The sequence below is a fragment of the Flavobacterium pallidum genome (assembly GCF_003097535.1).
In the GTDB taxonomy this organism is placed as follows: Bacteria; Bacteroidota; Bacteroidia; order Flavobacteriales; family Flavobacteriaceae; genus Flavobacterium; species Flavobacterium pallidum.
Map to the genome: position 1 here is coordinate 2,652,886 of NZ_CP029187.1, position 57,671 is coordinate 2,710,556.

Sequence of the window (57,671 nt, forward strand, 5' to 3'; positions counted from 1 at the left end):
TTTTGGTATTATTGTTGGTCTGCAAAGGCATGTTCCGTTTTACAAGCATCAACGATGAAGGTATGGATCCTGCATTTATCGATGCGATCACCCAGGACAGGAAAGCATTATATTCTTCTGATTTATGGCGGTCGATCTTGCTGATTGCCATCTCCGGCGGAATTTTATGGATGCATATGAAAGGAAAACTTTCAAACATGATTGCCGTAATTCTCGTTGGGGTCTTAATGGTAGGCGATTTGGTTCTGGTCGACAAAAGATACGTCAGCAGTGATAAATTCGTAGACAAATACCAGGTAGAGCATCCGTTCGAGCCATCGCAGGCAGATCAGGAGATACTGAAGGATAAAAGCAATTACCGCGTATATGACATACAGGGACGGATGCAGGCCAAGGCCTCTTACTTCCATAAATCCATCGGTGGTTACAGTGCCGTAAGGCCAAGGAGGCTTGATGAAGTCATCGATTATCAGATTGATACAAAACTGAGCAAACTCGCTGAGATCATCGATCCGGAGACCTTAAGTTTGAAAACCAGTATCCCGGCTTTGGACATGCTTAATGTAAAATACCTGATCGTGGCGACACGTGACGGCGAATTGCCTGTGACCAATCCTTTTGCCAATGGCAATGCCTGGTTTGTGTCTTCTGCAAAAACCGTCGCTTCCGCAGATGACGAGATGAAAAGCCTTACCAAAGACGATCTTAAGAACCAAGCGGTGGTCAACACAACGGCATTTCCTGAATTCAGGGCCACAACCTTTACAAAAGACAGTACTGCAACCATCACACTCGAAGCATCCAAATCAAATTACCTGAAATACAAAACCAGCAATTCAGCAAATGGCCTCGCCGTATTTTCGGAGATTTACTATCCAAAGGGCTGGAATGCTTATGTTGACGGTAAAGCGACAAGTCATTTCCGTGCCGATTATGTCTTGCGTGCTATGGAAATCCCTGCCGGACAACATACGGTGGAATTCAAATTTGAGCCTCAGGTGGTAAAAACCGGAAGCCTGATTTCGCTTGTAAGCGCCGCATTGATGCTGTTGCTGCTCATTGGCGGAATTTACGTAGAGAACAAAAAGCAAACCAAACCCGCATAAAACCGAAATATTGGAAACCGGGCCCGAAAAAGTATTGATCATTTCTTACTATTGGCCGCCAGCCGGTGGTCCCGGGGTGCAGCGTTGGCTTAAATTCGTAAAGTATCTTCCCGATTTTGGCATTACGCCTGTAGTATATGTCCCTGAAAATCCCACGTACCCGATTATTGATGAAGGATTGTTGGGTGAAGTGTCCCAAAAAGCCATCATCCTGAAGCATAGAATCACTGAACCATACGGACTGGCAACAGCTTTTTCAGGAAAAAAAAGCAAAAAAATCAGTTCCGGGATTATTCCGCACCAAAAGAAACAGTCTTTTGTTGAAAGGCTCATGCTTTGGGTCCGCGGTAATATTTTCATTCCGGACGCGCGGTTTCTTTGGGTGAAACCATCCATAAAGTATCTTTCGGATTATATTCGGGAAAATGACATCAAAACCATCATCACTTCGGGTCCGCCGCATAGCCTGCATTTAATCGGGCTTGGATTGAAAAATGAACTTAAAGTGAACTGGATTGCCGATTTCCGCGATCCCTGGACGACCATCGGGTATCACAAAGCGTTGAAATTATCGTCTTATGCGGCAAAAAAACATAAGAAACTTGAAAGTGAAGTTTTAACTAAAGCAGATACCATCTTAGTCACCAGCAACACTACGAAATCCGAATTCCAGGTATTGACTTCCAGGCCGATTGAAGTCATTACAAATGGTTATGATGCTGAAATCATCGGTAAAATTTCACCTGACGAAAAATTTTCACTGGCACACATAGGTTCTTTTTTATCAGAAAGAAATCCACGGATTTTATGGGAATCGTTAAGCCAATTGGTTTTGGAAAATCCTGCTTTCGCAAATGATTTCGAATTGAAATTGATTGGTGCTGTGAGTAGGGAAGTGCTGGATTCCATTTCTGAATACAATTTAGATCCGTATTTAAATAATATTGGATATGTTTCTCATTACGATGCAATTAAGCATCAAAGAAGTTCTCAGGTTTTACTGTTAATTGAGATCAATTCAGAAGATACAAAAAGCATCATTCCCGGAAAGCTTTTCGAATACATGGTTTCCGAAAGGCCGATAATCGGTATTGGTCCCGAAGGCTCTGATTTTGCTTTTATCCTAAAGGAAACCAACACCGGTAAATTCTTCACTTACGATCAGAAAGAACCAATTAAAGAGTCTATTTTAGCGTATTACAATCTTTATAAGGAAAATAACCTGAAAGTTTTCCCGGTGGGCCTGCAGCAATATTCGCGTAGGAACCTTACTGCTAAACTTGCATCTCTTTTAAAAAGTGTGAACCATGAATAAACTATGCTATGCTTTTTTTATATTTTTTTCATCGATTGCGTTTGCACAGGAGGAAGCCCCTGATATCAGTTCCGATGTTGAGGAGGAAGCGATTATAGAATTTACTGACGGAACACAACTTGAAGGGTATGCAATTATTCAGCATAAGGGGTGGGGCGAACAGCATGATATGATTAAGTTCAGGCTGACTTCCGACGGTAAAGCAGATTTATGGGATGAAACGATGTGTACAGGGGTCTTTATTAAACATGAAGGCATTCAGCATGAATATAAATACGTTACCATGGCACGTTTTGATTTGCACCCCAGGCTGCTGAAAGTATTCAGTGAAGGAAGTGTCATGTTGTATGGTGATGTCACCATCGATGACAGGACTTTTTCAATGAAACCGAAGATACTGGAAAAAACTGCCAGGAATGGTAATACGCGTTCAGAAAAGGGTGATTACGGTTATACAGAAGGTGTTACATTTTACCTGAAAAGCGAACGCGATGCTTATCCAGTTAAACTCTGGAGCCTGTTGAGCTGGAAGAAAAAAGCAAAAGATTACTTCAAAGATTGCCCCGAATTAATAGAAAAAATCGAAAGCAAAGAATTCACTTCAAAGAACATCCCCGAAATGGTCGATTTTTACAATAATACCTGCGGCGAATAATCATGGGAATCGTACTCCGCCAATCGGCAAGCAATGTAGTCATTACCTATTTCGGATTCGGGATCGGTGCGGTTAATGCGATGTTTCTGTATACCACCTTTCTTTCTAAGATGAACTACGGCATCGTGAGTTTCCTGCTGTCTGCAGCCAATATACTGATGCCCATCATGGCTTTGGGCGCACACAATTCCCTGATAAGGTTTTTCGCCTATTGCAAATCCGAGGAACAGCGCGAACGCTTCATGAGCTTTATGCTGTGGCTGCCGTTGTTGCTTGTCATCCCGATCTGCAGTGTAGGATACATTTTTTATGATGAAATTGCAGCGCTCCTGGCCGAAAAGCCTGAAGCGAGGCACTATATGTGGCTCATTGCCGTGATCGGTTTTTGCATGGCCTACTTTGAAATATTTTATGCCTGGGTGAAAGTCCACATGAAATCTGTTTTCGGGAATTTAATCAGTGAGGTTTTAGTGCGCATTTTGGTAACGGCCATGCTGATCTGCGTGCATCTCGGTATAATGCGGCAGGAAATGTTCATCTACTGCCTTGCTGCAGCTTACGGACTGCAATTGCTTGCGATGATGGCTTATGCGTTTAAAGTACGCATGCCAACGTTCACGATGGTCTTGCCTGACAATGCGAAAGAGGTCCTCACATATTCCTTATTTATTATCGTTTCAGGCAGCGTGGCCACGTTACTGCTTGACTTCGATAAGGTGATGATCCCGTTTTATACGAAATGGGATGACAATGCGGTATATTCGCTTGCCATTTTCATCGCTACCGTAATTGCAGTACCCAGCCGTGCGATGCTCCAGATCATTTATCCGATTACCGCCAGGTTGATGAGCGAGAAGAAGATGGATGAAGTCGACGATTTATACAAGAAAAGTGCGATTACACTTCAGGTGTTCGGCGGATTGGTCATGCTCGGAATTTTCCTGAACATCCGTCAGATGTATCTCATTATCCCCGGCAATTACGCCTCAGGGACGATGGCGGTGTTCCTGATCGGGCTGTCAAAATTCTACGATGTGATCCTTGGCAACAACAATGCGATTATCCTGAATACGAAATATTACCGATGGGCCTTACTATTTGGCGTAATGACGGTAGTGCTGATGATCGGGCTTAATATGCTGCTGATTCCTTTATACCATATCAATGGCTCGGCACTGGCTACGCTGATTACGGTGGTGATCTACAATTCGGTCAAGTTGTTTTTTGTCGTAAAGAAACTCGGTTTATATCCGTTTACGATCAATACGCTGAAATCATTTGCCGTAATCCTGCTCACCTTCCTGCTTTTCTACTTTTGGGAATTCCCGTTCCATCCGATTGTGAATATCATGCTTAAATCGGTCCTGATTACTGTAGTGTATGTGTACGTCAATTACAAACTGGCTGTTTCTGCCGAGATCAATGCGCTTATAGACCAGTCGCTGTCGAGGTTAAAGCGCGGCTAGTACTTTATTTACAGCATTTTCCTGCTATCTTAAAGTAGTATTTCATGCCATGCTTGCCTTCGGACAACCGCTGCGTTCGTAATCCTGCCCGTCGCTTCGCTTATCTCATCCGTTACCGCAAATGCTTGTGACCTTTTTTGTTACGCCTGAACACTTTAAACGAATATTTTCTGATTGCGTAAAAAACAGTTTTAAATTCATTAATTTAGGCTGTGTCTGAAATAACCATTTATAGAAATCAACCATATGAAAAAGAATCAAAAGAAAAGCGCTTCAGTATTTGAAAAGTTTGCGTCTAAAGTCACCAAAGCTACCGGGAGCACACCAGCATTCCTCGGGGCCTTTGCCATCGTATTGATCTGGGCATTGTCCGGCCCGTTATTCAATTATTCGGAAACCTGGCAGCTCGTGATCAATACCGGAACGACGATCATCACCTTCCTGATGGTATTCCTGATCCAGAAAGCGCAGAATAAGGATTCGATGGCGATACAGCTTAAACTCAACGAACTGGTTGCCTCGCACGAATTCGCAAGCAACCGCCTCGTTGATGTCGAAGATTTATCGGAAGCGGAAATGAAAGTCCTGCAGCAGTATTATGTGCTGCTTTCCCAATTATCAAAAAAAGAAGACAGCCTGCAGCATTCGCATTCCATCGATGAAGCAAAGGAAACGCACGAATTGAAAAAGGCAATTAAAAAGAAAAAAAGGAAGCTTTAGTAGTTATAATTTTTCCTTCAGATATTTCCCGGTAACCGACGCTTTATTTTTGATAATATCCTCCGGAGTGCCCTCAGCCAATATCTTTCCTCCATTTTCACCGCCTTCCGGCCCGAGGTCGATAACCCAGTCCGCACATTTTATCAGGTCAAGGTTGTGCTCGATGACAATAATCGAATGCCCTTTGTCAATCAGTGCATCAAACGATGCCATGAGCTTGTTGATGTCATGGAAATGCAATCCGGTCGTAGGCTCATCAAAAACGAACAACGCTTTCTCCTTTGTCGCGCCTTTTACCAGGAAGGAAGCCAGCTTGATGCGCTGCGCCTCGCCACCGGAAAGGGTAGAGGAGGACTGCCCCAACTGTACATAGCCTAACCCCACGTCCTGTAACGGCTGCAATTTCTGTGTGATTTTCGTTTGTTTGGTTTTGGTAAAGAACTCAATCGAGTCGTCGATGGTCATCGTCAGGATGTCGTCGATATTTTTTCCTTCAAAATGGACTTCGAGGATTTCTTTCTTAAAACGTTTGCCGTTGCAGGTATCGCATGGCAGTTGCACGTCGGCCATAAAGACCATTTCGACATTGATAGACCCTTCGCCTTTACAGGTTTCGCAACGGCCGCCATCGACATTGAAAGAGAAATGCTTGGCCTGATAACCCCGGATTTTCGATAGTTTTTCTTTTGAATATAAATCGCGTATGTCGTCATAAGCCTTGATGTAGGTCACCGGATTCGAACGGGAACTGCGCCCGATTGGGTTTTGGTCGACGTATTCAATATGTTGGATTTTATGGTAATAACCGCGCATTTCGGTGAATTGTCCGGCTTTTTCACCCACTCCTTCAAGTTTCTTCTGCATGGCAGGAAACAGGATTTTTTTAACTAACGTACTCTTGCCGCTACCGGATACACCGGTGATTACCGTCAGCATTTCCAATGGGAATTTCACGTCTACGTCCTTCAGATTGTTTTCCCTTGCACCTAAAATCTCGATATACGTACTGGATTTCCTTCGATTCCGTGGTACTTTGATTTCCAAATCGCCATTGAGGTATTTTGCGGTAAGCGATTCAGATTTTAAGATCGTTTTATAATCACCCTGCGCTACCAGTCTTCCACCATGCGTGCCGGCTTCAGGGCCAATGTCGATAATCACATCGGCAGCGCGCATGATATCTTCATCGTGTTCTACGACAATTACGGTATTGCCTAGGTCACGTAGTGAAATGAGCACTTTAATCAGCCTTTCGGTATCTTTCGGATGCAGGCCGATACTGGGTTCGTCGAGGATATACATGGATCTGACGAGGCTGCTGCCTAAAGAGGTGGCAAGATTTATCCTTTGCGATTCCCCGCCGGAAAGTGTGGCGGAATTCCTATTTAAGGTCAAATAATCCAAACCAACTTCACTAAGGAAACCCAATCGGTTGTTGATTTCGGTCAACAAACGCTTTCCGACTTTCTGGTCAAATTCTGAAAGCCCGATTCCTTTGAAATAGTCCACCAGGTTTTTAATAGGCATGTCGACCAGATCGGAAATGGTCTTGCCCGCAATCTTGATGTGCGATGCTTCCGGGCGCAAACGTTTGCCCTTACAGGCGTAGCATTTTGTTTTTCCGCGGTAGCGCGATAGCATGACCCGGTTTTGTATCTTGTAATTCTTTTCTTCGAGCTCCTTGAAAAATGCGTGCAACCCTGTAAAATGCTTGTTGCCGTTCCACAACAGTTCTTTTTGCGCTTCAGACAATTGGTAATACGGTTTATGAATGGGGAAATCAAACAAATAGGCACTGTTCACCAACACATCGCGGTACCAGCCCATGCTTTCGCCCCGCCATGCATATACTGCATTTTCATAGATGGATAAAGCGGTATTCGGAATCACCAAATCTTCATCAATCCCAATGATGTTGCCGTACCCTTCGCACACAGGGCAGGCACCGTATGGATTATTGAAACTGAAAAGATGTACGTTAGGTTCCGGGAAAGTAATGCCATCGAGTTCAAACGTATTGCTGTAAGAAAGGCGTTTCCCGGAATCGGCATCCTGTAACGAACATTTTCCCTTGCCTTCATAAAATGCGGTTTGGACAGCATCAGAAAGGCGGTTGTAAAATTCTTCTTCCTCCTTGACTACAATACGGTCGACGACGAGCATGACTTCCTTTCCGGAGAATGAAATGTCCTTAATGTCATCGAGACGCAGCATTTCGTTGTCTACAGCAATCCTGGCAAAACCCTGTTGGAGCAGCACGCCCAGTTTTTCTTCAATAGAACGGTCCTTTTCCGGAAAAATAGGCGCAAGCAACAACCAGCGGCTGTCTATAGTGAAGTTTTTTACGTCATTGATCACATCCGTTACGGTATCTTTTTTGACTTCTTTGCCTGAGATGGGGGAGAATGTCTTTCCTATCCGGGCGAAAAGCAGTTTCAGGTAATCGTATATTTCTGTAGAAGTCCCGACGGTCGAACGTGCATTGGTAGTGTTTACCTTTTGTTCAATGGCAATGGCCGGCGCAATGCCTTTGATATATTCCACTTTTGGTTTGTCGAGCCTCCCGAGGAACTGGCGTGCATAGGAAGATAAACTTTCAACATAGCGTCGCTGTCCTTCGGCGTATAAGGTATCAAAAGCGAGGCTGGATTTTCCCGAGCCAGATAAACCGGTAATCACAACCAGTTTATTACGCGGTATGGCGACATCCAGATTCTTGAGATTGTGTACCTGGGCGCCTTTTATGATGATGTTTTTCTTGGGTTCTGCGGAAGCGATATCGAATTTCATGGAAGTAAATAGCAATTTATGCAAAGTTAATCATTATGCGTTGAACTGGGGCAAAAGGGTGGATTCAAATTAGAAGCAATAATGGAATTTATGACAATTAAGATTACAGTTTTCCGATTTCATTGATATTTTTTAATAAATCTGAAAGCACTTTTTATTATTCGGCAGAAAAAGTGTTAAATTTTGATATTGCGTTTGGAAATTAATTTTTTTTTATGCAACATTTGGTTATAGAAATAATCTCTTAAAACAAAGGCCTATACAAAAAATTACTTTTTAGATCACCAATTCAATTTCAATCAAAAAACTAAAAAGTTAATTTTATGGCTAATGTTCAAACCCCGGACGCTTTATTATTAAAGAGCTATGTAGCAGGTGACGAAAACGCTTTGGCTACATTAATTAAGAGGCACCAATCCAAAATTTACGGATTTATTTACTCCAAGGTTTCCGACAGGGATATCGCTGATGATATTTTTCAGGATACTTTTATTAAGGTTATCAAGACTTTAAAATCCAATTCCTATAACGAAGAAGGCAAATTCCTGCCATGGGTAATGCGTATTGCACATAACCTGATTGTCGATCATTTTCGCAGGAATAAAAAAATGCCGATGTCTAGGGATACTGAAGAATATTCCGTGTTCTCATACATGTCAGACAATGAGCCGAATATTGAAGCCAGGATGATTACGAATCAAATCGAAAAGGACCTGCAAAAGCTCATCATGGAATTGCCTGATGACCAGCGTGAAGTCCTGATGATGCGCATTTACCAGGACCTGAGCTTTAAGGAAATTTCTGACCTGACAGGCGTAAGCATTAATACCGCATTAGGCCGTATGCGTTACGCGCTGATGAACCTCCGGAAAATTATTGAAAAAAATAAAATAATTTTAACGAATTAAATACTAAGGGAAAAATTACTGCGTTGTTATGGAAACAAAACAATTCCATTATGGCGAAAATTTACTCTAAGAAAACATTAGCAACTCCTAAAATGCAACCTAAAAAAGAGACAGTTTCCTTTTTATTGAATTACTCCAAAGCGTTAAGCTATATCAAAGTAGGTAAAATCAAGATCGAGAATATTGCTAATTGATCGAAAATCCCGCCCCGTTTAGACCGGGCGGGATTTTTTTATTAACTGTACTACATGTTTATGAAAAAAGGACTCTTTTTATTGATTACAGGTTTACTTTTTTCCTGTTCTCCACAGGAACATGAAGGATATGAAGATGCCTATTACAGATTTGAAAATGCTGACAAGCCTTACCTGCTTGGTGATGTAATTAGCAAAGGGGATATCATCTCTTACAAAAACCAGGATGACGAATTGCTTTCATATAAAGTCATTTCCAAAGCAAAAGTAAAAGATGCAGTTCGTGGACCCGGGACTTTCTCAGGCGGACTTGGCGTACTCGAGAATTATTTTGACAGCCAGCAGACCGTTATGCAGTCTCAATCATTTCCGGACGATAACAATGCGCTTTTAAGGATACATGTTGATAAATTCAGTGATACGGGGTTAAGGATCGGATTTAATTTCAATTTATGGAATTATCCGTATATTGATCTGAACGGCTATCAGGCTGCAGCAGTTAGGCCGATGCCAATGGTCAAGATGCAGGTAAACGGACATACTTATGAAAAAGTAATAGTCCTTGCATCTGCAAATACTGAAGCGGACCTTGACGGGAATTATCCGCGGAAAGTAAACAAATTATATTACGACGTAGATAATGGTGTCATCGGGTTCGATGATATTGACGGTAAGGAATGGCGGATCGTAAACTAGTTCTTTTTTGGTTTTTCGTTCAGCATTTTCAACATTTTACTGCTTCCAATAGTGCTTGTGATAATATCCTTTTCCAGGTTCCAGCTGCGCGCGGGCGAATATTCCCTTCCATACCAGATTATCTGAAGGTGTAACTTATTCCAGGAAGATTCCGGGAAAATCTTTTTAGCGTCTTTTTCAGTCTGAACTACATTTTTCCCATCTGATAAGCCCCAACGGAACATCAGCCGATGAATGTGCGTATCAACAGGAAATGCCGGTACATTAAAAGCCTGTGACATCACGACGCTGGCAGTTTTATGCCCTACGGCGGGCAATGATTCCAAAGCTTCGAAACTTTGCGGTACTTTCCCGTCATGTTTTTCAATCAGGATTTCTGATAAACCGTGAATGCCTTTGGATTTCATTGGCGACAATCCACAGGGACGGATGATTTCTTTGATTTCTTCCACCGACATTTTTACCATATCATAAGGATTGTCCGCTTTCGCAAAAAGTATTGGCGTAATCTGGTTGACGCGGACATCGGTACACTGGGCTGAAAGCAATACGGCAATCAATAATGTGTAGGGGTCTTTATGGTCTAACGGAATCGGGATTGTCGGATAAATTTCGTCGAGTTTATTCATGACGAATCGGGCTTTTTCGGCTTTGGTCATATTTAAGCAGGGTACAGGTTTATTAGCTGATAAAGTTACGAAAACTACCCCGAACTTCGTAAATTTGAACCCTGGACCCTGAACCTAAAAAATATATAAAATGACAACTTTACAAAGAGGAGATAAAGCACCTGGTTTCTCAGCCACTGACCAGGACGGAAACAAGCACAACCTTTCAGATTATAAAGGAAAGAAACTGGTTATTTTCTTTTACCCACAGGCAGATACGCCAACATGTACTAAAGAAGCCTGTAACCTTCGCGACAATTACCACATGTTTTTGGCAAAAGGCTATGATATACTGGGTGTGAGTCCGGATTCGATGAAGAAACAATCGAAATTCAAAGTGAAATATGACCTGCCTTACCCTTTAATTGCCGATGAAGACAAGTCAATGATCAATGCATTTGGTGTCTGGGGGCCTAAAAAATTTATGGGAAGATTGTTCGACGGTATTCATCGCACTACTTTTGTTATTAATGAAAACGGCGTTATTGAAGAAGTGATTTCAGACGTGAAAAGTAAGGAACACGCGGCACAGATTTTGGGATAGTTTACAGTCGCAGTTTCAGTTTATATCAAAAATAAAGCCGGAATACGATCCGGCTTTGTTTTTTTAAGGATGTCATTCACTGTTTACTGTGACTGCGACTGCAAACTATTAATCCTGTTCGGGTCATAACCGAAAAGCTGGTGCTGCTTAATCAATTCAGCGATACCAATCGGCAGCATGCCTTCCCAGCCTTGTTTTCCATCACCGATCATTTTGAGTACCTCGCGTGAAAATACTTCGAGTGTATGGGGATCAAAATCGTCGATATCGACTACTTTTCCGTTGAATTTAAAGAATTTGTACAATTCCTTCATCCTTGGGTGTACTTTCAGGTTTTCAGAATTGATGATTTCACCGCCTTCGCCCAGCATCGGGTATAAAAATACTTTTAAGTCGCGGTAGAACAATTTCCCGAATGCTTCCAGGATCCCACCGCTTAAGTGGCGGTAGTATTTTTCATCAAAAATATCGACCAGGTTGTTTACGCCCATCGCCAATCCCATGCGGGCTTTGGTATAATTTGAAAAATATTCCACTACTTTATAATATTCCTGGAAATTGGAGATCATTACAGTCTGTCCCAATGAACACAGCAGTTCTGCACGGTCCATGAAATCCCTTTCATCGATTTCACCATCAGAGCGTAAATTGGAAAGCGTAATCTCAAAAACGACCAGTGTATTGTCCTTTTCAACTTTATTTTCCTGCAGGAACATTTTGTAAGATTTCTCATACATGTCCATATTCACTTTCGTTACCGGCCTGAAACTGCCGCGAAGGGCAAGGATATTTTTCTTGTAAAGGATGGCAGCAGGAAGTATGTTATTACCATCTGGGTCGAACATCACCGCATCAGTCATCCCGTTTTTCACGAGCTGGAGACTCATCAGGCGGTTGTCGATATTGGCAAAACGCGGCCCGGAAAAGTTAATCGTATCGATTTCCAGCTGGTCTTTGTCAAGGTGATCGTACAAATACCTTAGCAACCTTTTAGGGTCATTGTATTTGTAGAATGCGCCATAAATCAGATTGACACCAAGGATTCCAAGTGTTTCCTGCTGCAACCTGGCATCCGTTTCCTTAAAGCGGATATGGATGATAATTTCATTATAATCCTCATCAGGTTCGATCTGGTAACGGATCCCAACCCAGCCGTGCCCTTTGAATTGCTTTGCAAAGTCAATGGTGGCCACGGTATTGGCATAACTGAAAAACATTTTATTTGGATGTTTTTCACGGCTCAAACGTTTTTCAATCAAATTAACTTCATGGGAAAGCATTTTCTTAAGCCTGCTTTCAGTCACATAACGTCCGTCATCTTCAACACCGTATATAGCATCGCTGAAATCTTTATCATAAGCCGACATTGCTTTGGCGATAGTGCCTGACGAACCGCCTGACCTGAAAAAGTGACGCACCGTTTCCTGTCCCGCACCGATTTCTGCAAATGTGCCATAAATGTTTTCATTCAGGTTTATACGCAGCGCTTTATCTTTAACAGAAGGAATTTGTTCGATGACCTTGTCACCTTTTAATTTTATTTCGATATCCATTTATCAGTCTCTATAATACTTTACAAAGTTAACAAAATAGGGCTTTTACAAAAGATAAATGTTTTATTTTTGTTGAAAATTTAACGACTTGAAAGTATATTTTCTAGGTACGGGCACCTCGCAGGGCATTCCGGTAATCGGGAGCAGCCACCCGGTGTGCCACAGTAAAGACCCGAAGGACAAGCGGCTTCGGGTATCTGTCTGGATTGCCTGGGAAAATGCTTCAGTTATGATTGATTGCGGACCCGATTTTCGCCAGCAGATGCTTACCTGCGGCTGTGAACGCATCGATGCTTTTTTCTTTACACATGAGCATTCGGACCACACGGCCGGGCTTGATGACATCCGCCCATTCAATTTCAGGCAGGGCCCAATTCCTTTATATGCGCATTCCCGTGTCATTAAAAACCTGGAGCAGCGTTACGATTATATTTTCGAAACTGAAAATAAATACCCGGGCGCGCCTTCAGTTGAAGTGCATGAAGTGCGGAACGAACCGTTTATTTTTGCCGGAAAAGAAATCATCCCTATTAATGCGTTTCACGGGACATTGCAGGTTTTCGGATATCGGATTGATGATTTTGCATACTTAACTGATGTGAAAACGATTGCTGTTGATGAAATTGAAAAACTTAAAGGCGTGAAGGTTTTAGTGATCAATGCCCTGCGCATCGAGCCACATGACACACATTTCAACCTGCAGGAAGCGCTTGACTTTGCTGCTTTAATCCATCCTGAGCGCACCTATCTCACGCACATCAGCCATATGTTCGGGTTCCATGAAGCCGTACAGGAAACGCTGCCTGACGATGTTTTTTTAGCTTATGATAATTTAGAAATCCATATTTAACCATGAAAAAATCCCTGTTTCTTTACCTTTTTATCCTTGCACTTTTGCTGAATATTTTTACCTATATGTACTATAGCAAGGAAAATACATTCCAGAGAGAGGAATTGAAAAAAACGACCAAAGTGCTTTCCGATAGCGTATCGACACTGAAAACCAAGTTGGCGGATGCGGATTATTTTTCATACGAAACGAACCAGAACGCTCAGGATTATTTCGAGAAAACGGCCGGCGGGGAATTTATGGATTATCAAAAACTCATTCCGTATGTAAAGGAAAAACTGGTAGCCTTCAATGATGATCCGAAAGGCAATAAATATGTAGGTTTTGATATGCTCGATGGAAAGAAATTCATCGTCAACCATGTTAAAGTCATCAATCACCGCTGGATTATTGCAGATTTCAACAATACTGAAATCTGGGGCGAAGCCATCATAAAATACTTCATCAACGATGATAAATCAGTGGATTTTGAAACTGCCGAAACATTGGTTTATCCAAAGCAATAAAAAAAGCCTCAACAAAGAGGCTTTTTTTTATGTCGATTGCAGCCAATCCTTTAAGTCATAAAAGTTTTTCGGTGAAACGCCATGACCAATCGGATATTCATGGTACACGTTTTCTATGCCCAAATCATTGAGGATCGCTGGTGCTTTTCTTGCCCAATCTACAGGAATTACCTGGTCCGCAGTACCATGCGAAATAAACATTTTCAGGTTACTGAAATCGTTTTCAGCATAATCATCGGCAAGGATTTCCATGCTAAGGTAACCGCTTAAGGCACCAACGCGCTTTATCTTTTCAGGATAGGACAATGCTACAGCATAGCTTAAGATCGTTCCCTGGCTGAAACCGATTAAAGTGATTTCGTCAGCATCAACCGGATATGTTGCAATGGCTTCATCAATAAATCTTAATAGTAAATCCCGCGATTGCCTGGCTTGTACATAATCTGAAAACTTATTCTGGTCGGCATCGAAATTAATCGCATACCATGCGTAACTGCCATACATCAGGTCATAAGGCGCGCGTACTGAAATCACATAATATTCCCCAGGCAGTTCGCCGGCAAATGAAAACAAATCTTCTTCATTGCTGCCATATCCATGGATTAACAGTAGCAAGGGACTTTTATCTTTCTTAATTTTCGGCTCGCGGACCAAATGATGCAATGAACTCATGAAATACTTTTAAATGCTTTTTGAAAAAAATTACCGACTAACGGTACCGGCGTCACTTCGCCGCGGATGGCGCTGAAAATTGAATACGCCCACAGGATCGAAATAAAAATCCACATCGACATTGCAATCATCATATTGTCGAAATTGCTGATGATCAGTCCGAGCGAAATGAATGTCAGTGATAATCCCAATGCCTGCCTGATATGGAATGAGGCAAATTTATTCTTTTCCTCACCGTTCATTGACATGGCAATCACCACCCCGATGATGAGGATGTAACTTGTAATGGCTGCGGTTTTTCCTTTGTCTATCGTTTCCTGGTCGATCATATTACTAATTTTCCGTTATTGATGATGCCGTATACTTTCCCTGTCATGGGCATACCTAAAAAAGCACTGTTCTTTGATTTGGATAAAATGTTTTCTTTAGTGAAAGTTCCCTTTACATCAGGATTAAACAACGTGATATTTGGTAAAATACCTTCTTTAACGGATTCATTTTCTTTACTGAAAATCTTTCTTGCTGCAGTCAGTTTGTCAATTGCGGTTTCCAATGGAAGGACTGTCATTAAGGTGCCAAAAGCACTTTCCAGGCCGATGGTTCCGTTTTTCGCCAGATCAAACTCCATTTTCTTATGTTCAATATCAATAGGATTATGGTCTGATGTCACCATATCGATCGTTCCGTCCAGGGCACCTTCAATCAATGCTTCCCGGTGTGATTCATCACGGAGTGGGGGAGACACTTTATATCTTGTGTCAAAACCTTCGAGTTTTTCATCCGTCATCGTCATATGATGGACGGAAACACTGCAGGTGATATTCAATCCTTTTGCTTTCGCTTCGCGGATCAATGCCACCGAACCCGAAGTGGAAATCGTTGGGAAGTGCATCTTACCTCCAGTATATTCCAATATATAAAGGTTTCTCGCCACATGCAACTCTTCTGCCAAAGCCGGAATGCCTTTCAGTCCCAATCGTGTAGAAACGATGCCTTCATGCGCCACGCCGTTTCCTTTCAGGTTGGAATCCTGGTTAAAAACAATCGGCAACGCATCAAAATCCTGTGCATATTGCAGGGCGATTTTCAGCAAATTCGGGTTTTCAAGGCTTTTGCCATAATCCCCGAAGGCTACTGCGCCGGCATTTTTCATATCAAACAATTCTGCTAAATCCTTGCCGTCACTGTTTTTTGTCAAAGCGCCAATAGGGAAAACCGCTGTAGCCGCATCCTTCGATTTGGAAAGGATGAAACTGATCTGCGACTGGTTGTCAATCACCGGATTCGAATTCGGCTGCAGGGCCACACCTGTAAATCCGCTTTTTCCAGCCACATGCAATCCATTTGCAATAGTTTCGCGTTCTTCAAAACCGGGTTCGCCAAATGACACACTGCTGTCAAACCAGCCTTGAGAAATATGGAGGTTTTCCAAAACCAATTCTTCGGCATCGACAGAATCGATTTCAGTGGCAATTTTACTGATTTTCCCTTCCTTAATCTGAATGTCTACGGTTTGATTGTGAAAAGGGCTTTGCGGATCGATAACGGTTGCCTTTCGGATAATCAGGTTCATTTTACGAATTTTTGGATGAAAATTTCAACAGCTAAAAATAAAAGTGTCAGTATCGCAAACCACTTCCAGATTTCATTATCCGTCCGGTCGGTCTGTAAGGTGTCAAAAACCGTTTCCACGTCATTGATGACCTTATAATCCGACAGCAAATCCTCTTCTGCGGAAGCGAGGTTGCCCTCGGTACGGTCATAATTGAAACTGATATGCTGCAGCAGTTCGTCCTGCCTGTAAATGCCATAATTGCCCGCCACCTGCGGATAATCATTAAAGGTAAGCTTTACTTTGTTATTTAGCGCCTGCTGGATCGGGATAAATTTTTCACCGCTTTTTTCTGAATTTTTCAGTTCCACGATGTCGTCTTTTCCCAATTGCGCATCGACAAGAAAAGGCTGGTTTTCGCCAATCGTTAACGCCACAGCACCTGATTTGTGTATACTCTGCGCCATATTGTAAAAGGTAGGGACGATCAACGGGGAATTCTGGAAATTCGAATTGGCCTTATTGAGCGGCGCCGCAAAAACATATACTGATGACAGCTGGTTTTGCAAAGCCGTCAGGAACATGCTTTTATCCTGGTAATTCAAAATCCCCGGGCTTGTAGTGCTTACGGCAAAGGAAGCCTTGGTTTGCGGGAACTGGAAATTATCGGCTTTTTTCTCAAAAACACCGCTGTATAAAGGGTGCCCGAATGAAATCTCCGTAATCAGTTTTTCCGTGTTTTGAATCTCGCCGAATTTAATGGTGCCGAAATTAGCAAGGAAAGCATTCAGGTTCGCCGTGGTATTTTCCGACGAAGGGATCAATATGATGTTGCCGCCTTTTTCCGAAAATGATTTCAATGTTGTCTGCAACGCCTGGGGTATGTCCTTCAATTCATTAAGCACGATCGCATCCTGCTTTTCGAGTAAATTATAATCCAGTGCCGCAATGGGGAAATTGCTGTAATCGAACTCTGAGGCGGTGAAGATTTTGCCTAAAAACGCAGATTTCTCTGCATCGCCAATACTGATTACATTTACTTTTTTCGGATTTGAAATCGTAAAATATAACGTGTTGTCATAACTGATGCCGTTGTCCTCAATCGAAACATATCCATTGAAGTCGGCTTTCGGAATCGAGAAAGTCATCGTTTTCTGAGCGCCGTCCATCGCAATGAGCGTCTTTGCAATCAATTTATTGTTGTCGTAAACCGCAATCGGCGTTTCTTTTTCCTGCGTTCCATAAGCCGAAATTTTTACGCCAATTTCATAGAATTTATCCAAAGTCTGGTTGATGAACACGCTGTCCACCGCCATATTGTTCTTCTGCTCTGCTTTCGGTACGATAAAATAGGTATTGAAATCCTTGTCGATGCTTTTCAGCTCTTTATCCTGGATCCCCACTGCGTCACTGATAATTACGATATCCTTATTGAAATTGGATTTACGCGACTTCACCTTGGCCATCAATTGCTTAAGTTTGAAAGGCGTAGCGCTGTATTTCAGGTTCTGTAAATCTTTCTGGATGGATTTGATGTCGGTGTTCCAGTAGGTCTCTGAATTGGTCAGCAATGAAAAAGTCTGGTTTTCCGGAACGTGCTCGAGCAAGTCTTCTACAGCGCGTTTCAGCAGTTCGCCTTTTTGCCCTTTCGCCTGCATACTGAATGAATTGTCGAGGATGATATACATTTCATTCGTCACCTGGTTGCTGTCTTTGGCCTTGAAAAATGGCTGTGCGAAGGCAATGATGATGGCTGTCAGAATTAACAATCTCGTCGCCAGCAAAAGCCATTTCTTTAATTTGGAACTCTTACGGGTTTGTATCGAAAGCTCTTTCAGGAAACGGACATTGGTGAAATATTCCTTCTTAAATCGCCTAAGCTGGAATAAATGCACCAGGATTGGAACAATCAGTAAGAAAAGGAAGTAGAGAATTTCAGGATGTTTGAACTGCATTCCGTTGCGCGGGGGATTTTAATTTGTCCAAAAGTAATGCTTTTTGATTGAGTGGCAAAGTGGGGGCGTTGCAAAGTTGCAAAGTAATAAAGTGACGGATCGATGAATTGATTTCAAATGCTCAGAAGCTCCAATCGAACACTCAGAAGTTTCAAACGAACACTCAGGAATTGATTTCGAATGCTCAGAAGTTTATATCGAACACTCAGAAATTGATTTCAAATGCTCAGAAGTTTCAAACGAACACTCAGAAACTCCAATCGAACACTCAGAAATTGATTTCGAACACTCAGAAGTTTCAAACGAACACTCAGAAATTGATTTCGAATGCTCAGAAGTTATTCCCACACCACTAAAAACTTTGTGTCTCTGCAACTTTGTAACTTTGGAACATTAACTTTGTAAATACAACCCTTCAGTAAAACCTAATGTGGCACTAATGAAAAGAACCTTCCTATACGCACTATTGATGTTTGTTTCCATCACAAAAGCCCAGACTGTAAAACTCATAGTCGGCACCTACACCAATTCCTGTGACAGCAACGGCATCTACGTTTTTGACTTTAATACGAATGATGCACAGTTAAAATTAGTATTCAAATCTGATGCAACCATCAATCCAAGTTATGTCGCCTTATCTCCTGATAATCAGTTTTTATACAGCGTGAATGAAAATGGGAATGAAAGTAAAGTCAGCGCCTTTTATTTCAACAAAGGAAATGGCGATATTGACTTCCTCGGAAGCCAGGATGCGAAAGGTGCTGATCCCTGTTACATCCTTAATGACGATAAGAATGTGATTGTCGCAAACTATTCCGGCGGCAGCATTTCAGTTTTTAAGAAGAATAAATTCGGAGCACTGAATGAAGCGAAACAAGTCATAAAACTCGAAGGCAGAGGACCAAATACGCAACGCCAGGAAAGTGCACATTTGCATATGGTACAGTTTTCGCCGGATAATAAATACGTTTTGGCAAATGATTTGGGAAGCGATAAAATGTATGTGTATGGCTACAACGCAGATTCGGAAAATAATGTCCTGCAACTTAAAAATACGGTTTCTATTAAAGCCGGCAGTGGCCCAAGGCATTTAACGTTCAGCCCTGATGGTAAATTCGTGTACCTGCTTCAGGAATTGGATGGTACTTTAACGGTTTACGCTTACGCAGATGGAACGCTTACAATGATGGAAGAAAAGTCGGTTGTGGCTTCCGGTTTTAAAGGAAAGACCAGCGCCGCCGACATTCATATCGCTCCCGGCGGAAAGTTCTTATACGCCACAAACAGGGGAGATGCGAATGATATTTCCGTTTTCGCCATAAAAAAAGACGGCACGCTGGATTTCGTTCAACGGCTCAAGACGATGGGGCAGGGGCCACGCAATTTCGCCATTGATCCCACGGGGAAATACCTTTTGGTTGGCCATCAATACACTAATAATATCGTGATTTTTGATATCGATAAAACTTCCGGCAAATTAACTTTTTCAGGAAAAATGATTCCGCTTTGTGCGCCGGTCTGCCTTTTGTTTGCAGGAAATTGAAAGTGGGCAGTGGGCAGTCTCAGTAGGCGGTAATGTCACGCAAAAACAAAGCCGGAACTTCATCCGGCTTTGTTTTTTAAGTATGTCAATCAACTGCGTACTGGGCTGCAAACTGCGGCTAACTTTCTTCTTCCTTTTGCCCCATCATCATCAGGTATGCTTTCAAAAACTCATCGATTTCGCCGTTTAAAACGCCTTCGGTATCGCTGGTTTCATAGGCTGTCCGCACATCTTTGACTAATTTATAAGGATGCAGGACATAATTGCGTATCTGCGAACCCCATTCTATTTTCATCTTTTTCGCTTCAATCTCGTCACGCAATGCCTGCTTTTTCTTTAATTCGATTTCGTACAATTGAGACTTAAGCAACTGCATTGCTTTGGTCTTATTGTCCAATTGGGAACGCGTTTCCGAATTCTCAATGATAATGCCCGTTGGATGGTGGCGAAGCCGGACTGCAGTTTCTACCTTGTTTACATTCTGCCCGCCCGCCCCGCTCGAACGCATGGTTTCCCAGGAAATATCGGAGGGGTTGATTTCAATTTCAATCGTATCATCAGCCAGAGGATAAACATAGACAGAAACAAATGAGGTATGGCGTTTCGCATTGCTGTCGAAAGGGGAGATGCGCACCAATCGGTGGACACCGTTTTCTCCTTTTAAGTAACCGAAAGAATAATCGCCTTCAAACTCCAGCGTAACCGTTTTAATCCCGGCAACCTCACCGCCCTGAAAGTTAAGTTCCTTGATTTTATAGCCATTTCGCTCACCCCACATCATGTACATGCGCATCAGCATTTCGGCCCAATCGCAGCTTTCGGTACCACCGGCACCGGCAGTAATCTGCAATACGGCGCTCAATGAATCACCTTCATCGGACAGCATGTTTCGGAATTCAATAGCTTCAATATGGGAATTGGCACTATGATACGCCTCGTCGAGCTCGTCTTCTGAAAGCTCTCCTTCGCGGAAGAATTCGTATGCCAGTTGCAGTTCATCAGTCAATTGTTCTGCCCTAACATAATCCTCGACCCATTTCTTTTTGGTCCTGAGGGTTTTAACGTAAGCTTCGGCTTCTTTGGCATTGTTCCAGAAATCGGGAGCGAGTGTTTTTTCCTCTTCGTTTGTAATTTCTATAAGCTTGGCATCAACGTCAAAGATACCTCCTCAACGCACCAAGGCGCTCTACAATACCTTTAATTTGTTCGGTATTTGTCATAAATAAATGTAATTTTGTTTTGCTAAAATGCCCGTTCGCGCTTTGCGTCCGGGTTCACAAAAATAAGACATCCTTTCGAGAATATGGAAATAAATTTAGTCAGTGACACGGTGACCAAACCAACCCCTGACATGCTTCGATATATGTTTCAGGCTGCAGTGGGTGATGATGTTTACAAACAGGATCCTACGGTAAATGCGCTTGAAGCCAAAGTGGCTGCTTTGTTTGGGATGGAAGCTGCGATGTTTTTTCCGTCAGGGACTATGGCCAACCAGACCGCCATCAAACTGCACACACAACCCGGAGAGCAATTGATTGCTGACAAATGGGCGCACGTTTTTCATTATGAAGGGGGCGGCGTATCCTTCAATAGCGGTGTTTCCTGTTGCCTTCTCGATGGGAACCGGGGCATGATCAATGCGGATCAGGTGGCTGCCGCAATCAATCCGCCGGCGTTTTACCACAATCCGCTGACGAGCCTTGTTTGTGTTGAAAATACTACGAATAAAGGAGGAGGTGCTTGTTATGATATCAATGAACTGGCTAAAATCAAAAACGTCTGTTCTGAAAATAACCTCAAATTCCACCTGGACGGTGCCCGTTTATGGAATGCGCTGGTGGTGACCAAAGAAAACCCGAAAATATACGGACAAATGTTCGACACGATATCCGTTTGTTTATCCAAAGGGCTTGGTGCGCCAATCGGTTCTTTATTGGTTTCGGATCAAAAGACGATCGATCGCGCGCTCCGGATTAGAAAAATATTGGGAGGTGGCATGCGTCAGGTCGGATATTTAGCTGCAGCCGGAATTTATGCATTGGACCACCATGTGGCAAGATTAGCCGACGATCATCGCCGTGCGAAGGAATTGGGTGCCTTGTTACAGTCACTCAATTGGGTGGAACAGGTCGAACCGGTTGAAACAAACATCCTTATTTTTAACTTAAGGAAAGGCCTCGACGAAAACCAGTTAATCCAGGCTTTAAAAGAAAGGAATATCCTGATCAGTTCGATGGGGCAGGGGAAATTGCGTATCGTCACCCATCTTGACTATAAGGAAGTAATGCACGACTATGTGCGGGAGACGTTGCAGCGCATAGGAATTAGATAATCAGATAATTTTTTGAGTCCGCTGAGTATTATCTAATTATCTAATTTCCTCATTATCTAATTAAAACAACCCCGGTATATCGGGCATGCCATCTTTAGCGGCGGCTGCCAATTCCGCTTCGCTGATCTTAGCCGCTTTTGCAATGGCATTGTTGATAACCATGACGATATAATCCTCCAGCTGTTCCTTATCCTGCAATAATTCATCGCTTACAGATACCGACCGCACTGTGTTATTCGCCGTAACGGTAACTTTCAACAAGCCGTCATTACTTTGCTCATCGATTAAAACGGTGTCGAGGCGTTGTTTCGCTTCTGCTACTTTTTTCTGGGCTTCCTGAAGCTTGCCCATCATTCCCATCAGGTCTCCGAACATGTTGATAATTTTAAGAAATTGTAAACGCAAATTTATTAAATTGCAAGTTACAAGTATAAATTTTTTTATGAAAAGTGTAACCGTTGCGACATGTCTTTCCCTTATTTTTGCCGCTTCATGCACTAATAAAAGCAACTCTAAAATGGCCCACAACTTACCAGCCCCGGTAGCTAAGATTATTCCAAAACAACTTGAAAAATATGGCGACATCCGTACCGATAATTATTATTGGCTCAATAATCGCGAGAATCCCGAAGTCATCGATTACCTTAAAAAGGAGAACGAATATTACCAGAAGATGACTGCCCATACCAAACCTTTACAGGATGAATTGTTTAAGGAAATGAAAGCCAGGATTAAGGAAGACGACAGTTCCGTCCCCTATTTTTATAATGGCTATTATTACATCACCCGTTTCGAGACCGGTAAGGATTACCCAATTTATTCACGCCGCAAAGGCAGCCTTTCTGCAAAAGAAGAGATTTTGTTTGACTGCAATGACATGGCAAAAGGGCATACGTATTTCCATATGGGAGGCCTCAGCATCAGCCCCGATAATACGCAGGTAGCTTTTGGAATTGACATTGTAGGCAGGAGGATTTATACCATTCAGGTCAAAAGCCTCCTGACTGATGAAGTAATTGCTGATAAGATTGAAAATACCACAGGAAATTCAGTCTGGGCAAATGATAATAAAACCATTTTCTATACCCGCCAGGATAAAGTGACCTTACGTTCTGATAAGGTGTATCGCCATAAATCCGGTTCCGATCCTAAAAAAGATGTATTGGTTTATCATGAAAAAGACGACACTTTTGCGGTAGAAGTCAGTAAATCGAAATCCCGTAAATACATCATCATCGAATCCGGAAGTACGCTGACTACAGAATACCGTTTCCTTGCTGCTGACCATGCGGAAGGAGATTTTAAGGTATTCCAGAAAAGGATACGCGGACTCGAATATTCCATTTCCCATTACGGAAATCATTTCTATATCCGTACCAATGCAGATCATGCTGAAAACTTTAAGCTGATGCAAACACCTGAAAATGCTACAGAAAAATCGCATTGGACGGAATTGATCCCGCATCGTAAAGACGTGCTTCTGGAAGATATCGAGATTTTTAAAGATTATCTTGTCGTAGAAGAGCGCTCAAACGGACTCACGAAAATCCAGATCCGCCCCTGGAATGGGGAAGGTGCTTATTACCTTCCGTTTGAAAGCGAAACCTATACGGCATACACCACTACAAATGTTGATTTTGAAACCGATGTGCTGCGTTACAGTTACCAGTCGATGGCTACGCCGTCATCGGTAATCGATTTCAATATGAAAACCAAACATAAGGAGGTACTGAAGGAGCAACAGGTGCTCGGCGGCAAATTCGACAAAAATAACTATACAGAAGAAAGGCTGTGGGCAACCGCTGCCGATGGTACGAAAATCCCAATTTCAGTCGTTTACAGAAAAGGATTGAAAAAAGACAATAGCAATCCAACGTTGCTTTATGCGTATGGTTCCTACGGCGCTTCGATGGATCCCTATTTTTCTTCAACGAGGTTATCATTGCTCGACCGTGGGTTTGTTTATGCCATTGCACACATCCGCGGAGGCGAAGAACTCGGCCGCCACTGGTATGAAGACGGGAAATTGCTTAAAAAGAAAAATACATTTACTGATTTTATTGATTGCTCAAAGTTTCTGATTGCTGAAAAATATACTGCTGCACAACATTTATACGCTGAAGGCGGTTCCGCAGGCGGCTTATTGATGGGTGTTGTTGTTAATATGGCACCTGAATTGTATCATGGTGTAATTGCCCAGGTTCCGTTTGTAGATGTCGTCACTACCATGCTCGATGATTCCATCCCACTAACGACAGGGGAGTACGATGAATGGGGCAATCCGAATGAAAAAAAATATTACGAGTATATGAAATCCTATTCTCCATATGACAATGTCACGGCAAAAGCGTATCCTAACATGTACGTTTCCACAGGCTTGCATGATTCACAGGTGCAATATTGGGAACCAGCAAAATGGGTGGCCAAATTGCGGGCATTAAAAACAGATAACAACCTGCTGTTTCTCGATACGAACATGGATGCCGGCCACGGCGGTGCTTCGGGAAGATTTGAAGCCCTGAAAGAACTGGCAAAGGAATTCAGTTTTTTGTTAGATTTAGAGGGAATAGAAAGATAGTTTAAAATATTTTATTAAATTTGCAATGTTTTGAAGTCTGCAAAAAGACTACCAAACTGCCTTGACTAATTTATTTTATGAAAGAAGATATAAAAGCTTACGATAATGTTTTAGGTTTAATAGGAAACACACCTCTTATAAAACTGAACAAAATCACTGAATCTTTACCGGGAAATTTTTACGCAAAAGTAGAAGCCTTTAACCCGGGACACTCGACTAAAGACAGGATTGCACTTTACATTATCGAAGAGGCTGAAAAACAAGGCATTCTTTCTCCCGGTGATACCATCATTGAAACCACTTCGGGAAATACGGGATTCAGCCTGGCCATGGTCAGCATCATTAAAGGATACAACTGTATTCTTGCTGTAAGTTCCAAATCATCAAAAGACAAAATCGACATGCTGCGCAGCCTTGGGGCCAAAGTGTACGTTTGCCCGGCACACGTTTCGGCAGATGATGACCGCTCTTATTACAGTGTTGCCAAGCGTTTGCACGAAGAAACAAAAGGCTCCGTATACATCAACCAGTATTTCAACCAATTGAATATTGACGCACATTACAAGTCTACCGGACCTGAAATCTGGGAACAGACCAATGGGAAGATTACCCACCTTATTGCGTGTAGCGGTACCGGCGGAACCATTTCCGGCGCTGCGAAATACCTCAAGGAAAGAAATCCTGAAATCCGTATTTTAGGCGTTGATGCTTTTGGTTCTGTATTAAAAAAATACCATGAAACCAAAGAATTCGATGCCAACGAGATTTATCCGTACCGTATCGAAGGATTGGGTAAAAACCTGATTCCAACTGCTACCGATTTCGATGTTATTGATCATTTCATGAAAGTAACCGATGAGGAAAGCGCCCATACTACAAGGGAAATCGCTAAAAAAGAAGGTTTATTCGTAGGATATACTTCCGGTGCTGTAATGCAGGCCATCAAGCAATATGCAGAAGAAGGAGAGTTTAATGAAAACAGTAATGTCATTGCCATCTTTCCTGATCACGGTTCGCGTTATATGAGCAAAGTATTCAGTGATGACTGGATGAATGAGCAGGGATTCTTTGATAGTGTAAATGCTGAGGAAGCGCAGAAGATAGAATTCATTAAATAAATTACGAATTCCAGATCGTAATTTATAATTTGTAATTCATAATTATACAAAACCCCGGACGAAAGTCCGGGGTTTTTCGTTCTGTGTCAAACTACTAACTTTAACCGTATCAATACATTATTTTTTGTCGATACTTCCAGAACCTGAAACTTTGGTTTCTTCTGCAGGTGGATTTCCATAATAGGTAATGTCTCCCGAACCTTCCACAAAGGCCTGAATTGCCGCTGCTGCGTAAACAGAACAATCTCCGGAACCGATTACTTTTGCCTTTACATTTTGTGCCTGAAGTTTGTGCGCTTCCAAATCCCCTGAACCCGTTACATCAGCCTTGAAGTTTGTTGCTTTGCCCTCAAGCTTAATGTCTCCGGAGCCGTCAAGGGAAGCCTTCATGTTTTCAGCCTGGATGCTTAATGTGATATCGCCGGAACCAATCAATTGTACATTCATATTTTGCGTATCAATTTTTCCTTCGTTAACAATATCTCCGGAACCGTTAAGGATAACCTGGCTTAGTGTTTCATAAGAAACTTCGATTTTTACATCGCCTTTAATGTTGTGCTTTCCTTCCACGTAAATGGCCAATATACCATTTTGAACCTCTGTCTTAATGTATTGCAAAGTTGATTTGTCGGCATGTACTGTAACGCCTTCGGTGCCTTTCATTAAAACAACATCGAAAGCGCCTCGAACTTCTACACCGGTAAAATGGCCGGGATTTCTTTTATCCTGTGCATGAGCAAACATGGAGAACATAAAAACAACTAAAACCTGAATTGCATTTTTCATTTTGATTAAATTTTGATTAGTATGATGATTAAAACCCTTAGATCCTGATTAATTTCAAATCGCCGTATTCCAACGCGATATTCAGTTTATTTTTTCCTGCACTTTTATAAAATCCTTTGTAATTCGAGGAAGTCCCGGACTCTTTTTTACTTTGGAAGGTCAATCCGCTTGACTTTAGGTCCGTGTATCTCAGGGCAATGTCGAAATCAAAACTGTAGTCGGCATCATACCTGATTTCAAAGTTGGAGTAATCGCCATTAATGGCCACATTATTTGCTTTGGCGGCAATCCCAAGATTCAGGTTGCTGTAGCTTGTGTTGGAAGCCAGGTTTTTATTCAGCATTACTATTTTCATCGTCAGGTAATCCCCGCGGATGGTAATATCATCGACTTCCCCTAAAAATAATTCCCCATAATCTCCTTTATAAATCACTTTACCTGTTTCCTGTGCACTGAAGTTCGAATAATCGCCGCTATAAATGATATTATCGGCCTTTTTAAGGTTTACATTGGAATACTGTGAATCGAGCGTGATGGATTTTGCAGAACCGATGGTGGTCTTGTCACAATATTTCAAACGGATGCTATTGATATCACCCTGCAAATCCCCAATCGTCAGGTTGCCATATTGACAATCGATATTGGCATAACCTGAAATCCTGTCGACGATAATATTGCCGTATTTGTTATTCAAATCAATACTGCCTTTTCGCGGAATCCTGACAGTGTAATTGACTTCCATATTGGTTTTATTTTCCGCTTCGCCCCCGAAAATAGTTTTAGCTGAAATCTTAGCTTTCAAAGCTTCAAATGCCACATCAATAGAGCTGAGGCGTTTGTCAACTTTCTTTTCATCCCTGCCTTCCACAGTAATCACCACATCGATCTGTATCTTGTTTTCGTCCCAGGTGGCGACATAAATATTGCCGTATTTGTTCTTGATATCCGCTATGGCATCGGCGTTGACGTTATAAGCCTTGCTGATTTTCTTCTCCTTCTTCACCAGCCCATCAGTTGCTTTTGCAGCAAATCCGGAAAGGAAAAGGAGCGCTATTACTATTGATTTAAATTTGATTCTCATGATGATTTGCTTTTAAATTGTTTGATTCTGTCAATTTGCGTTTCTACCCTTTCCAGAAATGAAATGCGTGTTTGCAGGTTGGTGATCATCGCATGGATGATCTGTTTATTTTCGCCTTTTTCAGAAAGCTCTTTCATTAATTTATTGTAATCGTTGTCCAGTTCCTGAAGTTGCCTGAAAGCATCGTCGAGGATGGGTTTGGTCTCCGGGCTGCTTGCTGCCTTCAGCGAGGCAAGTTCCTTATGGATGACATGGGTAAAATACTCCTGTGTTTCCCTGTTTTCAGCAGATAATTTCGCCATCGGTTTATCGGATGGCATCGGATTAAAACTGATCCATATCCCTAAAAGGACCACAATCGAAGCGGCAATCGATAATACTGTCGTGTAAGGAAAGCGTTTTTTATTTCTCTGGTGCCCTTCAAGGCGCTCCATAAACCTTTGGTGGTGGCCCATCGGCGGTTCTTCTGTATCAAAGTCTGATAAGTGGAACCCTTTTTTGTTGTCATATTCCATATTCATAAGCTGTCTATTTTTTGCCGCAGGCTGTCTTTCGCCCTGCTGATCAGTGTCCTGCAATTGCCTGCGTTAATGTTCATGATTTCGCTGATTTCCTCCTGATCATAACCTTCTACGAAAAGTAAGGTCAGTACCAGCCTGTAATTGTCTTTCAATGATTTGATGCAATTCAGGATCTGTTGTGCTTTCATGCCAGTAAAATCAAATCCGTCCGTTTCCTCTGCATGATCGCCCACTTTATAAAGTACATCGTCTAATGATGATACCGCATTCTTGTTGATTTTCTTATAGTTGTCGATGCTGTGGTTGATGACAATCCTTTTGAGCCACGCCCCGAAAGTCACTTCGCCCTTAAACGAATCCAGCTTCGTAAAAGCTTTCATGAACGATTCCTGCATCACATCTTCCGCCCAATGAATGTCCTTAACGATCCGCAGTGCAGTGTTGTACATCGCTTTATAATAGAGATTGTACAATTCGAACTGTGCGGCACGGCTGTTTTCCTTGCACAACCGTATCAGGTTATCGATATGGGTTTCGGTCTGTTCCAATTATTTTGTTAGTAGTTTGAATCAATGACTGCCGCAATTTACGATTGTTACAGTTTGCCTGAATTTTTTTGAATGTGGATTTTTTCCGGATCGCATCCTACGATCGTAGGGTATATGTCAGAGGGCTTCCGGATGACATCTACGTTCGTAGGGTATATGTCAGAAGGCTTTCGGATGGCATCCTACGATTATAGGATATATGTCAGAAGACTTCCGGATGACTTCTGCGTTCATAGCGTATATATTGAATAAAAAAACTCCGAAGTTTCCTCCAGAGTTTTTATGATTTTGGATTTTAAGACCGCTTCACTTTAAGATATTAAGATGTCTTAAAATCTTACCCTCCTCATCATGTTTATTCTTGCATGGTATGATACACGTTCATCACGTCATCATCTTCCTCGATCTTCTCGATGAGTTTCTCGACATCGGCGACCTGTGCTTCCGTAAGTTCTTTGGTAATCTGCGGGATCCTTTCGAATCCTGACGACAGGATTTCCATCCCGCGGCTTTCCAGTTCTTTCTGGATGGCGCCAAAACTTTCGAAAGGCGCATAAATCAAAATGCCGTCTTCATCAGCAAAAATCTCTTCCGCTCCGAAATCGATGAATTCCAGTTCGAGTTCTTCCACGTCAACGCCATCAGAAGGAATCCTGAAATTGCAGGTATGGTCAAACATAAACTCTACCGAACCCTGGGTTCCCATTGTCCCGTTACATTTATTGAAATAACTGCGGATGTTGGCCACAGTCCTGTTATTATTGTCGGTAGCGGTTTCAATCAGCAACGCGATGCCGTGTGGCGCATAACCTTCGAACAATACTTCTTTATAATTCGCGGTATCTTTATCGGTAGCTTTTTTAATCGCACGCTCTACGTTTTCCTTTGGCATGTTTGCAGCCTTCGCATTCTGCATGACGGCACGCAGCCTTGAATTGGCTTCCGGATTCGGGCCGCCTTCCTTCACGGCCATTACGATATCTTTCCCGATACGGGTAAATGCTTTGGCCATCGCCGACCAACGCTTCATTTTCCTGCCTTTCCTGAACTCAAACGCTCTTCCCATAGTAATGTGTTTTTCTTAACGCACACAAAAATAATATTTCTGCTCGTTTTTGCAAATGATTTTTATCGGCTTTCACTATTGCCAACTGTTAACGGTAACTGCCAACTTGATTTTTTTGTTGATCAGTTCATTTTGAGGAATTCCTTGTAATCCCTGATGATGTTGATCGCTTCTTCAAGATATGGGCTATTTTGGACATCTTTAATTTTAAAGGTGTTGATTTCCTTTTCAAAAGGATCGCTGTCCATCTTCATAATTTCATAAGTGGTGTTGCTGATGGCAGTATTGGCAGGCCTTTGTGTGATTTCCTTAACCTTGTCCCAAAGCGGATCGATTTCGTGGATATCCTTAAAGACATCGGCGAGCGTCAGCCTGATCGGGCCGCGCTGTTTTTCATACATTATATTGATTTCATTATTATACCGGCGCAAATCATTAAAACGCGAATTGTTCTTAATCCTTTCTTTGCTGAGGCCTAAAACCCTGTCTTTATTAGGGATGAGCAGCCGCTGGAAACGCGCTTTTGTTGCAATCGAATCGTGCACCAAAGCGTTTCTATAACTGTCCTCCCTTTTGATCACGCCGTCAAAAAGCACTGGTAATTCCAGATCGGGGATAACGCCTTTGATTTGCCCGCTTTCACCGGTAATACGGTAGAATTTTTCGACTGTAAGCTTGACGAAATCTTCGTTCTTATTGTCCAAAGGCATGATTGTCTGCATCGTCGCTTTGCCCAATGTGGGTGCCCCGATGACAATAGCACGGTTGTAATCCTGCATCGCAGCCGAGAAAAATTCGCTTGCCGATGCAGAAAATCCATTAACGAGTATCACTACCGGGCCGGTGTAAGCCATGCCGCGATTGGTATCTTTCAGGATATTCTGGCGGCCTTTGCTATTCGCCAATATTGAAACCGGCCCGATATCTATGAACATCCCGACGAGCCTGATGGCTTCCTCCATAGAGCCACCGCCATTGTCGAGTAAATCAATTACGATCCCTTCCACTTTGTCCTCCTGGAGCTTGATTATCTCCTTTACCACATCATCGGCGCAGCCAAAAGGGCTGTTGCTTTCAAAATCGGAATAAAAATTAGGGATATTGATATAACCCACGCGCATACCGTTTTTTTCGGCGATGTAGCTGTAAACACTGTTTTGAAGGTCTTTCATGATTTCCTTCTGCAGGCCAGCCTCAACGGTGCTGCCATTTTTTTTCCGAATCGTAATATTGACTTCCTTATTGGTATCCGAAAAAATCAGTTCCCCAATGGTTTCCAATGAAGTGCATGAAACCCAATATTCTTCCCCTTTTGCATTGGCTACCCTGACGATGGTATCGCCTTTTTCAAATTTCCCGCTTCGCGCTGCCGGGCCGCCGGGAATAACATCCCCGACGATGATTTCCTCTTTTTCGTTTAACGTAATATCAAGTCCAAGGGACAGGTTGCTCGTAGAAAGGCCTGACAGGAAACTCGATTTAGCATCCACCGAAAAATAATTGGAATGCGGATCGAAATAACTGCAGAATGCATCAAGCATAAAGCCCTGCAATTGGTATTCGAGGCCTTTCTTGTTCTCAAGGATGCTGGATACTTTACATAAATTGGTATCCAGTATTTTAGCTTTGGATATTTTTTCCAAAGACACAAAATTTTGTTTCAGCGAATCAAGGTTTTTGCTGAGTTTGGCAATATCGTCAAGGATTTCAAACCGCAGCCTTTTTTTCCATACACGATCGAAATCGGTTTCGGCAAGATCAAAAGCAAAATTCTTTTTGCTGAATTTCACGCTGTCTTTAGAATTATAATCCAGGGCCACGTTACGCAAGGATTCAATGGTTTTCTGCTTGCGTACCAAGGCTGTTTTCCAGGTTTCGGTAAATTCATCCAAAAAGCCGCATTTCCCCTCGTTAAGGTAATCATCGATCTTTAGGCGGTGTGCCGTAAGTTTGTCATACTCATTTTTGCTGAAAATATTCCGCCCCATATCAAGCCGGTTCATCATTTCATCAAAAACATAAGCCGAAAGACTGTCGTCGATCGGCTTGGGTTTGTAGTGTTCACGCTGTACGAGCGTATTTATTTTTGAAAGCAATTCACAGGCCTTGCCGCTGTCCTGCGCATACAGCGTGATATTCCACAATAACAAAACCGGTAATAGTTTCTTCATGTACTACTTTTTGTAAAACGGCAATTTCACCACCTTCGCAGCAATATCATTTTTCCTGATGCGGATAAAGATTTCGCTGTCGAAGGCACTGTTTTCTGTAGTCACATAACCCAGTCCGATGCCTTTATTCAAAGAAGGAGCCATAGTTCCCGACGTTACGGTACCTATTAGATTTCCTTCTTTGTCGACAATGTCATAATCCTGCCTAGGTACCCCACGCTCAGTGAGCTCAAAACCGACCAGTTTGCGCGTCACGCCGGTCTCTTTTTGTTTTTTCAGGTTTTCCGAGTTGGTAAAATCTTTGTTGAATTTCGTAATCCATCCCAAACCGGCTTCCAATGGCGATGTGGTATCGTTGATGTCATTTCCGTAAAGGCAAAATCCCATCTCCAACCTTAAAGTATCCCGCGCGGCCAAACCGATGGGCTTGATACCATAAGGAGCGCCGGCTTCAAAAACCTTGTTCCAAAGCGTTTCCACCTGTTCATTTTTGCAATAAATCTCGAAACCGCCCGAACCGGTGTAACCCGTTGCGGAAATGATGATGTCGTTAAAACCGGCAAAATCACCCACTGCAAAATGATAATACGCAATGCTTGATAAATCTATAGATGACAAAGACTGCATGGCTTCAACAGCTTTCGGGCCCTGGATGGCGAGCAACGAATAATCGTCTGAGCGGTTTTCCATCTTTACGCCAAGGTCATTGTGTGATGAAATCCAATCCCAGTCTTTATCAATATTGGAAGCATTGACGACCAGCATATATTCTTCTTCGCCTATTTTATAAACAATCAGATCGTCTACGATTCCGCCGTCATTGTTAGGCAGGCAGGAATATTGCGCACGTCCTACAGTCAGTGTTGATGCGTCATTCGAAGTTACTTTCTGGATCAGGTCCAATGCGTTCGGGCCGGAGAGGAAGAATTCCCCCATATGTGAAACATCAAAAACCCCAACACCTTCGCGTACGGTTTCATGTTCAGCATTTACGCCTTCATAAAGTATCGGCATATTGTAACCTGCAAATGGCAGCATTTTCGCCCCAAGGCTTTCGTGGACGTGTGTCAGCGCGGTATTTTTCATTGTATCGTGATAAAAGTTTGTGTTGCTAAAGTATCATTTTTTATTAAATTATTAATTGTTTTTTGGGCAGCAATTTCCGGCGCTACACTGTATCTTTTTCTTCTTAAAGAAAGAAGAAAAAGGATGCCGCTTCGATCCGGGCTGCTCATTCGTAAAAACAATGTTTATTCGTATATTTAGGTATGAAAACCACAAAAGTCACCAGATCGCAAATCCGGAAAATTTACCGCCACGCAAAGCCCGATGACCACAAAGGAACTCGCGGCCACGCCTTAATTATCGGTGGGAGTTATGGTAAAATCGGGGCAATCTGCCTTTCTGCGGAAGCGGCATTACGATCAGGCTGCGGATTGGTAACAGCCTTCATCCCGGAATGCGGTTATGAGATTGTGCAGGTTTCAATCCCCGAAGCCATGGTCATCACCGATAAAGACAAAGACAGCATTACATCCATTAAATTTCCCATAAAACCACAGGCTATTGGGATCGGGCCGGGGATGGGGCAGGAGGCATGGACCAAAAAAGCTTTTTATAATTTCATGAAAACAAATGACTTCCCTTTGGTCATTGACGCTGATGGTTTAAATATCCTGGCGTCAGCAAAAAAATACAAGGACCTTCTTAAACCCGGCACCATACTTACGCCACACCCCAAAGAACTGGAACGACTGATCGGGAAATGGGAAACCGAAAAAGAAAAATTCGTGATGGCAACAGTATTTGCAAATCAGCACAATGTGATTATAGTGATGAAAGGTGCTCCGACTTGCATTATATCAGGAGCTGAAGTTTTCCAGAATGCGACGGGAAATCCGGCGCTTGCCACAGCCGGAAGCGGTGATGTGCTTACTGGGATCATCACTTCGCTGCTGGCTCAATCTTACCGCCCTATTGATGCGGCGATTTTGGGCGTTTACCTTCAAGGCCTCACAGCAGATATCGCTTTACCCGAAACAGGCACGGAATCTTTTACTGCTTCCGACATCATCCAAAATTTAGGAAAAGCGTTTATAAATATCGGCAAATCAATGTATTAGTGTTAAATAAAACACAAAATGAGATTAAGGTTTTTCCCGATAGTCAATATTTTGTAGTTTTATAATGTAGCGGAATTGATGATAAGAATATTACAGATTCATTGGATTTTATTCCATAGCAAAGTAATTCTTGAATCGCGAGGTACTGTCAACGTTAACAGCCGGTTACATTAAAATGCTACAATAGAGAGGCCTTTTCAGTAAAGTGCCTCTCTTTTATTTTGTAAAAACAGTATTTTTGGCAAAATCAAAAACATGAAGAAAATCATATTCCTTATTTGTATTGGCTTTGTCTTTTCCTGCGCCGAATCTAAATATCCGGAACAGGAGAAAGCGGTTCGCGAACAAATGAAAAAAATGGATGGTGCTGCCGCTTATGCCGATAAGGTCCAGATAGAAATCATCGAAATTCCGGCTAAAAAAGTGTACGGCATCTTGTCGCAGAAAGCGGTTTACATGATGAAAACTATGGCTTCCTGTATTTCACCGGAATGCAAATATGAAATGCACCGCTACACCGAGAAGAAGTTGGCTTATGATAAATTAATGGCTGATTCCGGAAAAAAGGTTTACTACCAGGCACATGTAATGCTGCTTGAAGAAAAAGATACTGTGGTGAGCAGTTATATGTTCCTTGACGATGCGGATACGTTCATTGATTTTACGCCAAAACTGCATCCTTAAGCTATTCTTGTCAGGCTTTTGCGGTTCTTTTTACGCTTATAATGGGTTTGACTCAGGTTTTTATCTCCTGAAATAATGCTGATATTGCCATCCATTTCAAGCATTGCCAGCTTCACATCACTGATGTTTTCGATGCCATGTTCGTGTATGGCTTCCATCAATTCATCGTGGGAAATACTTTCATGCGCAAGCATCCTGAAATCAGCCTTCCCATTGTGTATCAGGATTTGCGGCTTTTCCTGCAGCAATTCGCCCAAACCTTTGTAACGGAAAATCAGTTTTTTAACGATGAAGTTCAATAGGAATAAAATCAATGCAGCGCATAACCCGCCCCAGAGTGTACTGTCAGCTCCTACCATGGCATTCTGCACCGAATTGCTGATCAGCAATATCAATACAACGTCGGCAGTATTGAGTTGTGACAATTCCTTCTTGCCAAAAATACGTAGCGCCAACACCATAAAGATGTAAACGGCTGCGCTTCGGAGTGCTATGTCAAGATAGGGATTCATTCGGCATTTTCTTTTTTACAGGTTTATTTTTGAAATGCGCTTCAATCGCTAAGATCATTTCTCCTGCAATATCCTTATTCGTAGCGCCTTCAATGCCTTCAAGGCCCGGAGAGGAATTCACCTCGAGCAAGAGTGGTCCTTTTGAAGATCGGATAATATCTACACCGGCGACTTTTAAATCCATGGCTTTGGCTGCTTTTATGGCAATCTTTTTCTCTTCGGCAGTAATTTTTATAACAGATGCGGTACCACCCAAATGAATATTCGCCCGGAATTCACCCGGCAATGCTTCCCTTTGGATTGCAGCAACAACTTTTCCGTCAATTACAAAACAGCGAATGTCTTTCCCGTTGGCTTCCTTAATAAATTCCTGAACCAAAATATTGGCATTAAGGCTTTTAAAAGCATTGATCACACTTTCTGCAGCCTTTTTGGTTTCTGCCAAAACGACACCTTTTCCTTGTGTACCTTCCAGTAATTTGACGATAATGGGCGGGCCGCCAACCATCTTGATCAGGTCATTGGTGTCCAATGGGGAATTTGCAAAGCCTGTAGTAGGAATGTCAACGCCATGATTTAGCAACAGTTGCAGTGAAAATAATTTATCACGGGATTGTGTAATAGCTGCTGCAGAATTCAGGCAAAAGACCTTTAAAGCCTCAAACTGCCGTGTCAGAGCACAACCATAAAACGTTATACTGGGCCTGATCCTCGGGATAACCGCGTCAAAATCATCCAGAACCCTGCCGCCGCGGTAATGTATTTCAGGAGTCGTAGCATCAAGTTTCATATAACATTCCTTAATGTTCAGGAAATGCATTTCATGTCCACGCATTTCACCGGCTTCCATGATGCGTTTGTTGCTGTACAATTCGGGATTACTGGCCAAAACCCCGATACGCAATCCGCCTTGCCGTGTGACAGCAGCTTTGTAAATTTCCCTTAAACTATCGGAAGTGGGTTCGCCTAATAAATAGGTTTCTTCAGGATCAACAAGAATGCGCCCGCTCATGGCTTCGCGTCCTAAAAGCATACGAAATCCCATGGAATCCCTGTTGGTTAAGGTAATTTCAATCTGCCAGATTTTGCCACCGATTTCAAGGTCTGAACCAATAACATAACGCTGTTCACGGAAACCGCTGGAGCTTTTTACGACGCGCTTATCAATCAGTTTCGATTCACAATGGATGACCGTTTTAACGTTATTCTGTATTGGGTTTACATCAAATTTCACCCAGTTTTCTCCATTTTTGATAAATGGGGCAATGTTGATGGCATGTAAAGCGGAAGTTTTGGCGCCTGAATCGACGCGGGCTTTGATTGTTGGGATTCCGAGTGTAGGAAAGGAGCACCATTCTTCACTTCCGACGATGACTTTTTCTTGGAGCATCTTAAAGATATTATTTTACCCAAATGTATGCTGAAACCGGAATTATAAAAAGAAAAACCTCTGAAATTTTGTTTCAGAGGTTTAATTTATAAGGATTAAATAATTAGTTCGTTGGTTCTTCAGCCTTCTGGACTTTAACCGTCAGTTCCTGAGCGGAATCGTCTTCAAGATCCATGTAGATTTCGTCGCCATTTCCTATTTTGGAAGTGATGATTTCTTCTGCCAAAGCGTCTTCGACGTACTTCTGGATGGCTCTTTTTAACGGTCTTGCGCCAAATTGCTTGTCAAAACCTTTATCGGCAATAAATGCTTTGGCTTTGTCTGACAGATTCAGTTTGTAGCCTAAATCGGCGATACGGGCATATAATTTCTTAAGTTCAATCTCAATGATCTGGTCGATATCGTGTTTTTCTAACGGATTGAACACAATCACGTCATCGATCCTGTTCAGGAATTCCGGCGCAAATGATTTTTTCAATGCGTTTTCAATGACACTTTTCGAATGCTCATCAGCCTGGGAGATCTTTGCGGAAGTCCCGAAACCGACACCCTGCCCGAAATCTTTTAATTGGCGTGCCCCGATATTCGAAGTCATGATAATGATCGTATTCTTGAAATCGATTTTGCGTCCTAGACTGTCTGTTAAATAACCATCGTCTAAAACCTGCAGCATCATATTGAAGACATCCGGATGCGCTTTTTCAATCTCGTCCAGAAGCACTACACAATAAGGTTTCCGTCTTACTTTTTCGGTGAGCTGCCCGCCTTCTTCATAACCGACATATCCCGGAGGCGCACCTACCAATCTTGAAATGGCGAATTTTTCCATGTATTCGCTCATGTCAATACGCACCAAAGCATCTTCGGAATCAAACAATTCCTTTGCAAGGACTTTTGCCAATTGTGTTTTACCGACACCGGTTTGCCCGAGGAAGATAAACGATCCGATTGGTCGGTTCGGGTCTTTCAATCCGGCACGGTTCCTTTGGATAGAACGGGCGATTTTTAATACCGCTTCATTTTGTCCAATGACCTTATTTGTAATTAGTTCCGGCAGCTTAGCTAATTTATTGCTTTCAGTTTGTGCGATACGGTTTACGGGAATTCCGGTCATCATTGAGACCACGTCTGCAACATTATCTTCAGTGACCAAAATGCGGTTGCTCTTAGACTCTTCTTCCCATTGTTCCTGGGCTATAGCCAGGTCTTTCTCGAGGCGTTTTTCATCATCACGAAGTTTGGCCGCTTCCTCATATTTTTGTTTCTTAACCACCGTATTTTTGAGTTCACGAACTTCTTCCAACTGGCGTTCCAGGTCAAGAATTTGTTTTGGAACGTCAATATTGGTGATGTGCACGCGTGATCCTGCTTCATCCATCGCATCAATGGCTTTGTCAGGAAGGAAACGCTCAGACATATACCTGTTTGTCAACTTCACGCAGGCTTCAATCGCTTCGGGCGTGTAAGTGACATTGTGGTGGTCTTCGTATTTGTTTTTGACGTTATTCAAAATCGTGATGGTTTCCTCAACAGATGTCGGTTCTACAATTACTTTCTGGAAACGCCTTTCCAAAGCACCGTCTTTTTCAATATATTGACGGTATTCGTCTAAAGTTGTCGCACCAATACATTGGATTTCGCCTCTTGCAAGAGCAGGCTTGAACATATTGGAAGCATCAAGCGAACCAGTTGCGCCTCCGGCTCCAACAATGGTATGAATCTCGTCTATAAATAGGATAATATCGTCATTTTTTTCAAGCTCGTTCATGACGGCTTTCATTCTTTCCTCGAATTGCCCGCGGTATTTTGTGCCGGCAACAAGACTGGCCAAATCCAAAGTTACTACACGTTTATTAAATAAGATACGGGAAACTTTCTTCTGGATAATGCGTAATGCCAGTCCTTCAGCAATTGCGGATTTACCAACACCAGGCTCACCGATCAGCAATGGGTTGTTTTTCTTACGTCGGCTTAAAATTTGTGAAACACGCTCGATTTCCTTCTCGCGGCCTACGACGGGGTCGAGTTTGCCTTCTTCAGCCATTTCAGTCAGGTCCCTTCCGAAATTATCCAGAACGGGTGTCTTGGATTTCTTATTGGACTTATTGGCGGGATTATTGAAACTGCCTTCCTTCAGGCTGTCATCTTGTCCTGAATCTTCATTGTAAGATTCGTTTTTTGGCAAATTGTCTAAAAATTCTTCTTCGTTTGGCGTCATATTTAAATATTGTTCTTTAGCTGAGTCATAATCGATTTTAAGCTTATTCAACAGCTTGGTTGTAGGGTCATTTTCGTTTCGTAAAATGCATAATAAAAGATGTGCAGTACTGATAGAAGTGCTTTGAAAAACCTTCGCTTCCAGGAAAGTGGTCTTCAAAGCGCGCTCTGCCTGACGGGTCAGGTGCAGGTTTTTCTTGTCATTGCTGATTTCAACGGCCGGACTGGCAGGGCTCAGGATTTCGACCTTACGGCGCAAATGTTCCAGATCCACGGATAGGTTGTTCAGTATATTGATTGCTTTTCCGTTTCCGTCACGCAGGATGCCAAGCATCAAATGCTCGGTGCCAATGAAATCATGGCCCAGTCGCAGTGCTTCTTCCTTACTGTAAGTAATGACATCTTTTACTCTTGGTGAAAAATTATCATCCATAATAAATAAGATTGGTATTGTAAATTTAATGAATATCTGCTCCAAAAGCAAAAACCATACCTGTCGGGACAGTGTCAGCTAATTGACAAAAAAATATCGGATAATAAAAGTTAAAGCCCCATCAACTTATTAACCGATAAAACCGCTTCATTTGTTAATAAATCAGCCAAATTTCTAAAAGTTTATATACGTAAAATAAGTCGAAAAGGTTATATTAGCGGGATTTTTCAATTATATAATTTAAAACCAAAATAGCAATATGTCTGACGGAGAAAGGTTAATTCCGATTAACATTGAAGACGAAATGAAGTCAGCTTACATCGATTATTCGATGTCAGTTATCGTATCAAGAGCATTGCCTGATGTCAGGGATGGTCTGAAGCCCGTTCACAGAAGGGTTCTTTTCGGAATGTATGAATTAGGAGTATTATCAAACAGGGCCCATAAAAAATCTGCGAGAATCGTCGGGGAAGTGCTCGGTAAGTATCACCCGCACGGCGATACTTCAGTTTATGACGCGATGGTGCGTATGGCCCAGGAATGGAGCCTTCGCTACCTGCTCGTTGACGGTCAGGGTAACTTCGGGTCTGTTGATGGTGACAGCCCTGCGGCAATGCGTTATACTGAGGCCAGGATGAAAAAAATCTCGGAGGAGATTATGGCTGATATCGATAAGGAAACCGTTGATTTCCAACTAAACTTTGACGATACGCTTTATGAGCCGAAAGTAATGCCGACCAAAGTGCCGAACCTTTTGGTAAATGGCGCTTCCGGAATTGCCGTCGGTATGGCTACGAATATGCCGCCGCACAACCTTACGGAAGTGATTGACGGTACATTAGCGTATATTGACAATAATGATATCGAGATTGATGAATTAATGCATCATATCAAAGCACCTGATTTCCCTACGGGTGGTGTGATTTACGGTTACGAAGGTGTTCGTGAAGCGTTCAAGACCGGCCGTGGAAGAATTGTGATGCGCGCCAAAGTGAACTTTGAAGAAGTGGAAGGCCGCGAATCGATTATCGTAACAGAAATTCCATATCAGGTTAACAAAGCCGAAATGATCAAGAAAACGGCGGATCTGGTGAATGATAAAAAAATAGAAGGCATTGCCAATATCCGTGACGAATCGGACAGGACAGGTATGCGTATCGTATATATCCTGAAACGCGATGCGGTTCCGAATGTCGTTTTGAATACCTTATATAAGTATACGCAATTGCAGTCTTCTTTCAGTGTAAACAATATTGCTCTGGTGAATGGAAGGCCGCAAATGCTGAACCTGAAAGACCTGATTCATTATTTCGTTGAGCACCGTCATGATGTTGTCGTACGCCGTACGCAATATGATTTACGCAAAGCGGAAGAGCGGGCGCACATTTTAGAAGGATTGATTATTGCTTCGGATAATATTGATGAAGTGATCGCAATCATCCGTGGTTCTGCCAATACCGATCAGGCAAGGGAACGATTGATGGAACGCTTCAGCCTTTCGGACATTCAGTCCAAGGCGATTGTTGAAATGCGTCTGCGTCAGCTGACAGGATTAGAGCAGGACAAACTGCGTGCTGAATACGAAGAAATCATGAAGTTGATTGAGCATTTGAAGGCATTATTGGCCAGTAAAGAGCTGCGTATGGAACTAATCAAGGAAGAACTTACTGAAATCCGTGATAAATATGGTGATGAGCGCCGTTCGCAGATCGAATATTCCGGTGGTGATGTCAGTATTGAAGATTTAATTGCCGATGAAAATGTGGTAATAACGATTTCACATGCTGGCTATATCAAAAGGACGCCGTTGTCAGAATACAAAACGCAGAACCGCGGCGGCGTAGGGCAGAAGAGTGCCGGGACACGCGACCAGGATTTTCTGGAGCATATGTATGTGGCCACAAACCACCAGTACATGCTGTTCTTTACCGGAAAAGGGAAATGTTTCTGGATGCGTGTTTATGAAATTCCTGAAGGAAGTAAGACCAGCAAAGGCCGTGCCATCCAGAACCTTATCAATATCGAGAATGACGATAAGGTGAAAGCCTTCATCTGTACTCAGGACCTGAAGGACCAGGAATACATCAACAACCATTACCTTATTATGGTGACCAAACAAGGCCAGGTGAAAAAAACTGCTTTGGAACAATATTCCCGTCCAAGGGTTAACGGGGTGGCGGCTATTACCATCCGTGAAGATGACGAATTGCTGGAAGCAAAACTGACCAATGGGGAAAGCCAGGTTTTGGTGGCCGTAAAATCAGGAAAACTGGTGCGTTTCGAAGAAAGCAAGACGCGTCCGATGGGAAGGACTGCTTCCGGTGTACGCGGCATCACACTTCAGGATGATAAGGACGAAGTGATTGGTATGGTTACTGTAAACGATATGAACAGCGAAATCCTTGTGGTTGCCGAAAACGGTTATGGTAAGCGTTCTAGCCTTGAAGAATACCGCGTCACAAACCGTGGTGGTAAAGGTGTGAAAACATTGAACATCACTGAAAAGACCGGAAAACTCGTTTCCATCAATAGTGTGACCGATGCCGATGATTTGATGATCATCAACAAATCCGGATTGACCATCAGGATGGCAGTCGAAGATTTAAGGGTCGTGGGCCGTGCTACGCAAGGTGTACGACTCATCAACATCAAAGGAAACGATTCCATTGCTGCCGTTACGAAAGTAATGAAAGAGGACGAAGAAGAAGCGCTGGAAGGTGCGGTGGAAGAAGCTGCAGCAGAAGGAAGACCTTTGGAAACCACAGATTCTACTTCTGAAATAAGTGATGAAGACCATGAAGATCCGATTGCGGATACTGAAATTGATATTGAGGAATAATAATTTAAATGAATTTATATGAAAACTAAATTTGTAATAATGGCCTCCGCGTTGCTGTTTTCAGCGGGATCTTTTGCACAGAAAGACCAATTGAAAGCGGCTGAAAAAGCGATAAAAAATGGTGATGTGGCCGGCGCACAAAACAATTTGTCCCAAGCTGAAACTTTATTGGCAAATGATGACGATCGGGCACAGTTTTATTTTATCAAAGGAAACGTTCATGCCGAATTGGCAAAGAGGGGCGTGGAAGCATCAAAAAATTATGCTGAAGCACTGAAAAACTATCAGTTACTTAATGATACTGAGAAAAAAACCGGAAAGTCTAAATACGGTAAGCAAGCTGAAGCTGCGCAGTTGGTAATATCTAACGCAATGAAAAATGATGCGTATAAGGATTATACCGCTGGAAATTACAAGGAGTCTGCGCGTAAATATTACCAGCTTTATCAATTGGATAAGAAGCAGACAGATTATCTTTTTAATGCTTCAAGTGCTGCATTGAATTCAAAAGATAATGATTTGGCGCTTCCTTATCTGATGGAACTGAAGCAAATCAATTACACCGGCGAAGGCACCACTTATATTGCTGTTTCAAAATTATCAGGGCAGGAAGAAGGATTCATAAACAAAGAATCAAGAGACAATGCTGTAAAAATCGGTACGCATGAAAAGCCATCTGATGAGAAAAATGCCTCAAAAAGACCAGGAATCCTCAGGAGTATCGCTATTATCCAGATGCGCAAGGAAGTCCTCAACGATGATGTCAAAGCTGTTATCGCCGAAGCTGAAGCCGCAAATCCTACAGATAGTTCCATCATGATGGAAGAAGCAGTGCTTTATTATAAAAATAACGATCAGGAAACTTATAAAAAGATCATTACTAAAATCCTGGAAAAAGATCCAAATAATGCAGACCTGATTTTTAACCTCGGGGTGATCAGCTACAACGGTAAGGACTATGCCAATGCAGAAAAATTTTATAAAAAAGCCCTTGAAATCAAACCGGATTACAAAGGAGCAGATTTTAATCTCGCAGCCCTGAAACTTGAGGTCTCTCAGCAGCAACTTGACCAGATGAATAAATTGGGGAACTCTGCTGCCGACAATAAAAAATATGATGAGCTCAAAAAACAAAGGGAAGCCGTCCTTGGCGAAGCCGCATTTTATCTCGAAAAAACACTGAAAGTAAACCCAAATGACAATGATGCCAAACGATCACTTGTCAGTGTTTACAACGCGCTCGATTTGCTGGACAAAGCAAAGGCGCTTAAAGCCACAATAAAAGAAGAATAACTGCAAATAAAAGCCTGCTTGAAGCAGGCTTTTTTATTATATCACTTTCTTAATGACCCTCAGTTTATGTGTGTGCCTGTTGGTCTCCGCATTATAAATTCCAAGATGGTCCAGCCTGTCAATCCTGACTTTCCCGCTGGCGTGGATGATGTAATTGTCTTTCATGATAATCCCGACATGGATGATATTTCCCTCCTCATTATCGAAAAATGCCAAATCACCCGGCTCGCTTTCCTCTATGAAACTCAAAGCCTCGCCCTGCGTAGCCTGCTGTGATGCATCACGCAACAATTTATAACCATTCAGCTTGTAAACCATCTGCGTGAACCCGGAGCAATCAATCCCGAACGGTGTTTTGCCTCCCCATAAATAGGGCGCATGCAGGTACATAAATGCAGTATTCACCAGGTCAGATTTCGGTTTTACGCCGCTGGTTTTCATCCCTTCAAAAATAAACTCTGAAGTATTGATATCAGTATAGTTCAAAAATGACAGGGATGCACCCAAAGGTATCGGCATCAAAAGATTTTTCTCAGACGTTACATACTCAATTAAATCAGCATTCATCACCAAAGTGTCTTCACAAAGCTGTTTATAATCATTTTTATTTACGGGCTGGTACTGTTTCACATCAATCCAACCTTCATAATTGTCAAAGTAAAGCCTGATCCTGGCCCATTGTTTGTGTTGCTCCAAAACTTCAAAATGCTCGCCAAACAAGACCTGAGACACGATTTCACTTTTATCGCTCGACTCGGCACGCATTGGAATTATGGCCAGGTTGCAGATTCCGTACATGAAGGTAATTTAATTTTGATGTTGGTTTTCAAATGTCCGAAAATCATTCCGCATTTTAAAACTTCAGCTTAAGATTTGAGTGTTTTTTTTAAGGAGCTATTCCTGCTGTCCGCTGTATCTTTTGTTTTTTAAAGAAAAAAACAAAAGGATGCCGCTGCCATCAGGGCTAAAAAAAACGCCCCGAAGTGATCGGGACGAATTTGGTATATCTAAGCGATTACATTCTTTCAATAACGATAGCTGAAGCGCCACCGCCACCATTACAAATGGCTGCAGCTCCGATTTTTGCGTTATTTTGCTCCAAAACATTAATTAGTGTGATGATAATGCGCACTCCCGATGCGCCCAGCGGATGCCCTAAAGAAACCGCACCACCATTTACATTCAATTTATCATTGTCCAGGCCAAGGATTTTGGCATTTGCCAATCCAACCACCGAAAAGGCCTCATTGAATTCAAAGAAATCCACATCTGAAATGGAAATTCCTGCTTTTTCCAATGCTTTAGGCAACGCTTTTGCAGGAGCTGTAGTAAACCATTTCGGTTCCTGTGCCGCATCTGCATAGCTTTTGATATATGCCAATGGTTTTAGTCCTAAAGCGGCCGCTTTTTCTTCGCTCATCAAAATTACAGCACCCGCGCCATCGTTGATCGTAGAGGCATTGGCAGCCGTTACGGTGCCATCTTTTGTAAACGCCGGGTTCAATGAAGGAATTTTATCAAGTTTCACATTGGTATATTCTTCATCCTTTGTAACCATAACGGGCTCTCCACGACGCTGGGGAACCGCTACAGGAACCACTTCATTGTCGAATTTTCCGGCATCCCATGCTTTTGCCGAGCGCTCATAAGACTGGATTGCAAAAGCATCCTGGTCTTCTCTTGAAAATCCATATTCGGTGGCACACATATCAGCGCAAACCCCCATGGCGTTATTATCATAAGCATCGGTAAGACCATCCTTCTGCATGCCATCGATCATGGTCGCAGGGCCAAATTTATTGCCATTCCTCAAGTGCATATAATGTGGAATAAGGCTCATATTTTCCATACCTCCGGCAACCACAATTTCAGCATCACCTGCCATAATGGCCTGTGTGCCCTGCATCACCGCTTTCATCCCTGAAGCACATACTTTATTTACGGTAGTGGCAATCACGCTTTGTGGCAAACCAGCATACAAAGCTGCCTGGCGTGCAGGAGCCTGTCCTACACCAGCCTGGACAACGTTACCCATAATCACTTCATCAACCAAATTAGGGTCAAGACTGATTTTATCCAAAGCACCTTTAATGGCAGCAGCACCTAAATGGGAAGCGGAAACAGTAGACAAAGCACCCATAAAGCTTCCGATTGGGGTTCTTGCAGCAGACACGATTACAACTTTTTTATTCATGATGTGGTATTTGTTTATTTGAATTGCGAATTTAATAAATTATCATAAATAAAAACCGGTTGTTTTAGGAATGTTGTATTGCACGATACAATCGCAAGGAAAAACCATTCTTTTTTTATTTTTAGGGAAGCATTCCCATTATTCCCTATGGCTTTTACCAAATAAATACCCACCGGAAGGTGATCCGTCGCCAACTGTACATTATTTCCATAATATTTTTCAGCTGGGATCAATGGCCCAAGCAGATTGTAAACTAGTAGGTTTGTCTTATGAACATAATGGAATCAATCCGTGTAACAAGTCAATTCATAAATAAATTATGTCATCATAAAAAAAGCTATAGGATTGATTGTTAATACCTTTAAAATGATTAGGGAAAACTTATAAAAAAAACTCATTTTTTACTTGTAAAATAGATAATGAACACTTAGATTTGCAACCGCTTTGATTAAAAGCGCGTTCTTATAAAAAACAGGAGAGGTGCCGGAGTGGTAACGGAGCAGATTGCTAATCTGTCGACGTGCAAACGTCGCCAGGGTTCGAGTCCCTGTCTCTCCGCTTGTTTTTTTCGGGGTGTAGCGTAGCCCGGTTATCGCGCCTGCTTTGGGAGCAGGAGGCCGCAGGTTCGAATCCTGCCACCCCGACCGTCAAAAGCTGAACTTGTAAAAGTTCAGCTTTTTTGTTTTACGGCAGTGAGCCGAAGCTTTGCTTCGAAGCGAACGGATGTAAAACAAAAAATTGAAAAGCTATCGCTTTTCAACTTTTGAAGAGCAACAATCCCACTTCAGGATCACGAAGTAATCCTGCGTTCCCAATTTCCAACCAAATATTTGAATAAGAAAGTGAAAGCTATCGCTTTTCAACTTTTGATGATCACCCTCCATCAGGATCAAGTCGGTAATCCTGATTCCTTTTAATAATGTTAATTACCTATTCAAAATCCAAACGCTGAATGTCAATCAACGAAGATCAAATTTTCAAAAAGACTTTCTCCATAAATTTTACGCAGGACCGCGTTAGGGATTGTAGTGGAAATCCTTTTACGACGCAGGAGTAAAAGATTGTAACGGAAAGCCCGGCGCGACGCAGGAAGCGCAACGCCCTAATTCAGTGAGCAGTTTTCAGTCGCAGGGGGCAGTAAAAACACAAAAACCACCGTAAAACGATGGTTTTGAGTGTGATCGCAGAAGGATTCGAACCTTCGACCGCCTGCTTAGAAGGCAGGTGCTCTATCCAGCTGAGCTATGCGACCCTGTTTAAAGGCGTGCAAATATACGATTAAAAATCAAAACTGCAAGTCGCAACTTTATTTCTTTTTATAGTTGCTTTCATTACATTTACGACTGCTATTTTATGCCTGTGAAAAATATAAGATTGCTACTGTTTTGCCTGATTTCTTTTTGGGTTTCTGCGCAGGAAACACCAGCTGACTCGACGTTTGTAAATATTAAGGATTACAGCAGCGACTTTGTTTTTGATATGAAATATGCCACTGAGGATAATTTCCTGAAAGCGCAGGTTTATGATTGTGCCGAATGCTATTTGCGCCTGAAAACCGTCAAGGCATTGGTTAAGGCAAATATTAAATTCCTGAAGATGGGTTATAAAATCAAATTGTTTGATTGCTACAGGCCTTTGTCAGTACAGAAAAAGATGTGGAAAATTGTCAGCAATCCGGAGTATGTTGCAGATCCGGCGAAAGGTTCCATCCACAATCGCGGTGGTGCAATCGATATTACCCTGGTTGATGCCGATGGCGTAGAACTGGATATGGGCACACCATTTGATTTTTTCGGCAGGGAAGCTGCGCATGATTATGAAGGATTTTCAGCATCCGTACTTAAAAACCGCAAAAGGCTTAAAAAAATCATGCTGAAATGTGGGTTTAAATCTTTCGATTCCGAATGGTGGCATTACAATCTCAAAGGTTCTAATAAAGACCCATTATCCGATTTTAAATGGGATTGCCCTTAGTTAGTCTTCAATGCATTTAAGATAATTCATAAAATAAACTGAAGGCTGGTATGTTTTGCCTGTCAATTCTGAAACAAACTCCTTTTTCACGATAAAATCGGTTATTTCCGTTACAGATTTTACCCTTAACAGCGATATCGGCGAACTTTTTAGATCTTCGATGCTTCCCGTAAGAAACAGGAAATTGCCTGCAAGGTAACGGGAATACTTATTTTCTTCTTCAATGCGCACCATCGTACCGCAGCTTTCATCGGTATCATGGATTAAGGTGATGATTTTTCCATTTTCAAGTTGGAGGTAAAGCTTTGAATTACCGTCGAAACATGTTGCCTTGATAAAGTCGGCGCTTTTCTGGATGGATTGAAAATTCAAAATCGGCGTACCGCTGCTGTTAATCAACTTGAAAAATATGTAGCTCGATTTTCCTGCAAAATTCTTTTCACTGATCACGTAATCCTTAGTTGATTTGTATGTGCCGAGGCTGTCCGTAAATTTTTCGGCATAATCACACTCCTGTGCCGCAAGGTTCAAGCTTAAGCCAAAAAGGAGGAGGAAGAAGAAATATTTCATTGTGGGGTAATTTTGGCGCAAATTAAAACTATTTTGCGGTTATCTGCATCGGTTGTAAAAAAACAATAGGTATCGCCACCGTCTTTTATTTTCCATTTTTTACGGATGATTTCGGGCGTTTCAGGAAAATTACGCACCGAAATATTGCAATGCCGGCCTTTGATTTTATCATTCATAGCGCCTTTTTCATAAGCGATATTTTCAATGATTTCAAAAATGCGCCCAGGAAATGGCTTCATGTCATCAGACGTATATAAGTGGGAATGCTTGTGCAATTTCATTAAGTCGAATCTTTCGGCAACCGCTTCAAATCCGCCAGATTTCATGATGGCACTGTTGGGTTCGTAAAGGTATTTTTGTGGAAACCCGATAGCTGCATTCCAATTGTTATCAGGAATAAAATCAAAATGCTGTTCCCCGTTTCTGGTCAGATTTACGGTGCAGATTTCTATTTGACCCTTATAATCAGCCGACAACTCCCAAAGCAATTCGCGGACTTCATTGTCCATGGCTACGATATGGATCCTGCGGATGTTCCTCAATTCTGAAATTCCGGCCGTGATATCCAGTAAAGGTGCGGTTTTTATCAGGATGTTGCCTGATTTTGAAAAGTACAAATCCAGTAATCCGGGTACATTCGGGCTGCAGTCCTTCAGCATGAAAACTTTGCCCTTCACTTCATTGCGCCTTGAGGGATCGATGTAAATCCAATCGTATTGTATTGTCGAATCAGTTACAACCTGCGTACTGTCACCGTGTATGGAGGTAATATTTCCGGCTTGCATCGCGGCGAAATTATGTGAAACGATTTTTGATAACCCCCCATCAATTTCGCAATGGAAAACCTTTTTGATTTTTTTCGAAAAGTAAAAATCATCGACACCGAATCCGCCTGTGAGATCAATAAGATTTTCTCCTGAAACGAGTCGCGATTTGTATTCCGCAGTTTTCTCTGAAGAGGTCTGTTCGACGGAAATCTTTGACGGATAAATGATATTGGCGGTATTAAACCAGGTGGGGAGTTTGGTTTGTGCCTTTGTTTTCGCCGAAATCTGGTTTAATATCTCAATCCATTCCCCATCAGGAAACGGATTTCTTTTAAGTGCCAAAGCCTTGACATCCTTTCCGATTTGGGAATTAATGAATTCCTGGATTTCCGGTTTTAAGATGGGATTTTCCAAGACTAAATATTTTTGGCCAGTATCCTGATGATTTTATTTTCAGGAAAAAACTCCTTTCCGATGACCTTGAGCATGGTGTAAACCGGGACGGCGATGATCATGCCCAATACACCAAATAAAAATCCACCTATTAAAATCACCAGGAATATTTCCAACGGATGGGAATTGGTGCTTTTTGAAAAGATGATCGGTTGTGAAAAGTTATTGTCTATGAATTGTACGACCGCAAAACCGATCATTACATAAATGGTTTTCGGCAGGATCTCCGACTGAAAATCCATTCCGAGATTGCTGATCATCGTCAGTACAGCCGCCAAAACCGACCCGATCAGCGGCCCGATGTACGGAATGATGTTCAATACCGCGCAAAAGAACGCAATCACAAATCCGTTTTGTATCCCGAAAATCAGCAATACAATCCAGTAGAGTAGGAATACGATGAACAATTGAAGCAATAAACCGATAAAATAACGGCTTAACAAGTCGTTGATCTTGCTTAGGGAATTCAGGATTTTTTCTTCATGGTTGTCCGGCAGGATTTTTTTTATGCCGATGATGAACATGATTTTGTCTTTCAGGAAGAAAAAGGTGATGAAAAGGGTAGAAGCGAGGCCCATCCCGAAACTGCTCAGCGCTCCCAACACCGAATTCAGGAATACAGGGATAAAATTAAAATCCAGTTTTGACGTGATTTTTGAAACGTCAATCGTATTTCCTTTATCTACGCCATGCGAAATCAGGAAGTTATTGATCTTGGCCAATAGTTCGCTGACGTTCGTTTCAATTTCGGAAGTATTCAATACCGAAAGGTTTTCACTTTGGGAAAGCACCAGCGGCACGAACATCATGATGAGTCCCACGATGATTAAAATGAAAATGAATAAGGTCGCGACAGTAGCCATCGTCATCGAGAATTTCAGTTTTTTCCTGAAAAAAAGCTGGATCGGATTGCCAATAAGCGTCAGGATCAAGGCCGCAACCAGGTAATAAATCAGGGTCTGGATTTGCCAGATCAGGTAAATGGCCGCAACAATCAACGCCAGCGTCCCGATCGCCTTTAGAATGCCGTTGGAGATTGTTTTTGACGTGATCATATTAATTATTGAATATGTAATTAAGGATGTTGGCACCCATCCTGAGTGCTTTTTCACGGACTTCCTTCGGGTCGTTGTGGACCTCAGGATCTTCCCAGCCGTCACCGAGGTCACATTCGAATGTATATAGGAAAACCAATCTGTTTTCTATAAAAATCCCAAAAGCCTGCGGCCGTTTTCCATCATGCTCGTGGATTTTCGGCAGTCCGGCAGGAAAAGGAAAAGGCTTCTGGAAAATCTCATGCGAAGCCGGAATTTCGACCAATTCCTGATCAGGGAATACTTTCCTGATTTCTTTTCGGATGTATTGATCCATGCCATAATTGTCATCAAAATGCACAAAACCACCGGAAAGCATATATTTCCTGAGGTTGATCACCTCCGCATCACTGAATACCACATTCCCGTGACCTGTGGCGTGCACAAATGGGTACGAAAACAAATCCGGGCTGGAAAGTTCTACGGTTCCGGGTTTGGGCTTGATTTTAGTGCGGATGTTCTGGTTGCAGAATTTAATCAGGTTTGGTAACGAAGTCGGATTGGCATACCAGTCGCCGCCGCCATTGTACTTAATCAGGGCAATTTCCTGCGCATTCCCGAAAAAGGGCAAAAACAACAGGATATAAAATATTTTCTTCATGGATTTATTTTTCATTAAAAAAAACAACGCTGTGGCAGGCAACAATGGCGGCAGTTTCAGTGCGTAATCTTGTTTCACCTAGGGTTACGGGAAGGAAATTTTCTTCAAGCGCTAATGTAATTTCTTTTTCTGAAAAATCGCCTTCAGGTCCGATCATAATTAAACAATCCTGATTGGAAATGAGTTGGCTTTTCAGGGTTTTCTTTGCTGTTTGCTCACAATGCGCTATAAATTTATGAGCGTTGTGTTTTTTTGATACAAATTCCTTAAACGCAATGGGCTCGTTTAATTTCGGCAAAAAATACTGGTTTGACTGTTTCATCGCCGACAGCAATATTTTTTCCATACGCTCTGTTTTCAGGATCTTGCGTTCAGAATGGTCGCAGATGATCGGCGTAATTTCAGACACGCCAATCTCTGTAGCTTTCTCCAGAAACCATTCGTAGCGCTCGTTCATTTTAGTGGGCGCTACGGCAAGGTGCAGTTCCGGTTTCTGCTTTGGCTGCTTTTCGTAAGAAACAATTTTCACAAGGCATTTGTTTTCGGAAGCCAAAGAAATTTCCGTTTTAAACAAAAAACCTAAACCATTGGTTACAAATAAAATATCGCCTGTGTTTTTACGCAATACTTTTACGATATGTTTGCTTTCTTCCCTGTCAAAAAAGAAAGATTCTGAAGATTCGCTGATGTCAGGATTATAAAAAAGCTGCATGGTTAAAATTCGATTCGTGCTTTGGAAACCACTGATTTATCATTGAATTTCCGGTGAAGGTATTTCTGATAGCCTACGATGCCGATCATGGCAGCATTGTCCGTCGTATATTCAAATTTCGGGATGAAAGTTTTCCAGCCATACTTTGCCTCTGCTTCCTTCAAAGTGCTCCTGATCCCTGAATTCGCTGAAACCCCGCCGCCAATAGCGACTTGCGTAATTCCCGTTTCAGCCACGGCTGATTTCAGCTTATCCATCAGGATTTTGATGATCGTATGCTGGATCGATGCACAGATATCGTTGATATTTTCAGCAATGAAATCCGGATTTTGCGCTACATTTTTCTGGATGAAATACAAAATCTGAGTTTTCAACCCCGAAAAACTGAAATCCAGTCCGGGAACTTTTGGTTTCGTAAATTCAAACGCTTTCGGGTTCCCGCTTTGTGCATATTTATCGACCAAAGGCCCTCCGGGATAGGGCAGTCCCAGTATTTTAGCGGTTTTATCAAAAGCTTCACCTACAGCGTCATCAGTCGTTTCCCCGATAATCTCCATTTCAAAAAAACCGTTCACCTTAACAATCTGGGTATGTCCGCCCGAAATCGTCAGAGCCAGAAATGGAAATTCAGGCTTGTCAAATCCTTCCTCATCGATAAAATGCGCCAGGATGTGGGCATGCATATGGTTCACGGCAATCAAAGGAATGTCCAGCGCGAGCGACAATGATTTGGCAAAAGAGGTCCCCACAAGCAGCGATCCCATCAATCCCGGGCCCTGCGTAAAGGCGATGGCGTTCAACTGCTCCTTCGCCACACCGGCCTTTTGCAGCGCAGCATCAATTACGGGAACGATATTCTGTTGGTGCGCCCTTGAAGCGAGCTCAGGAACCACGCCCCCATATTGCTGGTGGATCAACTGGTTCGCCACAACATTCGACAGCACTTTGTCGTTATGCATTACAGCTGCGGCGGTATCATCGCAGGAACTTTCAATGGACAGTATAAAAACTGCTTCAGGTTGCATAAACAGAGGATTTTTGAGTTATATTTGACCAAGCCAAAAGTAACTATTTTTTGCAAAAGGCCGTTGCTGCTTTTTTAAAATAAAATTTAGGAAAATTAGACATTCAGGTTTCAGAAAAGAGAAAGAATCACTATTGACATTCCTTTCGGGAATGTTACTTTTATTGGCATTACCATCATTTAAAACTGATGTTACGCATCAAGCCGGAAACATACTAAAAACGATGTCATGGCGCTAAACTTCAAAAGAAAACTACCTGTTGCTCCCGAACGCGATTCGGTAATAAAGCCTGCCTTTTCTTCCATCGGTATTTTACTGACATTGATAAACCTGGGCATTACTGTTGCTTTTGCATGGCCATCAGGGGGCGTTGCTGCTGTGGCTCCTATGGCATTTATCGGTATGATGGCATTGCTTACCGCTACGCTGGCAGTTTCGGTGAGTACTGGCGCATGGCGAGTGCTTACCAGGGCAAGGGAAGCAAATGATGATGTGAAAATTCAGGCCGTTTATGGCAGCCAGGCCATTGCAGTTTTGTTGGCAGTATTAAGTGTGATTATCGCCGGACTTTTGGCGGTACACGGGCAATCGGATAATGGTTTTTTCTTTCCGATGCTTTTTTCACTGCCATTCCTGGCCTGCTTCATCTCAGGGAACCATGTGCTACAGGCTACAGCCAAAGCCAGGTTTGCCTTTTTGCTGATGTTTTTGATGCTGGCGGTTCATATCCTGCTTTTATGGGCAGTCATTCCATTGAGCACAAGAAATCTGGCTTTCGCTTTTGCGTTTTCATGGTTCATCGGTTTTGCAGGCCTGTTTGGATATTTTATTTATTGCAACAGGTCATCTCCCGGATTGTACCCGCTGAAATCGAAAGCTGCCGTTGTAAGGGAAATTTTAAGGGAAGCTTTTTTTGTATTCAAAAGGCAATTCTTAAGGACATTGCTCGGTATTGTATTGCTTTTCCTGACTATTGCCATCGTGTTATCGCTTCCGGTGGTGCAAACCGCAATCGGGCATTATGTGACCGACATGCTTAATAAGGATTACAAGACCAACATCAGGATTGAGCAGGTTGCCGTTTCCGTATTTGGCGGCGTAAAGCTTAAAAAAGTCATGATCCGCGACCATCACAACGATACGCTGATTTACGCCAATCGGATTAAAACCAATATTTTAAGTTTCAGCGAAGCCTACAACGGTGATTTGTTTTTCGGGGATATCAGGCTCGATAAGATGGTATTTAAATTGAAGACTTATAAAGGTGAAACACAATCGAACATCAATAAATTCGTGTCGCTTTTTGATGACGGTAAAAAATCGTCCGGGAGAAAATTCCTGCTCAAAGCCCAAAACGTATATTTCACAGACAGCCGCTTTTTAGTTTTTGATGAAAATCGCGAAAACCCGAAGGATGCCGATTTCAGCAAACTTGACGCTTCCATCAGTAATTTCAAGATTTATGGACCTGAAGTTTCCGCCAAAATAAACAAGATGGCTTTTAAGGATTACCGCGGTGTACGTGTGAAAAACCTAACCTCAAAATTCCTTTATGATAAAACGCACATCAGCCTGGACAACCTTGACCTCGAAACGAGATTTTCTCATTTCAAAGGCGATGTAAGCCTGAAATACAGACAGGGAGGCATGGCCGATTTTAATAACCAGGTTTGGATCACTGCCAAAAAAATGGAAGCCACCGTGTCGAGCAATGACATCAGGTATTTTTATAAGGGCATCAGTGGTGACAAGATTTTTGATATAAAATCAGATGTTTCGGGAACGTTGAATAACCTGTTTTTCCATAACCTGCGTTTGGTCGATAACCGCAATTCCCGCATTAACGGAAATGTGGTTTTCAAAAATCTTTTCGGTAAAAAAGGGGATGCTTTTTACATGCGTGCCGGTTTCAGCAAACTGAATTCTACTTACGATGATCTAGCGGCTATTATGCCGGATGTTTTGGGCAAAAAATTGCCATCATCGCTTAAAAAGCTTGGAAGATTTAATCTGAATGGCAATGTTGAACTGACTCCCGAAACCCTCGTGACCGATTTTTACCTGTCTACCGGAATAGGAAATATCAAGGCCGAGCTTGAAATGTCAAATATCGATAATATCGACAATGCGGTTTATAAAGGCCACATTATTGCTGATACGTTCAACATCGGAAAGTTTATTGAAAGAAGTGACCTGGGCATCATCAGCTTCGATATCGATGCCGACGGCAGTGGCTTTACCACCAAAAACCTGATGACGAAAATCAGCGGAAAGGTCTCCAGGCTGTACTACAACCGCTACATTTATACCAATATTGAATTGGACGGGAACCTGCAAAGCCCATTCTATAAAGGCCGCGCGATTGTCAATGATCCAAACCTTTTTATGGATTTTGATGGAATGCTGGATTTGAGCGGGAAGGATAAACGTTATGATTTCCATACTGAAATCGATTATGCGGATCTGCACAAACTGAATTTTATAAAAGATACGATCTCGATTTTCAAGGGTGACATCCGCATGGATATCTCAGGCACTACGGTTGATAATATGCGTGGGAAAATCAACATCGCTCAGGCGGCTTACCAAAACAGGAAAGACAATTATATTTTTGACGATTTTACAATTGAATCCTCGTTTGACAACCAAGGCGTCAGGACGATTTCCATCAATTCTCCGGACGTTGTGGATGGCAAAGTGACCGGAAAGTTCCGATTTGCAGAATTGGGTAAAATCCTGCAGAATTCCGCAGGTAGCCTTTACACCAATTACAAACCCAATAAAGTAGCGAAAGGCCAGTTTTTAAAGTTCAACCTTAGTATTTACAATAAAATCGTCGAGATTTTTTACCCGGGTATTGAAGTGGGTTCTAATACTTTCGTACGGGGCAGCATCAACTCGGATGAAAGCGATTTCAAGATGAATTTCAGCTCGCCCGACATCAAGGCATTTGACAACGAGTTTAAGAAAGTCAGCCTGAACATCGACAATAAAAACCCGCTCTTCAACGCCTTCATAGAAATGGACAGCATCAAGACGAAATATTATAAAGTTTCCGATTTCAGTGCCATCAACGTGACGATGAAAGATACCATGTTCGTGCGTTCAGAATTTAAAGGCGGTACGAAAAACAACGATTACTTCAATCTCAACTTTTACCATACGATAGATAAAAATAAGAATAACGTCGTCGGAATCAAGAAATCCGAGTTGAAGTTCAAGGATTACCTTTGGTTCCTTAACGAAAAAGACGACGACAGGAACAAAATAGTTTTTGACAAAAAACTGCAGAATTTCTCGATTGACACCATCACGATGTCGCATGAAAACCAGAAAATGGAGCTTGTGGGCAAACTGAGGGACTCCACTTATAAAGATTTGAGCCTGAATTTCGAAAAGGTAGACCTGTCTAAAGTGCTGCCCACGGTCGACAGCCTCAGGGTCAGGGGGAGCCTGGATGGCAAAGTCAGTTTCAGGCAGGATAAGAAGGTATTCCAACCCACGTCATCACTTCGTATAGATGGCCTGAATGTCAATGATATCGCGCTCGGGAATATGCGTCTGAATATTGAGGGTGATGACTCTTTCAGGAAATTTACGGTGAATTCGGTTTTGGAAAATGACAATGTGGAGTCATTTATGGCCGAAGGGACTTTTGAAATCGCGAATAAGGAAACGCTGATGAATGTCGACATGCGTTTTAACCGGTTCAACATAGCGGCGCTGAGTCCGCTGGGAGGGAATGTCATTTCTAATATTCGTGGCTTTATATCAGGGACTTCAAATATTTCCGGCACATTTAAGAAGCCGGACATCAACGGGCGTTTGTTCCTGGAGGATGCCGGGTTAAAAATTCCGTATCTGAATACCGATTATGCTTTCAGGGACAATTCGATTGTAGATCTTTCGGAAAACCAGTTCATTTTCCAGAATGCCACCCTTATTGATACCAAGTATAAAACCGAAGGCGTTGTGAATGGCACCATTAAGCACAAAAATTTCTCAAACTGGAACCTTGATTTGTCCATCAGCAGCGACCGGTTCTTGGCGTTGGATACAAAAGATTCTGAAGATGCGGCTTATTATGGTACGGCATTTATTGATGGTAGAGCTACAATTTCCGGCCCTACAGGAGATCTTTTTATTGGTGTGGATGCAAAATCTGCTCCCGGAACAACAATCAAGATTCCTATAAATGATACGGAAGCTACGAGTTCAAGGAACTACATGCATTTTTACAGCCCAAAGGAAAAGGAAAATATCCGTAACGGGATCCTGACCACTAACCAGGACAGCAGCTATAAAGGCCTTTCGATGAAATTCAATCTTGATGTAAATCAAAATGCCGATATTGAAGTCATCCTTGACCGTGAATCAGGGCATGGCATGAATGCGAGAGGGGTGGGGAACCTGCTGCTGGAAATCGATACACGCGGAAAATTCCAGATGACCGGGGATTATGCGGTTTGGGAAGGGTCCTATAATTTCCGTTACCGCGGACTGATCAATAAGACGTTGGCAGTTAAGAAAAACAGCTACATCACCTGGGATGGCGATCCGCTGCGCGCCAGGCTGAACCTTGAAGCGGTATATAAAACCGATGCAAATCCGGCGATATTGCTTGATAATGCTTCGGTGAACCGTAAAGTGCCGGTGAATGTTGGTATATTGGTTACGGGTATCTTAAGCAATCCTGAAATCAATTTCGATATTAATTTCCCGACCATCAACGCGGTTTTAAAATCTGAGATACAAACCAAGCTTGATGATAAGGATATCCGCCAGACACAGGCGCTGACGTTATTGGCAACCGGCGGTTTCCTCAGTAACGAAGGCGTGACACAAAGTGCTTTTACGAATAATTTACTGGAAACCGGGGTGGGTATTTTCGATAAT

Annotated in this window: 47 protein-coding genes, 3 tRNA genes and 1 pseudogene (2 of these 51 only partly in view); 22 read left to right on the forward strand and 29 right to left on the reverse strand. The window is 42.4% G+C overall.

Annotated elements, in window-relative coordinates; all coding sequences use genetic code 11:
* The 5 genes from HYN49_RS10930 to HYN49_RS10950 form a co-directional block, all read left to right on the forward strand.
* Positions 1-1,106, forward strand: the 3' portion of a protein-coding gene (locus HYN49_RS10930) for a YfhO family protein (protein ID WP_108904150.1). Its footprint begins 1,366 nt before the window's first position; the window shows 1,106 of its 2,472 coding nt (coding positions 1,367-2,472); its start codon lies beyond the left edge, outside the window; its stop codon occupies positions 1,104-1,106.
* A 10-nt stretch (positions 1,107-1,116) separates the two neighbouring features.
* Positions 1,117-2,421: a glycosyltransferase gene (locus HYN49_RS10935; protein ID WP_108904151.1), complete on the forward strand. Its 1,305-nt coding sequence runs from the start codon at positions 1,117-1,119 to the stop codon at positions 2,419-2,421.
* On the forward strand, positions 2,414-3,076 hold the full coding sequence (locus HYN49_RS10940) for a hypothetical protein (protein WP_108904152.1): 663 nt from the start codon (positions 2,414-2,416) through the stop codon (positions 3,074-3,076). Before HYN49_RS10935 ends, HYN49_RS10940 begins: the two co-directional genes overlap by 8 nt.
* Before the next feature lie 2 nt (positions 3,077-3,078).
* Positions 3,079-4,542, forward strand: coding sequence for a lipopolysaccharide biosynthesis protein (locus HYN49_RS10945; RefSeq protein ID WP_108904153.1), 1,464 nt, complete (start codon positions 3,079-3,081; stop codon positions 4,540-4,542).
* Positions 4,543-4,788: 246 nt separating this feature from the next.
* Complete coding sequence (locus HYN49_RS10950; protein ID WP_108904154.1) at positions 4,789-5,262, forward strand: low affinity iron permease family protein; 474 nt, start codon at positions 4,789-4,791, stop codon at positions 5,260-5,262.
* Positions 5,263-5,265: 3 nt separating this feature from the next.
* Here the strand turns inward: HYN49_RS10950 and uvrA are convergent, their stop codons facing one another.
* Positions 5,266-8,052 (reverse strand): excinuclease ABC subunit UvrA, encoded by a 2,787-nt coding sequence (gene uvrA / locus HYN49_RS10955; protein WP_108904155.1) that lies wholly within the window; start codon positions 8,050-8,052, stop codon positions 5,266-5,268.
* A 323-nt stretch (positions 8,053-8,375) separates the two neighbouring features.
* Between uvrA and HYN49_RS10960 the strand changes: the two genes are divergently transcribed.
* Positions 8,376-8,960 carry an RNA polymerase sigma factor gene (locus HYN49_RS10960; protein WP_108904156.1) on the forward strand — a complete coding sequence of 195 codons (585 nt, stop codon included), beginning with the start codon at positions 8,376-8,378 and terminating at the stop codon, positions 8,958-8,960.
* A 254-nt stretch (positions 8,961-9,214) separates the two neighbouring features.
* Positions 9,215-9,850 (forward strand): hypothetical protein, encoded by a 636-nt coding sequence (locus HYN49_RS10965; RefSeq protein WP_108904157.1) that lies wholly within the window; start codon positions 9,215-9,217, stop codon positions 9,848-9,850.
* Here HYN49_RS10965 and HYN49_RS10970 read toward each other — a convergent pair.
* Positions 9,847-10,509, reverse strand: coding sequence for an endonuclease III domain-containing protein (locus HYN49_RS10970; RefSeq protein ID WP_108904158.1), 663 nt, complete (start codon positions 10,507-10,509; stop codon positions 9,847-9,849). The two genes, HYN49_RS10965 and HYN49_RS10970, sit on opposite strands and share 4 nt — an antisense overlap.
* Before the next feature lie 100 nt (positions 10,510-10,609).
* Here HYN49_RS10970 and bcp point away from each other — a divergent pair, with 100 nt between their 5' ends.
* Positions 10,610-11,062 (forward strand): thioredoxin-dependent thiol peroxidase, encoded by a 453-nt coding sequence (bcp, locus tag HYN49_RS10975; protein WP_108904159.1) that lies wholly within the window; start codon positions 10,610-10,612, stop codon positions 11,060-11,062.
* Between the two features lie 83 nt (positions 11,063-11,145).
* On the opposite strand, the gene HYN49_RS10980 is transcribed toward bcp, so the two are convergent.
* Positions 11,146-12,615, reverse strand: a complete 1,470-nt coding sequence (locus HYN49_RS10980) for a nicotinate-nucleotide adenylyltransferase (RefSeq protein ID WP_108904160.1) — start codon at positions 12,613-12,615, stop codon at positions 11,146-11,148.
* Positions 12,616-12,703: 88 nt separating this feature from the next.
* Here HYN49_RS10980 and HYN49_RS10985 point away from each other — a divergent pair, with 88 nt between their 5' ends.
* Positions 12,704-13,465: an MBL fold metallo-hydrolase gene (locus HYN49_RS10985; RefSeq protein WP_108904161.1), complete on the forward strand. Its 762-nt coding sequence runs from the start codon at positions 12,704-12,706 to the stop codon at positions 13,463-13,465.
* A 2-nt stretch (positions 13,466-13,467) separates the two neighbouring features.
* On the forward strand, positions 13,468-13,971 hold the full coding sequence (locus HYN49_RS10990; protein ID WP_108904162.1) for a hypothetical protein: 504 nt from the start codon (positions 13,468-13,470) through the stop codon (positions 13,969-13,971).
* Between the two features lie 27 nt (positions 13,972-13,998).
* Here HYN49_RS10990 and HYN49_RS10995 read toward each other — a convergent pair whose 3' ends face one another.
* From HYN49_RS10995 to HYN49_RS11010, 4 genes are read right to left on the reverse strand one after another with little or no spacing between them, the layout of a single operon-like run.
* Positions 13,999-14,643, reverse strand: coding sequence for an alpha/beta hydrolase (locus HYN49_RS10995; RefSeq protein ID WP_108904163.1), 645 nt, complete (start codon positions 14,641-14,643; stop codon positions 13,999-14,001).
* Positions 14,640-14,972: a hypothetical protein gene (locus tag HYN49_RS11000; protein ID WP_108904164.1), complete on the reverse strand. Its 333-nt coding sequence runs from the start codon at positions 14,970-14,972 to the stop codon at positions 14,640-14,642. The genes HYN49_RS10995 and HYN49_RS11000 overlap by 4 nt, the downstream gene beginning before the upstream one ends.
* On the reverse strand, positions 14,969-16,216 hold the full coding sequence (locus HYN49_RS11005; RefSeq protein ID WP_108904165.1) for a dihydroorotase: 1,248 nt from the start codon (positions 16,214-16,216) through the stop codon (positions 14,969-14,971). The genes HYN49_RS11000 and HYN49_RS11005 overlap by 4 nt, the downstream gene beginning before the upstream one ends.
* Positions 16,213-18,150 (reverse strand): vWA domain-containing protein, encoded by a 1,938-nt coding sequence (locus tag HYN49_RS11010; protein WP_108904166.1) that lies wholly within the window; start codon positions 18,148-18,150, stop codon positions 16,213-16,215. Before HYN49_RS11010 ends, HYN49_RS11005 begins: the two co-directional genes overlap by 4 nt.
* Before the next feature lie 439 nt (positions 18,151-18,589).
* On the opposite strand from HYN49_RS11010, the gene HYN49_RS11020 reads away from it, so the two are divergent.
* A complete protein-coding gene (locus HYN49_RS11020; protein WP_108905040.1) occupies positions 18,590-19,693 on the forward strand; it encodes a lactonase family protein in 1,104 nt (367 codons plus the stop codon).
* A gap of 118 nt (positions 19,694-19,811) precedes the next feature.
* On the opposite strand, the gene prfB is transcribed toward HYN49_RS11020, so the two are convergent.
* A protein-coding gene (gene prfB, locus HYN49_RS11025) for a peptide chain release factor 2 (protein ID WP_108904168.1) occupies positions 19,812-20,913 on the reverse strand; the annotation gives its coding sequence in 2 pieces (ribosomal slippage) (positions 19,812-20,849 and positions 20,851-20,913; 1,101 coding nt in all).
* Between the two features lie 83 nt (positions 20,914-20,996).
* Between prfB and HYN49_RS11030 the strand changes: the two genes are divergently transcribed.
* Positions 20,997-22,025 (forward strand): threonine aldolase family protein, encoded by a 1,029-nt coding sequence (locus HYN49_RS11030; protein ID WP_108904169.1) that lies wholly within the window; start codon positions 20,997-20,999, stop codon positions 22,023-22,025.
* 60 nt (positions 22,026-22,085) lie between these two features.
* Here HYN49_RS11030 and HYN49_RS11035 read toward each other — a convergent pair whose 3' ends face one another.
* Positions 22,086-22,400 carry a YbaB/EbfC family nucleoid-associated protein gene (locus HYN49_RS11035; protein WP_108904170.1) on the reverse strand — a complete coding sequence of 105 codons (315 nt, stop codon included), beginning with the start codon at positions 22,398-22,400 and terminating at the stop codon, positions 22,086-22,088.
* 142 nt (positions 22,401-22,542) lie between these two features.
* Between HYN49_RS11035 and HYN49_RS11040 the strand changes: the two genes are divergently transcribed.
* Together HYN49_RS11040 and HYN49_RS11045 are read left to right on the forward strand one after the other, a co-directional pair.
* Positions 22,543-24,603: a S9 family peptidase gene (locus HYN49_RS11040; protein WP_245892165.1), complete on the forward strand. Its 2,061-nt coding sequence runs from the start codon at positions 22,543-22,545 to the stop codon at positions 24,601-24,603.
* A gap of 77 nt (positions 24,604-24,680) precedes the next feature.
* Positions 24,681-25,721, forward strand: a complete 1,041-nt coding sequence (locus HYN49_RS11045; RefSeq protein WP_108904172.1) for a PLP-dependent cysteine synthase family protein — start codon at positions 24,681-24,683, stop codon at positions 25,719-25,721.
* A 117-nt stretch (positions 25,722-25,838) separates the two neighbouring features.
* On the opposite strand, the gene HYN49_RS11050 is transcribed toward HYN49_RS11045, so the two are convergent.
* From HYN49_RS11050 to gcvT, 7 genes are all read right to left on the reverse strand, one after another.
* Complete coding sequence (locus HYN49_RS11050; protein ID WP_108904173.1) at positions 25,839-26,507, reverse strand: head GIN domain-containing protein; 669 nt, start codon at positions 26,505-26,507, stop codon at positions 25,839-25,841.
* 37 nt (positions 26,508-26,544) lie between these two features.
* Positions 26,545-27,588, reverse strand: coding sequence for a DUF4097 family beta strand repeat-containing protein (locus HYN49_RS11055; RefSeq protein ID WP_108904174.1), 1,044 nt, complete (start codon positions 27,586-27,588; stop codon positions 26,545-26,547).
* Positions 27,585-28,109 (reverse strand): hypothetical protein, encoded by a 525-nt coding sequence (locus HYN49_RS11060; RefSeq protein ID WP_146185095.1) that lies wholly within the window; start codon positions 28,107-28,109, stop codon positions 27,585-27,587. The genes HYN49_RS11055 and HYN49_RS11060 overlap by 4 nt, the downstream gene beginning before the upstream one ends.
* Positions 28,106-28,657 (reverse strand): RNA polymerase sigma factor, encoded by a 552-nt coding sequence (locus HYN49_RS11065; protein ID WP_108904176.1) that lies wholly within the window; start codon positions 28,655-28,657, stop codon positions 28,106-28,108. The genes HYN49_RS11060 and HYN49_RS11065 overlap by 4 nt, the downstream gene beginning before the upstream one ends.
* 355 nt (positions 28,658-29,012) lie before the next feature.
* Positions 29,013-29,723: a YebC/PmpR family DNA-binding transcriptional regulator gene (locus tag HYN49_RS11070; RefSeq protein WP_108904177.1), complete on the reverse strand. Its 711-nt coding sequence runs from the start codon at positions 29,721-29,723 to the stop codon at positions 29,013-29,015.
* Between the two features lie 122 nt (positions 29,724-29,845).
* Positions 29,846-31,894: a S41 family peptidase gene (locus HYN49_RS11075; protein ID WP_108904178.1), complete on the reverse strand. Its 2,049-nt coding sequence runs from the start codon at positions 31,892-31,894 to the stop codon at positions 29,846-29,848.
* A 3-nt stretch (positions 31,895-31,897) separates the two neighbouring features.
* Positions 31,898-32,980, reverse strand: coding sequence for a glycine cleavage system aminomethyltransferase GcvT (gcvT, locus tag HYN49_RS11080; RefSeq protein ID WP_108904179.1), 1,083 nt, complete (start codon positions 32,978-32,980; stop codon positions 31,898-31,900).
* Between the two features lie 182 nt (positions 32,981-33,162).
* Here gcvT and HYN49_RS11085 point away from each other — a divergent pair, with 182 nt between their 5' ends.
* Both HYN49_RS11085 and HYN49_RS11090 read left to right on the forward strand, forming a co-directional pair.
* Entirely contained in the window at positions 33,163-34,017 is an 855-nt protein-coding gene (locus tag HYN49_RS11085; protein WP_108904180.1) for an NAD(P)H-hydrate dehydratase, read from the forward strand.
* Between the two features lie 255 nt (positions 34,018-34,272).
* A complete protein-coding gene (locus HYN49_RS11090; RefSeq protein ID WP_108904181.1) occupies positions 34,273-34,701 on the forward strand; it encodes a hypothetical protein in 429 nt (142 codons plus the stop codon).
* Here the strand turns inward: HYN49_RS11090 and HYN49_RS11095 are convergent.
* From HYN49_RS11095 to HYN49_RS11105, 3 genes are all read right to left on the reverse strand, one after another.
* Positions 34,698-35,213, reverse strand: coding sequence for a DUF421 domain-containing protein (locus tag HYN49_RS11095; RefSeq protein WP_108904182.1), 516 nt, complete (start codon positions 35,211-35,213; stop codon positions 34,698-34,700). The genes HYN49_RS11090 and HYN49_RS11095 overlap by 4 nt on opposite strands.
* Positions 35,197-36,603: a 30S ribosomal protein S6--L-glutamate ligase gene (rimK, locus tag HYN49_RS11100; RefSeq protein ID WP_108904183.1), complete on the reverse strand. Its 1,407-nt coding sequence runs from the start codon at positions 36,601-36,603 to the stop codon at positions 35,197-35,199. The genes HYN49_RS11095 and rimK overlap by 17 nt, the downstream gene beginning before the upstream one ends.
* Before the next feature lie 103 nt (positions 36,604-36,706).
* A complete protein-coding gene (locus tag HYN49_RS11105) occupies positions 36,707-39,253 on the reverse strand; it encodes an ATP-dependent Clp protease ATP-binding subunit (RefSeq protein ID WP_108904184.1) in 2,547 nt (848 codons plus the stop codon).
* Positions 39,254-39,512: 259 nt separating this feature from the next.
* Here HYN49_RS11105 and gyrA point away from each other — a divergent pair, with 259 nt between their 5' ends.
* Together gyrA and HYN49_RS11115 are read left to right on the forward strand one after the other, a co-directional pair.
* The gene (gyrA, locus tag HYN49_RS11110; protein WP_108904185.1) at positions 39,513-42,092 is read left to right on the forward strand and encodes a DNA gyrase subunit A; all 2,580 of its coding nucleotides are present in this window, start codon (positions 39,513-39,515) and stop codon (positions 42,090-42,092) included.
* Between the two features lie 18 nt (positions 42,093-42,110).
* Positions 42,111-43,385: a tetratricopeptide repeat protein gene (locus tag HYN49_RS11115; protein WP_108904186.1), complete on the forward strand. Its 1,275-nt coding sequence runs from the start codon at positions 42,111-42,113 to the stop codon at positions 43,383-43,385.
* Between the two features lie 36 nt (positions 43,386-43,421).
* Here the strand turns inward: HYN49_RS11115 and HYN49_RS11120 are convergent, their stop codons facing one another.
* From HYN49_RS11120 to HYN49_RS15310, 3 genes and pseudogenes are all read right to left on the reverse strand, one after another.
* Positions 43,422-44,183 carry a C40 family peptidase gene (locus HYN49_RS11120; RefSeq protein ID WP_108904187.1) on the reverse strand — a complete coding sequence of 254 codons (762 nt, stop codon included), beginning with the start codon at positions 44,181-44,183 and terminating at the stop codon, positions 43,422-43,424.
* Positions 44,184-44,400: 217 nt separating this feature from the next.
* The gene (locus HYN49_RS11125) at positions 44,401-45,579 is read right to left on the reverse strand and encodes an acetyl-CoA C-acyltransferase (protein ID WP_108904188.1); all 1,179 of its coding nucleotides are present in this window, start codon (positions 45,577-45,579) and stop codon (positions 44,401-44,403) included.
* Positions 45,580-45,593: 14 nt separating this feature from the next.
* A pseudogene (locus HYN49_RS15310) lies at positions 45,594-45,836 on the reverse strand (T9SS type A sorting domain-containing protein); the annotation flags it as partial.
* Between the two features lie 217 nt (positions 45,837-46,053).
* Between HYN49_RS15310 and HYN49_RS11135 the strand changes: the two are divergent.
* Together HYN49_RS11135 and HYN49_RS11140 are read left to right on the forward strand one after the other, a co-directional pair.
* Positions 46,054-46,137 (forward strand) — tRNA-Ser (locus tag HYN49_RS11135).
* 11 nt (positions 46,138-46,148) lie between these two features.
* Positions 46,149-46,223 (forward strand) — tRNA-Pro (locus HYN49_RS11140).
* Between the two features lie 534 nt (positions 46,224-46,757).
* Here HYN49_RS11140 and HYN49_RS11145 read toward each other — a convergent pair.
* Positions 46,758-46,831, reverse strand: a tRNA-Arg gene (locus tag HYN49_RS11145).
* Between the two features lie 107 nt (positions 46,832-46,938).
* On the opposite strand from HYN49_RS11145, the gene HYN49_RS11150 reads away from it, so the two are divergent.
* Positions 46,939-47,553 carry a M15 family metallopeptidase gene (locus tag HYN49_RS11150; RefSeq protein WP_394336395.1) on the forward strand — a complete coding sequence of 205 codons (615 nt, stop codon included), beginning with the start codon at positions 46,939-46,941 and terminating at the stop codon, positions 47,551-47,553.
* On the opposite strand, the gene HYN49_RS11155 is transcribed toward HYN49_RS11150, so the two are convergent.
* Genes HYN49_RS11155 through tsaD form a run of 6 tightly spaced genes read right to left on the reverse strand, consistent with a single transcriptional unit; the run spans position 47,554 to position 52,775 of the window.
* Entirely contained in the window at positions 47,554-48,123 is a 570-nt protein-coding gene (locus HYN49_RS11155; protein ID WP_108904191.1) for a hypothetical protein, read from the reverse strand.
* Entirely contained in the window at positions 48,120-49,304 is a 1,185-nt protein-coding gene (locus tag HYN49_RS11160; RefSeq protein WP_108904192.1) for a THUMP-like domain-containing protein, read from the reverse strand. Before HYN49_RS11160 ends, HYN49_RS11155 begins: the two co-directional genes overlap by 4 nt.
* Before the next feature lie 2 nt (positions 49,305-49,306).
* Entirely contained in the window at positions 49,307-50,398 is a 1,092-nt protein-coding gene (locus HYN49_RS11165; protein ID WP_108904193.1) for an AI-2E family transporter, read from the reverse strand.
* 1 nt (position 50,399) lies between these two features.
* Positions 50,400-51,038: a DUF4159 domain-containing protein gene (locus tag HYN49_RS11170; RefSeq protein ID WP_108905041.1), complete on the reverse strand. Its 639-nt coding sequence runs from the start codon at positions 51,036-51,038 to the stop codon at positions 50,400-50,402.
* 4 nt (positions 51,039-51,042) lie between these two features.
* Positions 51,043-51,750: a 16S rRNA (uracil(1498)-N(3))-methyltransferase gene (locus tag HYN49_RS11175; RefSeq protein ID WP_108904194.1), complete on the reverse strand. Its 708-nt coding sequence runs from the start codon at positions 51,748-51,750 to the stop codon at positions 51,043-51,045.
* A gap of 2 nt (positions 51,751-51,752) precedes the next feature.
* On the reverse strand, positions 51,753-52,775 hold the full coding sequence (tsaD, locus tag HYN49_RS11180) for a tRNA (adenosine(37)-N6)-threonylcarbamoyltransferase complex transferase subunit TsaD (protein ID WP_108904195.1): 1,023 nt from the start codon (positions 52,773-52,775) through the stop codon (positions 51,753-51,755).
* Between the two features lie 228 nt (positions 52,776-53,003).
* Here tsaD and HYN49_RS11185 point away from each other — a divergent pair, with 228 nt between their 5' ends.
* Positions 53,004-57,671: the 5' portion of a translocation/assembly module TamB domain-containing protein gene (locus tag HYN49_RS11185; protein WP_245892167.1), read on the forward strand. The gene runs 510 nt beyond the window's last position; the window shows 4,668 of its 5,178 coding nt (coding positions 1-4,668); its start codon is at positions 53,004-53,006; its stop codon lies off the right edge, out of view.

Excerpts from the sequence above, each read along its gene's own strand:
- HYN49_RS10940 (WP_108904152.1), top strand. The coding sequence starts at position 2,414 with ATGAATAAACTATGCTATGCTTTTTTTATATTTTTTTCATCGATTGCG.
- HYN49_RS10945 (WP_108904153.1), top strand. The coding sequence starts at position 3,079 with ATGGGAATCGTACTCCGCCAATCGGCAAGCAATGTAGTCATTACCTAT.
- HYN49_RS10950 (WP_108904154.1), top strand. The coding sequence starts at position 4,789 with ATGAAAAAGAATCAAAAGAAAAGCGCTTCAGTATTTGAAAAGTTTGCG.
- uvrA (WP_108904155.1), bottom strand. The coding sequence starts at position 8,052 with ATGAAATTCGATATCGCTTCCGCAGAACCCAAGAAAAACATCATCATA.
- HYN49_RS10960 (WP_108904156.1), top strand. The coding sequence starts at position 8,376 with ATGGCTAATGTTCAAACCCCGGACGCTTTATTATTAAAGAGCTATGTA.
- HYN49_RS10965 (WP_108904157.1), top strand. The coding sequence starts at position 9,215 with ATGAAAAAAGGACTCTTTTTATTGATTACAGGTTTACTTTTTTCCTGT.
- HYN49_RS10970 (WP_108904158.1), bottom strand. The coding sequence starts at position 10,509 with ATGACCAAAGCCGAAAAAGCCCGATTCGTCATGAATAAACTCGACGAA.
- bcp (WP_108904159.1), top strand. The coding sequence starts at position 10,610 with ATGACAACTTTACAAAGAGGAGATAAAGCACCTGGTTTCTCAGCCACT.
- HYN49_RS10980 (WP_108904160.1), bottom strand. The coding sequence starts at position 12,615 with ATGGATATCGAAATAAAATTAAAAGGTGACAAGGTCATCGAACAAATT.
- HYN49_RS10990 (WP_108904162.1), top strand. The coding sequence starts at position 13,468 with ATGAAAAAATCCCTGTTTCTTTACCTTTTTATCCTTGCACTTTTGCTG.
- HYN49_RS10995 (WP_108904163.1), bottom strand. The coding sequence starts at position 14,643 with ATGAGTTCATTGCATCATTTGGTCCGCGAGCCGAAAATTAAGAAAGAT.
- HYN49_RS11000 (WP_108904164.1), bottom strand. The coding sequence starts at position 14,972 with ATGATCGACCAGGAAACGATAGACAAAGGAAAAACCGCAGCCATTACA.
- HYN49_RS11005 (WP_108904165.1), bottom strand. The coding sequence starts at position 16,216 with ATGAACCTGATTATCCGAAAGGCAACCGTTATCGATCCGCAAAGCCCT.
- HYN49_RS11010 (WP_108904166.1), bottom strand. The coding sequence starts at position 18,150 with ATGCAGTTCAAACATCCTGAAATTCTCTACTTCCTTTTCTTACTGATT.
- HYN49_RS11020 (WP_108905040.1), top strand. The coding sequence starts at position 18,590 with ATGAAAAGAACCTTCCTATACGCACTATTGATGTTTGTTTCCATCACA.
- HYN49_RS11030 (WP_108904169.1), top strand. The coding sequence starts at position 20,997 with ATGGAAATAAATTTAGTCAGTGACACGGTGACCAAACCAACCCCTGAC.
- HYN49_RS11035 (WP_108904170.1), bottom strand. The coding sequence starts at position 22,400 with ATGTTCGGAGACCTGATGGGAATGATGGGCAAGCTTCAGGAAGCCCAG.
- HYN49_RS11040 (WP_245892165.1), top strand. The coding sequence starts at position 22,543 with ATGGCCCACAACTTACCAGCCCCGGTAGCTAAGATTATTCCAAAACAA.
- HYN49_RS11045 (WP_108904172.1), top strand. The coding sequence starts at position 24,681 with ATGAAAGAAGATATAAAAGCTTACGATAATGTTTTAGGTTTAATAGGA.
- HYN49_RS11050 (WP_108904173.1), bottom strand. The coding sequence starts at position 26,507 with ATGAAAAATGCAATTCAGGTTTTAGTTGTTTTTATGTTCTCCATGTTT.
- HYN49_RS11055 (WP_108904174.1), bottom strand. The coding sequence starts at position 27,588 with ATGAGAATCAAATTTAAATCAATAGTAATAGCGCTCCTTTTCCTTTCC.
- HYN49_RS11060 (WP_146185095.1), bottom strand. The coding sequence starts at position 28,109 with ATGAATATGGAATATGACAACAAAAAAGGGTTCCACTTATCAGACTTT.
- HYN49_RS11070 (WP_108904177.1), bottom strand. The coding sequence starts at position 29,723 with ATGGGAAGAGCGTTTGAGTTCAGGAAAGGCAGGAAAATGAAGCGTTGG.
- HYN49_RS11075 (WP_108904178.1), bottom strand. The coding sequence starts at position 31,894 with ATGAAGAAACTATTACCGGTTTTGTTATTGTGGAATATCACGCTGTAT.
- gcvT (WP_108904179.1), bottom strand. The coding sequence starts at position 32,980 with ATGAAAAATACCGCGCTGACACACGTCCACGAAAGCCTTGGGGCGAAA.
- HYN49_RS11085 (WP_108904180.1), top strand. The coding sequence starts at position 33,163 with ATGAAAACCACAAAAGTCACCAGATCGCAAATCCGGAAAATTTACCGC.
- HYN49_RS11090 (WP_108904181.1), top strand. The coding sequence starts at position 34,273 with ATGAAGAAAATCATATTCCTTATTTGTATTGGCTTTGTCTTTTCCTGC.
- HYN49_RS11095 (WP_108904182.1), bottom strand. The coding sequence starts at position 35,213 with ATGAATCCCTATCTTGACATAGCACTCCGAAGCGCAGCCGTTTACATC.
- rimK (WP_108904183.1), bottom strand. The coding sequence starts at position 36,603 with ATGCTCCAAGAAAAAGTCATCGTCGGAAGTGAAGAATGGTGCTCCTTT.
- HYN49_RS11105 (WP_108904184.1), bottom strand. The coding sequence starts at position 39,253 with ATGGATGATAATTTTTCACCAAGAGTAAAAGATGTCATTACTTACAGT.
- gyrA (WP_108904185.1), top strand. The coding sequence starts at position 39,513 with ATGTCTGACGGAGAAAGGTTAATTCCGATTAACATTGAAGACGAAATG.
- HYN49_RS11115 (WP_108904186.1), top strand. The coding sequence starts at position 42,111 with ATGAAAACTAAATTTGTAATAATGGCCTCCGCGTTGCTGTTTTCAGCG.
- HYN49_RS11120 (WP_108904187.1), bottom strand. The coding sequence starts at position 44,183 with ATGTACGGAATCTGCAACCTGGCCATAATTCCAATGCGTGCCGAGTCG.
- HYN49_RS11125 (WP_108904188.1), bottom strand. The coding sequence starts at position 45,579 with ATGAATAAAAAAGTTGTAATCGTGTCTGCTGCAAGAACCCCAATCGGA.
- HYN49_RS11155 (WP_108904191.1), bottom strand. The coding sequence starts at position 48,123 with ATGAAATATTTCTTCTTCCTCCTCCTTTTTGGCTTAAGCTTGAACCTT.
- HYN49_RS11165 (WP_108904193.1), bottom strand. The coding sequence starts at position 50,398 with ATGATCACGTCAAAAACAATCTCCAACGGCATTCTAAAGGCGATCGGG.
- HYN49_RS11170 (WP_108905041.1), bottom strand. The coding sequence starts at position 51,038 with ATGAAGAAAATATTTTATATCCTGTTGTTTTTGCCCTTTTTCGGGAAT.
- HYN49_RS11175 (WP_108904194.1), bottom strand. The coding sequence starts at position 51,750 with ATGCAGCTTTTTTATAATCCTGACATCAGCGAATCTTCAGAATCTTTC.
- tsaD (WP_108904195.1), bottom strand. The coding sequence starts at position 52,775 with ATGCAACCTGAAGCAGTTTTTATACTGTCCATTGAAAGTTCCTGCGAT.